This is a genomic window from Ponticoccus sp. (in: a-proteobacteria) (assembly GCF_048381735.1).
Genome location: NZ_JBLXGL010000001.1, coordinates 653168 through 709714 on the forward strand (window position 1 = coordinate 653168; position 56547 = coordinate 709714).

The 56547-nt window shown below is 68.1% G+C and carries 45 protein-coding genes (2 of these 45 only partly in view); 17 read left to right on the forward strand and 28 right to left on the reverse strand.

Annotation, left to right across the window (positions count from 1 at the left end):
• The 6 genes from ACN5KJ_RS03090 to alr form a co-directional block, all read right to left on the reverse strand.
• Positions 1–824, reverse strand: the 5' portion of a protein-coding gene (locus tag ACN5KJ_RS03090) for a DNA repair protein (RefSeq protein WP_418592009.1). The gene continues 1 nt to the left of window position 1, outside the view; only the first 824 of its 825 coding nucleotides appear in the window; the start codon lies at positions 822–824; only part of the stop codon is in view: it crosses the left edge, with 2 bases visible at positions 1–2.
• Between the two features lie 108 nt (positions 825–932).
• Positions 933–1400 (reverse strand): paraquat-inducible protein A, encoded by a 468-nt coding sequence (locus ACN5KJ_RS03095; RefSeq protein WP_418592010.1) that lies wholly within the window; start codon positions 1398–1400, stop codon positions 933–935.
• Entirely contained in the window at positions 1385–1771 is a 387-nt protein-coding gene (locus ACN5KJ_RS03100; RefSeq protein ID WP_418592011.1) for a hypothetical protein, read from the reverse strand. Before ACN5KJ_RS03100 ends, ACN5KJ_RS03095 begins: the two co-directional genes overlap by 16 nt.
• A 112-nt stretch (positions 1772–1883) precedes the next feature.
• Complete coding sequence (locus ACN5KJ_RS03105; protein ID WP_418592012.1) at positions 1884–2630, reverse strand: ABC transporter ATP-binding protein; 747 nt, start codon at positions 2628–2630, stop codon at positions 1884–1886.
• A 100-nt stretch (positions 2631–2730) separates the two neighbouring features.
• Positions 2731–3465, reverse strand: a complete 735-nt coding sequence (locus ACN5KJ_RS03110) for an MlaE family ABC transporter permease (RefSeq protein ID WP_418592233.1) — start codon at positions 3463–3465, stop codon at positions 2731–2733.
• Between the two features lie 44 nt (positions 3466–3509).
• Positions 3510–4550 carry an alanine racemase gene (gene alr / locus ACN5KJ_RS03115; protein ID WP_418592013.1) on the reverse strand — a complete coding sequence of 347 codons (1041 nt, stop codon included), beginning with the start codon at positions 4548–4550 and terminating at the stop codon, positions 3510–3512.
• A gap of 109 nt (positions 4551–4659) precedes the next feature.
• Between alr and ACN5KJ_RS03120 the strand changes: the two genes are divergently transcribed.
• Complete coding sequence (locus ACN5KJ_RS03120; protein WP_418592014.1) at positions 4660–5433, forward strand: adenosylcobinamide-GDP ribazoletransferase; 774 nt, start codon at positions 4660–4662, stop codon at positions 5431–5433.
• 190 nt (positions 5434–5623) lie between these two features.
• Here the strand turns inward: ACN5KJ_RS03120 and ACN5KJ_RS03125 are convergent, their stop codons facing one another.
• The 9 genes from ACN5KJ_RS03125 to ACN5KJ_RS03165 all read right to left on the reverse strand — a co-directional run bounded on the left by ACN5KJ_RS03125 (position 5624) and on the right by ACN5KJ_RS03165 (position 16683).
• The gene (locus tag ACN5KJ_RS03125) at positions 5624–7111 is read right to left on the reverse strand and encodes a replicative DNA helicase (RefSeq protein WP_206565565.1); all 1488 of its coding nucleotides are present in this window, start codon (positions 7109–7111) and stop codon (positions 5624–5626) included.
• 220 nt (positions 7112–7331) lie between these two features.
• Positions 7332–8003 carry an orotate phosphoribosyltransferase gene (locus ACN5KJ_RS03130; RefSeq protein ID WP_347167509.1) on the reverse strand — a complete coding sequence of 224 codons (672 nt, stop codon included), beginning with the start codon at positions 8001–8003 and terminating at the stop codon, positions 7332–7334.
• A gap of 139 nt (positions 8004–8142) precedes the next feature.
• The gene (pyrC, locus tag ACN5KJ_RS03135) at positions 8143–9180 is read right to left on the reverse strand and encodes a dihydroorotase (RefSeq protein ID WP_418592015.1); all 1038 of its coding nucleotides are present in this window, start codon (positions 9178–9180) and stop codon (positions 8143–8145) included.
• Positions 9181–9437: 257 nt separating this feature from the next.
• Positions 9438–10364, reverse strand: a complete 927-nt coding sequence (locus ACN5KJ_RS03140) for a phosphoadenosine phosphosulfate reductase (RefSeq protein ID WP_418592016.1) — start codon at positions 10362–10364, stop codon at positions 9438–9440.
• Between the two features lie 93 nt (positions 10365–10457).
• Positions 10458–11492 carry a glycosyltransferase family 2 protein gene (locus ACN5KJ_RS03145; protein ID WP_418592017.1) on the reverse strand — a complete coding sequence of 345 codons (1035 nt, stop codon included), beginning with the start codon at positions 11490–11492 and terminating at the stop codon, positions 10458–10460.
• 2 nt (positions 11493–11494) lie between these two features.
• On the reverse strand, positions 11495–12409 hold the full coding sequence (locus tag ACN5KJ_RS03150) for an FkbM family methyltransferase (protein WP_418592018.1): 915 nt from the start codon (positions 12407–12409) through the stop codon (positions 11495–11497).
• A gap of 1 nt (position 12410) precedes the next feature.
• Positions 12411–15026 carry a glycosyltransferase family 2 protein gene (locus ACN5KJ_RS03155; protein WP_418592019.1) on the reverse strand — a complete coding sequence of 872 codons (2616 nt, stop codon included), beginning with the start codon at positions 15024–15026 and terminating at the stop codon, positions 12411–12413.
• Positions 15026–15655 carry a hypothetical protein gene (locus ACN5KJ_RS03160; RefSeq protein ID WP_418592020.1) on the reverse strand — a complete coding sequence of 210 codons (630 nt, stop codon included), beginning with the start codon at positions 15653–15655 and terminating at the stop codon, positions 15026–15028. The genes ACN5KJ_RS03155 and ACN5KJ_RS03160 overlap by 1 nt, the downstream gene beginning before the upstream one ends.
• Positions 15652–16683: a glycosyltransferase family 2 protein gene (locus ACN5KJ_RS03165; RefSeq protein ID WP_418592021.1), complete on the reverse strand. Its 1032-nt coding sequence runs from the start codon at positions 16681–16683 to the stop codon at positions 15652–15654. The genes ACN5KJ_RS03160 and ACN5KJ_RS03165 overlap by 4 nt, the downstream gene beginning before the upstream one ends.
• A 205-nt stretch (positions 16684–16888) precedes the next feature.
• On the opposite strand from ACN5KJ_RS03165, the gene ACN5KJ_RS03170 reads away from it, so the two are divergent.
• The 3 genes from ACN5KJ_RS03170 to ACN5KJ_RS03180 all read left to right on the forward strand — a co-directional run bounded on the left by ACN5KJ_RS03170 (position 16889) and on the right by ACN5KJ_RS03180 (position 21298).
• Positions 16889–17797: an AAA family ATPase gene (locus tag ACN5KJ_RS03170; RefSeq protein WP_418592022.1), complete on the forward strand. Its 909-nt coding sequence runs from the start codon at positions 16889–16891 to the stop codon at positions 17795–17797.
• A gap of 202 nt (positions 17798–17999) precedes the next feature.
• A complete protein-coding gene (locus ACN5KJ_RS03175) occupies positions 18000–19250 on the forward strand; it encodes a vWA domain-containing protein (RefSeq protein ID WP_418592023.1) in 1251 nt (416 codons plus the stop codon).
• A gap of 194 nt (positions 19251–19444) precedes the next feature.
• Positions 19445–21298 (forward strand): OmpA family protein, encoded by a 1854-nt coding sequence (locus ACN5KJ_RS03180; protein WP_418592024.1) that lies wholly within the window; start codon positions 19445–19447, stop codon positions 21296–21298.
• A 200-nt stretch (positions 21299–21498) separates the two neighbouring features.
• Here the strand turns inward: ACN5KJ_RS03180 and ACN5KJ_RS03185 are convergent, their stop codons facing one another.
• Together ACN5KJ_RS03185 and ACN5KJ_RS03190 are read right to left on the reverse strand one after the other, a co-directional pair.
• Positions 21499–23097 carry a peptide chain release factor 3 gene (locus ACN5KJ_RS03185; protein ID WP_418592025.1) on the reverse strand — a complete coding sequence of 533 codons (1599 nt, stop codon included), beginning with the start codon at positions 23095–23097 and terminating at the stop codon, positions 21499–21501.
• A gap of 368 nt (positions 23098–23465) precedes the next feature.
• On the reverse strand, positions 23466–24536 hold the full coding sequence (locus tag ACN5KJ_RS03190; RefSeq protein WP_418592026.1) for a transglutaminase-like domain-containing protein: 1071 nt from the start codon (positions 24534–24536) through the stop codon (positions 23466–23468).
• 129 nt (positions 24537–24665) lie between these two features.
• Here ACN5KJ_RS03190 and ACN5KJ_RS03195 point away from each other — a divergent pair, with 129 nt between their 5' ends.
• Entirely contained in the window at positions 24666–24935 is a 270-nt protein-coding gene (locus tag ACN5KJ_RS03195) for a DUF7218 family protein (protein ID WP_418592027.1), read from the forward strand.
• Positions 24936–25013: 78 nt separating this feature from the next.
• On the opposite strand, the gene ACN5KJ_RS03200 is transcribed toward ACN5KJ_RS03195, so the two are convergent.
• Positions 25014–26024, reverse strand: a complete 1011-nt coding sequence (locus ACN5KJ_RS03200) for a Hint domain-containing protein (protein ID WP_418592028.1) — start codon at positions 26022–26024, stop codon at positions 25014–25016.
• A 125-nt stretch (positions 26025–26149) separates the two neighbouring features.
• Between ACN5KJ_RS03200 and ACN5KJ_RS03205 the strand changes: the two genes are divergently transcribed.
• Both ACN5KJ_RS03205 and ACN5KJ_RS03210 read left to right on the forward strand, forming a co-directional pair.
• Positions 26150–26929, forward strand: coding sequence for an SDR family oxidoreductase (locus ACN5KJ_RS03205; protein ID WP_418592029.1), 780 nt, complete (start codon positions 26150–26152; stop codon positions 26927–26929).
• A gap of 67 nt (positions 26930–26996) precedes the next feature.
• Positions 26997–28148 (forward strand): hypothetical protein, encoded by a 1152-nt coding sequence (locus ACN5KJ_RS03210; RefSeq protein ID WP_418592030.1) that lies wholly within the window; start codon positions 26997–26999, stop codon positions 28146–28148.
• A gap of 197 nt (positions 28149–28345) precedes the next feature.
• Here the strand turns inward: ACN5KJ_RS03210 and ACN5KJ_RS03215 are convergent, their stop codons facing one another.
• The 3 genes from ACN5KJ_RS03215 to ACN5KJ_RS03225 all read right to left on the reverse strand — a co-directional run bounded on the left by ACN5KJ_RS03215 (position 28346) and on the right by ACN5KJ_RS03225 (position 32935).
• A complete protein-coding gene (locus ACN5KJ_RS03215) occupies positions 28346–29032 on the reverse strand; it encodes a M48 family metalloprotease (RefSeq protein ID WP_347167524.1) in 687 nt (228 codons plus the stop codon).
• A 330-nt stretch (positions 29033–29362) separates the two neighbouring features.
• A complete protein-coding gene (gene purL, locus ACN5KJ_RS03220; RefSeq protein ID WP_418592031.1) occupies positions 29363–31522 on the reverse strand; it encodes a phosphoribosylformylglycinamidine synthase subunit PurL in 2160 nt (719 codons plus the stop codon).
• 507 nt (positions 31523–32029) lie between these two features.
• Entirely contained in the window at positions 32030–32935 is a 906-nt protein-coding gene (locus ACN5KJ_RS03225) for a LysR family transcriptional regulator (protein ID WP_206565545.1), read from the reverse strand.
• Positions 32936–33097: 162 nt separating this feature from the next.
• Between ACN5KJ_RS03225 and ACN5KJ_RS03230 the strand changes: the two genes are divergently transcribed.
• The 3 genes from ACN5KJ_RS03230 (at position 33098) to ACN5KJ_RS03240 (ending at position 38479) form a co-directional block, all read left to right on the forward strand.
• Entirely contained in the window at positions 33098–36520 is a 3423-nt protein-coding gene (locus ACN5KJ_RS03230) for an indolepyruvate ferredoxin oxidoreductase family protein (RefSeq protein ID WP_418592032.1), read from the forward strand.
• 160 nt (positions 36521–36680) lie between these two features.
• A complete protein-coding gene (locus ACN5KJ_RS03235) occupies positions 36681–37565 on the forward strand; it encodes a lysophospholipid acyltransferase family protein (RefSeq protein ID WP_418592033.1) in 885 nt (294 codons plus the stop codon).
• Positions 37566–37666: 101 nt separating this feature from the next.
• The gene (locus ACN5KJ_RS03240) at positions 37667–38479 is read left to right on the forward strand and encodes a glutamate racemase (RefSeq protein ID WP_418592034.1); all 813 of its coding nucleotides are present in this window, start codon (positions 37667–37669) and stop codon (positions 38477–38479) included.
• Positions 38480–38744: 265 nt separating this feature from the next.
• On the opposite strand, the gene ACN5KJ_RS03245 is transcribed toward ACN5KJ_RS03240, so the two are convergent.
• The gene (locus ACN5KJ_RS03245) at positions 38745–39515 is read right to left on the reverse strand and encodes a DUF3592 domain-containing protein (RefSeq protein ID WP_418592035.1); all 771 of its coding nucleotides are present in this window, start codon (positions 39513–39515) and stop codon (positions 38745–38747) included.
• 343 nt (positions 39516–39858) lie between these two features.
• Here ACN5KJ_RS03245 and argC point away from each other — a divergent pair, with 343 nt between their 5' ends.
• Positions 39859–40887, forward strand: coding sequence for an N-acetyl-gamma-glutamyl-phosphate reductase (argC, locus tag ACN5KJ_RS03250; RefSeq protein ID WP_418592036.1), 1029 nt, complete (start codon positions 39859–39861; stop codon positions 40885–40887).
• Between the two features lie 215 nt (positions 40888–41102).
• On the forward strand, positions 41103–41546 hold the full coding sequence (gene ccmE, locus ACN5KJ_RS03255) for a cytochrome c maturation protein CcmE (protein WP_347168058.1): 444 nt from the start codon (positions 41103–41105) through the stop codon (positions 41544–41546).
• 331 nt (positions 41547–41877) lie between these two features.
• Here the strand turns inward: ccmE and eno are convergent, their stop codons facing one another.
• The 5 genes from eno to ACN5KJ_RS03280 form a co-directional block, all read right to left on the reverse strand.
• Positions 41878–43152 (reverse strand): phosphopyruvate hydratase, encoded by a 1275-nt coding sequence (gene eno / locus ACN5KJ_RS03260; protein WP_418592037.1) that lies wholly within the window; start codon positions 43150–43152, stop codon positions 41878–41880.
• Between the two features lie 99 nt (positions 43153–43251).
• Positions 43252–44127, reverse strand: coding sequence for a DMT family transporter (locus ACN5KJ_RS03265; RefSeq protein WP_418592038.1), 876 nt, complete (start codon positions 44125–44127; stop codon positions 43252–43254).
• A 282-nt stretch (positions 44128–44409) separates the two neighbouring features.
• Positions 44410–45369 (reverse strand): ROK family protein, encoded by a 960-nt coding sequence (locus ACN5KJ_RS03270; RefSeq protein WP_418592039.1) that lies wholly within the window; start codon positions 45367–45369, stop codon positions 44410–44412.
• 6 nt (positions 45370–45375) lie between these two features.
• Positions 45376–46698, reverse strand: coding sequence for a GH1 family beta-glucosidase (locus ACN5KJ_RS03275; RefSeq protein WP_418592040.1), 1323 nt, complete (start codon positions 46696–46698; stop codon positions 45376–45378).
• Between the two features lie 8 nt (positions 46699–46706).
• Positions 46707–47732, reverse strand: a complete 1026-nt coding sequence (locus tag ACN5KJ_RS03280) for a substrate-binding domain-containing protein (protein ID WP_418592041.1) — start codon at positions 47730–47732, stop codon at positions 46707–46709.
• A gap of 251 nt (positions 47733–47983) precedes the next feature.
• Here ACN5KJ_RS03280 and ACN5KJ_RS03285 point away from each other — a divergent pair, with 251 nt between their 5' ends.
• The 5 genes from ACN5KJ_RS03285 (at position 47984) to ACN5KJ_RS03305 (ending at position 54361) form a co-directional block, all read left to right on the forward strand.
• Positions 47984–49333 carry an ABC transporter substrate-binding protein gene (locus tag ACN5KJ_RS03285; protein ID WP_418592042.1) on the forward strand — a complete coding sequence of 450 codons (1350 nt, stop codon included), beginning with the start codon at positions 47984–47986 and terminating at the stop codon, positions 49331–49333.
• A 57-nt stretch (positions 49334–49390) separates the two neighbouring features.
• On the forward strand, positions 49391–50392 hold the full coding sequence (locus ACN5KJ_RS03290; protein ID WP_418592043.1) for a carbohydrate ABC transporter permease: 1002 nt from the start codon (positions 49391–49393) through the stop codon (positions 50390–50392).
• An 11-nt stretch (positions 50393–50403) separates the two neighbouring features.
• Positions 50404–51555: a carbohydrate ABC transporter permease gene (locus ACN5KJ_RS03295; RefSeq protein WP_418592044.1), complete on the forward strand. Its 1152-nt coding sequence runs from the start codon at positions 50404–50406 to the stop codon at positions 51553–51555.
• A 65-nt stretch (positions 51556–51620) separates the two neighbouring features.
• Positions 51621–53246: an alpha-amylase family glycosyl hydrolase gene (locus ACN5KJ_RS03300; RefSeq protein ID WP_418592045.1), complete on the forward strand. Its 1626-nt coding sequence runs from the start codon at positions 51621–51623 to the stop codon at positions 53244–53246.
• Between the two features lie 23 nt (positions 53247–53269).
• Positions 53270–54361 carry an ABC transporter ATP-binding protein gene (locus ACN5KJ_RS03305; protein ID WP_418592046.1) on the forward strand — a complete coding sequence of 364 codons (1092 nt, stop codon included), beginning with the start codon at positions 53270–53272 and terminating at the stop codon, positions 54359–54361.
• 168 nt (positions 54362–54529) lie between these two features.
• On the opposite strand, the gene ACN5KJ_RS03310 is transcribed toward ACN5KJ_RS03305, so the two are convergent.
• Positions 54530–56547 carry the 3' portion of a vWA domain-containing protein gene (locus ACN5KJ_RS03310; RefSeq protein WP_418592047.1) on the reverse strand. The gene runs 160 nt beyond the window's last position, so 2018 of the gene's 2178 nt are visible here — the last part of the coding sequence; its start codon lies off the right edge, out of view — the gene reads right to left on this strand; its stop codon occupies positions 54530–54532.

A 56547-nucleotide genomic window follows, 5' to 3' on the forward strand; every position in this document is an offset into this window, starting at 1 on the left:
TATTCCGCGGCGCGGGGCAGGGGTGTCACCCTTTCGTCATAGGCCGGGGCCTCCGCGGTCCGGATCGGCTCGATCCTGGCGTCGGGTTGCGGTTCCGGCGCCGGAGCCTCCGGCTGCGCGGGGTCCAGCTCCGGCAGGATATCCGCCAGCGACGCGCGCATGCGGTCCAGCTGGGCGCGGGCGACCGCCTCCTCGAGGTCCACCTGCATCGCCCAGCTGCGGATCTCGTTGGCCGCCGCCTTGGCCTGCTCCAGCCTTTCGTTGAAGGTCTCGACCTCCTGCTGGCGCGCGATCAGGAAATCCCGCGCCCGGGCGACCTTGCGGTCCGAGTAGGTCTCGGCCAGCTCCTGGCTGACATGGCTCATCTGTGCCGCCAGCTCCAGCACCGAGGGTTCCAGCTCGGACAGGTCCGGATGATCGCGCAGGAAGGCGATGCGCTCGCGGATCGAATCGAATTCGCCTTTCAGGGTGAACACCCCTTCGCGGTCGCAGCGGTGCGACAGCGCATAGGCCTGGGCGATGTCGCGCATGCCCATGTGGAAAGACCGGTGCGAGTTTTCCAGCGCCATGATGCGGGCATTGGTCGGCAGGTGGTAGCACAGCAGCACCGCCAGCACGGTCATCCCGATCTGGATCGCCTGACCGGCATCGGTATACAAGGTCTCGCCATAGCCGACCGGCAGGGTAAGCCAGGGCGCGTAGCCCAGGGCTGCGGCCAGGGTCAGCCCCAGCAGGACAAGCGTGACGGCGATCGTGGCGGCGAAGGCCACGCGTTGCAGGACAAGGCGGATAAATTCGGCACCCCTGCGGACCATGGTCGTCATGACATTCCCCCGTCGGATGCCGCTGAACCCGGCACCTCTTTGAGCAAGATTATGCCTATGGTACGCGAAGGAGGGATCTTTTGTTCCCTAAAAACGTAAACGCTTTGTTTACCTGTTTTGTGTCAGGGTCTTTTCGACGGTGCCGAACAGCAGCGAGGCAAGGATGCAGCCGGTAAACAGGTACAGGCCCCAGGCGGTGTCGACCCGGCCCACGCCAAGGCCCTTGGCCAGCGTCACGTAAAGCGCCACCAGGAAGACATCGGCCATGGCAAGCCGCCCCAGCGCGATGAGCGCGGGCAGCCAGCGGCGCGGGGCGAGGCCGAAGCTGACAAGCGCAAGGCCGGCGGTCTTGGCCATCGGTGCCACAAGCGCAAAGAGCGCGACGACAAGCGCGAGGAAACGGTCGCTCTGCCACAGCGAGGCCAGACCCGACAGCAGGCTGATCTCGCTCATTCCGAACAGCGGCAGAAGCCCGGCTTTCAGAAGCGGCGCGGTCCAGGACAGCGGATAAAGCAGCAGAAGCAGCAGGTTGCCCCAACGCGCCAGCGCTGCGGCGCGGCTCAGGAGGTCCACCACCAGAGCCCCAGAAGCACCGCCAGCAGCAGGGCAAAGACCGCGTCCATCCAGCGCCAGCGCGCCCGCGGGCTGATGGCCGAGATCGCGTAAAGCGTGGCGGGCACCAGAAGCGCGGCCATGCCGCCGCCTTCCGCCATGGCCCGCGCGGCCTGCGCGTAGCCCGCCGTGCCGGTCAGCCCAAGCGCCGGGGCGAAGGTGGTCGCGACACCCGCCACGGAAAGGCCGAACGCCACCAGCGCGGGCCAGCGCGCCAGTCCGGGGCCGAGGATCACCCGCAGCAGCGCAAGCAGGGCCAGCACCTCGAGGAAAACGAAGCGCTTGAAGGCAAGGAAGGTCAGCAGAAGGTCGGGATCGCCGGAAAACGGGGTCATGACAACGCCTCTGTCGCGGGGGGAATGGCGGGACGGGCCCGTGCCGGACGGCGGGGTGCCACCCCTGCGCGCCGATCGGCCGGCGCGCCACGGGGGAGGGCCGGGAGCCGTGTCATCGCACCGTCTCGATCGGGCCGGTCGCGCGCCCCGTGATGAATTGGTCGACATAGGGATCGCCGCTGTCGTCCATCCGGGCGACGGGGCCGGTCCAGCGGATCACCCCGCCGTGCAGCATGGCCACGTCGTCGGCAATGGCCCGCACGCTCGACATGTCATGGGTGATGGTCATGGCCGTGGCGCCCATTTCCGTCACGATCTCGCGGATCAGGTCGTTGATCACTCCGGCCATGATCGGGTCGAGCCCGGTGGTGGGTTCGTCGAAGAAGATGATCTCGGGCTCGGCGGCGATGGCACGGGCCAGACCCACGCGCTTTTGCATGCCGCCCGAGAGCTCGGCGGGCAGGCGGTCGGCCACCTCCGGCTTCAGGCCCACCCGGCGCAGCTTTTCGATGGCGATGGCGCGGGCCTCGTCGCGCGACCGCGCCAGCCGTCCGCGCAGCAGGCGGAAGGCGACGTTCTGCCAGACCGGCAGGGAATCGAAGAGCGCGCCGCCCTGAAACAGCATGCCGAAGCGGGCGAGGAAGGCGTCGCGGTCCTGCGTGGTCACATCCTGCCCGTCGAGCAGGATGGTGCCCGCATCCGGCGTCACCAACCCGAGGATGCATTTCAGCAGCACCGACTTGCCGGTGCCGGAGCCGCCGATGATCACCATGGAACTGCCGCGCGGGATCGTCAGATCGACTCCCCGGAGAACGGCATTGTCGCCAAAACGTTTGTGCAGCCCGGTGAGTTCGATCATGCGGCGCGCTCCTGCGGGGCGGGGGCAAGCGCGTTCGAACGCGCTTTCAAAGCGTCTTCGAAGACGCTTTGGCGCCCGGGGCGGATGTCACGGCAGGGTCTCATAGCGAGAAGAACACCCCGGTGAGCAGAAAGTTCGCCGCAAGGATCAGCACGGCGGCGGCCTCGACGCTGCCCTTGGTGGCGCGGCCCACGCCCTGCGCGCCGCGCCCCGAGGTCATGCCGAAATAGCAGCCGATCAGCGCCGCGATGCCGCCGAAGGCGCAGCCCTTGACCAGCGAGGAGATCACGTCCAGCGGTTCGAGGAAATTCACTGTGTTGGTCAGGTAGCCCGCCGCGTTGAAGCCCAGCGTGCCGGTGGCCACCGCGTAGCCGCCGAAGATGCCGATCACGTCGCCGACACCGACCAGCAGCGGCACCGTCACCAGCGCCGCCAGCACCCGGGGCGCCACGAGATAGCCCATCGGGTTGGTCGACAGGGTCACCAGCGCGTCGATCTGTTCGGTGACCTTCATGGTGGCGATTTCGGCGGCGATGCTCGAGGTCACCCGCGCCGCGATCATCAGCCCGACCAGTACCGGGCCAAGCTCGCGCACCATGCCGATGGCGACGATCTGCGGCACCACCGCCTCTGCGTTGAAACGCGATCCGCCGGAATAGATCTGCAGCGCCAGCGCGCCGCCGGTGAAGACCGCGGTCAGCCCCACCACCGGCAGCGACAGCCAGCCGACCTGCAAGAGCGCCCCGGCGACCTCGCGCCCGTAGAAGGGCGGGCGCAGGATCTGCGTCAGGGCCGCAAGCGCAAAGAGCGCCACCCGCCCCACGGCAGAGAGCATGCCCAGCACCGCGCGGCCCAGGGCGCCGAAGGGCGCGGCGAGGCTCACGAGAGGACGTAGTCCCGGGCGTAGCGCGCCCCCAGAGAGGTCAGAACCTCGTAACCGATAGTGCCGGCCCAGTCGGCCAGCTGGTCGACGCCCTGGTGCGGGCCAAGCAGTTCCAGCCACTCGGGATCGCCATCCAGCGCTGAGACATCCACGCCGATCAGGTCCATCGACACGCGGCCAAGGATCTTGCAGCGGGTCTCTCCGGCCCAGAGCCAGCCCTCGGCGCCGATTGCCCGCAGGATGCCGTCGGCGTAGCCGCCGGCGATGGTGGCGACGCGGGTGGGGGCCTGCGCGGTCCAGGTGTTGCCGTAGCCCACGGTCTCGCCCGGCAGGACCTCGCGGGTCTGGATCACCGGGATCGACAGATGCGCGACGGGCTGCGCGCCGACCAGCGGCAGGCCGCCATACATGCCGACGCCGGGCCGCGTGACATCGAAATGATAGTCGGACCCCAGCAGGATGCCGCCGGTGGCAGACAGCGAGCGCGGCACCTCGATGCCGTCGGTCATCGCCCGGAAGGCGCTGAGCTGCCGGGTGTTCATCTCGTGGTCCGGCTCATCCGCGCAGGCGAGGTGGGACATCACCAGCCGCGGCCCCTGTGCCAGGGCGATGTCGCGCAGCGCCTGCCACTCGGCCGGTTCCATCCCCAGCCGGTTCATGCCGCTGTCGAGCTGGATCCCGAAGGGATGGCCCGGCAGGCCCTCGACGTGGCGCAGCATCTGGTCGATGCCGTTGATCATCGGGATCAGGGAGGCGCCGCGGATCAGCGCTGCATCGCCCGCCATGTGACCGGAAAAGACGTGGATCTCGGGCCCCGGCCCGAGGATCTCGCGCAGCTGCGCGCCCTCTTCGGCGACCGCGACGAAGAACTTGCGCGCCCCGGCCCCGGCCAGGGCGGGGGCGACCCGGTCCAGCCCCAGCCCGTAGGCGTTGGCCTTGACCACGGCCCCGGCTTCTGCCGAGGGGGCGGCATCGCGCAACATGCGCCAGTTCGCGCAAAGCGCCGAGAGATCGATGGAAAGTCTTGCCTGTGCCATGGCCTCGTCTTTGGCAGGATGGGCGCGCGGGTCAAGTGCGAAATGCGCGCGCCCGCTTGCGGGCGGGACCCTGCCGCCTATGATCGCTGTGCAACGGGACGGAGAGACCATGGACCTGCACAGGACCTTGCGGTTGGAGGGGACGCTGTTTCTCATGGCGCTGGGATATCTCACGCGCCTGCCCGTGCCGGCCGATCTGCCCGAAAGCGACGACCTGACGGTGCGGGCGGTGAAATACCAGCCCGCGGTCGGCGCCCTTGTGGGCGGAATCGCCGCGACGGTGCTGTGGCTGGCATCGGCGGTCCTGCCGGGCATGGTCGCCGTGCTGCTGGGCGTGGCCGCGGCCATCGTGGTGACGGGGGCCTTCCACGAGGACGGGCTGGCGGATGCGGCGGACGGTCTGGGCGCGGGCCGGGACCGCAACCAGACCCTGCACATCATGAACGACGCGCGCCTCGGCACCTACGGCGGCCTGGCGCTGGGGCTGGTGCTGGCGCTGCGCGTGGCCCTGCTGGCGGCCATGCCGCCGCTGGAGGCGGGGCTGGCGCTGATCGCCGCGCATGGGGTGGCGCGCATGGGCGTGGTGCATGTCATGGCGCGCAATACCTCGGCCCACCTCGTCGGCCTGCGGGCGCTGATGCCTAATGTGACGCCGGACGGCTACCGCATCGCCTTGGCCAGCACGCTGGTCCTGATGGTGCCGCTGGTCCTTGCGGTCGGCCCCCTTGCAACGCTCTTCGGCTTCGTGGCCGCGGTGCTCTGCGCCCAGGTCGTCCGTATCCTCTTTATCCGCCGCATCGGCGGCTGGACGGGGGACTGCCTTGGCGCCGCGCAGCAGATGGGCGAAGTCGGCTTCTACCTCGGCCTCGCGCTCTGGCTCTGACGGGCTGACGGGCCCTTTGAGCGGCGCGCCCGGCGGCAAGACCTGTTCCGAAGAGAGGTATTTTTAGGACCAGAGAAGCCCCGCGCGCGTGCCCGCCTTCTCTGGTCTTCCAAATACCTCGGGGGGGCGCGCGCAGCGCGCGGGGGCAGAGCCCCCACCCGGTCGGCGCGCAAAGCGCGGCGAAACCGGGTCAGAAGCTGTCGCCACCCTCGGCTTGCCAGGGTTTCACGAGGTTGCCGAAGCGCGTGAACTGGCTCTCGAAGGACAGCTCGACGGTGCCGATGGGGCCGTGACGCTGCTTGCCGATGATGACCTCGGCCTTGCCGTGCAGGCGCGACATGCGGTCCTGCCAATCGGCCATCTTGTCCAGCTCGTGATCGCCGGGCTTCTCGCGCTCGACGTAATATTCCTCGCGGAAGACGAACATGACCACGTCGGCGTCCTGCTCGATCGAGCCCGATTCCCGCAGGTCGGACAGCTGCGGGCGCTTGTCTTCGCGGCTTTCCACCGCGCGGCTCAGCTGGGACAGGGCGATGACCGGGATGTTCAGCTCCTTGGCGATGGCCTTCAGGCCCATCGAGATCTCGGCGATTTCCTGCACCCGGTTGTCGGCGGTGCCGCGCAGAAGCTGGAGGTAGTCGACGATGATCAGGTCCAGCCCATGCGTCCGCTTCAGGCGGCGCGCCCGCGCCGCGACCTGGCTGATCGGCAGGGCGGGCGTGTCGTCGATGTAAAGCGGGCAGGATTCCAGCGTCTTGGCGGCCTCGACGAAGCGGCGGAACTCCTGCTCTGTCATGTCGCCCTGGCGGATCTTGTGGCTGGAGATCTCCGAGGCCTCGGCCAGGATCCGGCCCGCCAGCTGCTCGGCACTCATTTCGAGGCTGAAGAAGCCCACCACGCCGCCGTCCAGCGCGCCGAAGCTGCCGTCGGGGCGTTCACCCTTGCGGTAGGCCTTGGCGATGTTGAAGGCCACGTTGGTCGCCAGCGAGGTCTTGCCCATCGAGGGGCGCCCGGCGAGGATCAGAAGGTCCGAGGGGTGCAGGCCGCCCAGCTTCTTGTCCATGTCGGTCAGCCCGGTCGAGATGCCCGCCAGCCCGCCGTCGCGCTGGTAAGCCGCGTTCGCGACATTGACGGCCTCTGTTACCGCCTTGAGAAAGCTCTGGAAACCGCTCTCGGACTGGCCCTGTTCCGCCAGTTTGTAAAGCGCCTGTTCGGCCTCGACGATCTGTTCCTTGGGCTCGGACTTCACGTCCACCTTGGAGGCCCGGTCCGAGATGTCGCGGCCCAGCCGGATCAGGTCGCGGCGCACCGCGAGGTCGTAGATCATCTGCGCGTAGTCGCGCACCGCGAAGGTCGAGACGGCGGCGCCCGCAAGCCGCACGAGATAGGCCGGCCCACCCAGTTCCTTCAGGCCCTCGTCGTCCTCCATGAAGGCCTTGAGCGTCACCGGAGAGGCGAGGTTGTTCTTGGAAATCCGCGCCGCCGCGATCTCGTAGATGCGGCGGTGGACCGGGTCGTAGAAATGGTTGGCATTGATGACCGAGGCGACGCGGTCGAAGACCTCGTTGTCGGTCAGGATGGCGCCCAGAAGCTGCTGCTCGGCCTCGATGGAATGCGGCATGGTCTCGGCCGCCTCGACCTGCACGCCGGTCGGGTTGATTGTCGCGATCTCGTTCATCTGCCCTGCCTGTCCCCCATCTGCTGCCCCGTGGCGGGTGACCTATCAACGCCGCCCGCGCAGAGGCAAAATGTATGTTTCTGGGGATAAACCCCGGCGCGGGGTGGCTACCGCATCTTGCCACCTGTCAGGGTGGTGCGTCAATATCTGGTCCCGGCGGCGCAGGGCTGTGACCGGACAGTCACAGGCAAGAGGCCGCCGGGGGAGTGGTGTCCCGCGCTCAGGCGTCGGCGCGGGCTGCGCGCCAGCCCTGCGGATCCTTCAGGAACGATTCGACCTCTCCGAGCACGGCCCTGTGTTTCTCGGGGGCCTCGGCCAGCACCTCCCACCAGGTGCAGAGGTGGTGCAGCGCGACGCCGTGGTCGCCCAGCGTCTTGATCGTTTCGGGGAAGATTCCGTAGTAGAAGATCACCGCCGTATGGGCGCAGGTGGCGCCGGTGTCGCGGATGGCATCCACGAAAGACAGCTTCGAGCCGCCGTCGGTGGTCAGGTCCTCCACCAGCAGCACGCGCTGGCCCTCGGTCATGGCGCCCTCGATGCGGGCGTTGCGGCCGTAGCCCTTGGGCTTCTTGCGCACGTAGGTCATGGGCAGGGCCATGCGTTCCGCCACCAGCGCGGCGAAGGGAATGCCTGCGGTCTCGCCGCCGGCGATATTGTCGAAGGCCTCGAAACCGGCGTTGCGCATGACCGTGACGGTCAGGAAGTCCATCAGCGTCGAGCGGATGCGCGGGAAGGAGATCAGCTTGCGGCAGTCGATGTAGACCGGCGAGAGCTGTCCCGAGGCAAGCTTGAACGGCTCGTCCGCCATGAAGTTCACCGCCTCGATTTCCCACAGCATGCGGGCGGTCAGGCGGGCCATTTCTTCGGGCGAGGGGTAGGTCGAGGGGATCATGAGCGCGGTCTCCGGGGGCGTGGCGGGTCGGTTTCGGGGATAGGCGGTTCTGCCGGGTGGGGGCAAGGCCCTTCGAAGGGCCTTGGACCGCGCGTGCAGGCGCGGTGAAAGCGCCTTGGAAGGCGCTTTGCCGCCCGCGTCAGGGCGTGACGTGCCAGTGCAGCGGCATCATCGGGTCGAAGACGGTCACGGGGCCATCCGCCGTGTCGATCTTCGCGGGGTAGGCGACGGGCGCGCCCTTCGTCAGGGTCACGCGGTCCTCGGCTGCGGGCAGGCCGTAGAAGCGCGGGCCGTTGAGGGAGGTGAAGGCCTCCAGCCGGTCGAGCGCGCCCTCCTGTTCGAAGACCTCGGCGAGGATCGACAGGGTGTTGGTCGCGGTGAAGCAACCGGCGCAGCCGCAGGCGCTTTCCTTCAGCGGATCGACATGCGGGGCCGAGTCGGTGCCGAGGAAGAAGGAGGGATCGCCCGAGGTCGCGGCGGCGCGCAGCGCCAGGCGGTGCTCCTCGCGCTTGGCGACGGGCAGGCAGTAGTAGTGCGGCTTGATCCCGCCGACGAGGATGGCATTGCGGTTGATCACGAGGTGATGCGTGGTGATGGTCGCGCCCAGGGTGTCGCCGCCCGCGCGCGCGTAATCGACGCCCTGCGCGGTGGTGATATGCTCCATCACCACCTTCAGGCCGGGTGTGGCGCGGCGGATCGGGTCGAGCACGCGGTCGATGAAGACCGCCTCGCGGTCGAAGATGTCGATGTCGGCGTCCACGACCTCGCCGTGTACGCAGAGCGGGCAGCCGATCTCTGCCATGCGCTCCAGCACCGGACGCACCCGGTCGAAGTCGCGCACGCCCGAGGCGGAGTTGGTGGTTGCGCCGGCGGGGTAGAGCTTGACCGCAGAGATCAGCCCGTCGCCATGGGCTTGGGCCAGGTCGTCGGGATCCGTCGTCTCTGTCAGGTAGAGCGTCATCAGCGGTTCGAAGGCGCTGCCCTCCGGGAGCGCGGCAAGGATGCGGTCGCGGTAGGCGGCGGCCTGATCGCCGGTGACAACCGGCGGCACGAGGTTCGGCATGATGATCGCGCGGCCGAAGTGGCGGGCGCTTTCGGGGGCGACAGCCCGCAACATGGCGCCGTCGCGCAGGTGCAGGTGCCAGTCGTCGGGGCGGCGGATCGTGATCTGGGTCATGGCCGCCGCGTTAGCATGCGGGGGGGCGGCGCGCCAGAGGTGCGAGCGCGGAAGCGGCGGGGTTTGCGCGGTTGCGCGGCGGAGGGAGGGGCCGTGCCTTCGCGCGCGTCAGAGGGGCGGTGCCGCGGCGGTCCTTGCGGGGGAGAAGAGGGTGGAAGGGCGTCGCCCGTGGCGGCGTCGGAGGGGGCTCTGCCCCCGCACGCTGCGCGCGCCCCCCCCGAGGGTATTTTGAAGACCAGAGAAGCGGGGGGTGTGGTTCAGTCTTTCTGGGCTTCGAGCTGGGCGAGGCGGCGGCGGAAGCGGGGGGCTTCCATCCGGGCGACCACGTTCCGGCAGAGGCTGCGGGCCAGCCCCTTGCGCCCCTCGGCATCGAGGCGGGCCAGAAGCCTGCGCAGGTAGGGCGGGTGGTCGCGGCGTATGCGCATCAGCTGCGCGAAGTGTTCGGTGGTCAGGCGGTCCTCGGCCACGGCGCTCAGGAGCGCGGGCAGCAGGTCCAGTGTCCTGAGGTCGGCCTGCAGGGTGGTGCCCATGAAGGGCATCCGAAGGCGCGCCACGTTCGGTCGCGCAAAGAGCGCCGCGTGCATGGCGTCCAGCCTGTCGCGCGGATCGTAGAGCACGTAGCCCTGCTGCGCCGCCTCGATCATGTCGGGGGCATAGCCGTAGCGGTCGGTGAAGCTTTGGCGCCGCATCTCGGTAAAGCGGTCGTCCCATTCGGTCATTCGCGGGTCCAGCGTGGCCTGGGGTTGCAGCATCATCACCCGCGCGCCCGGAGCCGCCACCGAATAGGCGCCCGCCGCGTAGCCCGCCGGGCCCGCGCCGTAGAAGATCACCCTTTCGAATTCGTCGAAGAAGCCGTCGTCCAGAAGCTGGTCGAAGAAGGCATAGAGTTCCGGGTCGCGGAACCATGTGTCGCCCCGGCTGAGAAGCGACAGCGAGGACCAGCCGCGCGTGCCCACCATGTCGAAGCCCAGCGGCGTACGGGTGTCGGAGAGGGTTTCGATCGCGCCCATGCTTTCGAAGCTGACCAGCAGCGTGTCGCCCTCTTCGACGAAGATGCCCGCGTGTTTCTTGCCGAGGGATTCGGCAAAGCCGAACTCCTCGCCGATGCGCCGCAGCGCGGTCAGCCATTCGCTGCGCGAGAGCGTGCTGAGGTCTGGTGCGAAGCGGTTTTCCTGCGCTGTCATGCCCGGTGCCCTTTCCCCCTTGAACCTGGGGTTTGGGGGAAACAATGCCCCCGGGATTGGGCGGAATTGTGGTTCTGCCGTGGAAATTCGTGGTTAATTGTGTCCGCGCAGGGCGTGGTTGGCCAGCGCCGCCGCGCGGTCCCGGGGGATCGGGACGGAGGGCGGTGCCATCAGCAGGCGGGCATAGAGGGCGCGGAAGGGCTCTTGGCGCATCAGCGTGGCAAAGCGGTCGTGGCGCCATGCCACGGCGGCCTCGTGCAGGGCCGAGAGGCGCGGGTCGGCGGCAAGGGTCGCGCGGTGCCCGGCGGTGCCCTGCAGCGCGAGGATGGTCCGATCCTCGGCGCAACACCAGTTGCGTTCGACCCAGTAGTCCATGCCCAGAAGGTCGCCGCTATGGACGGCGCGGCCCCGGTCGGCCTTGAGCACGTAGCTTTCCATGGCGCCCAGCGGATAGTGGTTCAGCTGCGCGAGGCCGAAGTTGCGGCGCCCGTAGGGCGAGAACAGGCGCTTGCTGCGAAAGCTCTCGTCCAGCGCGCGGCCATGCCCGTCGAACCAGCGGGCCTGCCCGAGGCGCTCTGGCACCGGGCCGCGCGGACGGTGCACGCCGGGGCGGCGGTAGGTGCCGTCGTTGCGGTAGAGCGTCTTGAACATCGAGGCACGCCACGGCCAGAACATCACCTCGGGCGCGGCGCGGGTGAATTGCTGCGGGACGGGGGTGTCTTGGTAGCGCTGCACGCCCGCGTTGCCGAACAGCCGCCAGGTCAGCGTGATGGCCGTGGCCTCGGGCAGGGCCGCAATCAGCGCGGGCAGGGTCCGGTTTCCCACGTGGACGTTGACGAATTCGTCGATGTCCAGCGGCAGCAGCCAGTCGGCCTGGCGGACGGCCTCGGCCCGGGCGGCCTGTTTCAGGCCGGTGAACTGGATGCCGCCCTTGTCGTAGGGGCCGTCGTTGCGGATATGCGTGACCGGTGCCACCTCGGCCAGCCGGTCGAGCATGGCGTCGGTGCCGTCCTGGCAGTCGTTCGACAGGGCCACCACATGCGTCACGCCGCAGGCGAGGTGATGCGCCAGCCAGTCGAGCAGGAAAGCGCCTTCGTTGCGCACGCAGAGGATGGCGGTGATGCGCATGCCTACCAGCCTTTCAGGAAGGTCACGACCTTGGCCTCTGACGCCTTGGGGAAGTAGGTCAGCCCGGCCCGCATCATGGCGTCGAAGACCGCCTGCACGCCGCTCTGGCCGATCCATTGCGGGTGCAGTTCGATCACCGCGGCGCGCAGGTCGGACCAGTCTCCGGCGGGCAGAAGCGTGGCCTCGGCGCCCTCGATGTCGCAGACCAGCACGTCGGGCCTGACCTCGGCCAGCACCGGGGCGAGGGCCTGGCGGTCGATGGCGACCTCCTGCGTGATGGCGTCCTTTTCGGTCGAGGGGTCCATCGACGAGGCAAGGAAATTGCGGCGGATGTAGAAGGGCACAGGGTCCCCGGGCTCGGGCGACAGAAGCGCGTTGCGCAGGTCGACATTGGTCACGCCATTGGCGGCGTGGACCGAGCGGATGTAGGGGATCAGGGCTGGGTTGGCCTCGTAGCTGGTGACATGGGCGGCGCCCGCCTTGACCGAAAGCAGCGTCGACATGTAGCCGATGCCGCCGCCCAGTTCGAGCACGCGGTCGCCGGGGCGGACCACGCGCAGGACGGCGTCGCATTCCTTACGCTCGTAGGTGCCCTGCTTCAGCGCGCCGCGCACGCGGCCCCGGGTCAGGTCCGGGTGCTTGGGGATCTTCATGCCGCGCGAGATCAGGAAGGGATTGCGGGCGGGGGCGTGGGGCCCGGGCGCCGGCGTTTCGGCGCCAGCCGTCTTGGGGTCACTCGTTTCGGGCTTGGCTATCACGGGGGGCGCCAAGGCAGGCTCTGCGCTGCCGGTCTCTGCCGTGCCGGCGCCCTCTCCGGGTTCCGGCCTCCGGGTGAATGCGGGGTCGGATGTCGCCGAGGCATGGTCCGCCGTGTGGGTGGCCGCGACCTCGGTGCCGTCCGTCTCGGGTCTGGCCATCTCAGCTCTCCATGTCGAGGGCGAGGGCATAGGCCACGCGCTCTGTCTCTGTCAGTTTCAGCGCCAGCGCCTGCTCGTAAAGCTCGGCAAACTCGGGGATGGCGCGCAGTTCATCGGCCTTGGCGCGGTGCCAGTCGCAGGCCTTGCGGTGCCATTCGGCCAGCACCGGATCGGCAAGCAGGCGGTCCATCTCGGCGCGCAGGCGCGGCAGGTTGCGCTGGATCGTCAGGTCGCGGTGGACGGACCAGTCCATGCGGATCCAGTAGTTCAGCCCGATGCTGCGGTCGACATGCAGGGCGCGACCGCGCTGGCGCTTGACCAGAAAGCTGTCGGCGGAGCGCAGCGCATAGTGGTTCAGCTGCACCATGTCGTAGCCGATGGTCTTCTTGGAGTTCCGCCAGCCGTTCTTCGCCGCCTCGCGGGTCATGTCGCGGCCCGAGCCGTTGACCCATTTCACGCGGCTTTCAAAGGCCTCGGACAGCTTGTTGGGTCGGTGGCAGGACAGCTTGCCATAGGCGCCGATGTTGCGGAACAGTGTCTTGAACCCCCAGGCGGTGTGCGGCTTGGGGCAGAAGCTGGGGGCGCAGGTGTCGAATTGCGCGATCACCGGGCGGTCTTCGAAAGCGGTCACGCCGTTGTGGCCGAACAGGCGCCATGTCATCGCGATGTTCGTGGCCTCCGGCACCGTGGCGAAGACATCCGCCAGCGTGCCGTTGCCGCAGCGGATGTTGACGAATTCGTCGACGTCGATGTGGGCGATCCAGTCGGCCTCGCGGATCACCGGTTCCGACAGCGCCCGGTCCAGCGCGTGGGTCTGCGGGGACTTGCCCGTCCAGTCGTCGTTGTTGCGGTGTTGCAGCACCCCAAGCGCCTGAAGCCGGTCGAGGATCTGCGCCGTGCCGTCCTCGCAGCCGTTGGTGTAGACGAGGAAGCCGTCGAACCCCACGGCGCGGTGATAGGCCACCCATTCGAGGATATAGGGGCCTTCGTTCTTCATGCAGGCGAGGATGACATTGCCGCTGCTGCCCTCGGGCAGCGTGCGCGGCGGCGCGGGGGTGTAGGGCGCGGCGCGATCGTCCTCGTTCACCGCGCCAAGCCGGTTGTGCGGCGCGAAGCGCGAGCCTTGCAGCCGGGCAAAGTTCTGCTTGGCCAGCGGCGGCATCAGGCGCCGCGCCTCGGGGGACAGCAGCGGGTCGATGTCGGTCGCGGATGGCGGGGCGGCAGCCGCTTCGCCGGGATCGTCTTGCGCCCTGTGCGGCGAGGCCGTGGGCGCAGGCGCATGGCCTGCAAGCGGGACCTGTTCCAGCAGCGCCTTGGCGTAGGTCCCCGAAGCTTTTGGAGCCTCTGCCATCGCGTCCCCGGTGGGAGCGACAGCTGTGTCCGCGTGGCCGGTTTCGCTGTTGGGGATGCTGCGGGTCTGCGCGGGCCGAGAGGGTGTCAGAGTGTCGGTCGTAGCCCTGCCCGGATCGGCGCCCCCGGTCTGGGCCAGCTGGGCAAGGTCGCGGGCACGCTCCGCCATGTGCTCCTTGGTGGCCTGCCGGATGCGCCAGTGGAAGGCGGCAAGGTACTGGGTGGCGCGAAAGCCCTTGGTCGGGTCGGCCTCCTGCCAGGGTTCGGCCCTTGGGGCGGGCGCCATCTGCGCGGCATCGAGGCCGGGGTGGCGCGCGCAAAGCGCAGCGATGTCCCCGGCGAAACGGTCTGAGAGCGCGAAGAGGCTGCCCGGGTCGATCGGATCGCCGGGCACCTTCATCTCGGCCAGCAGCTTGCGCCAAAGCTGGCGGGGCAGCACGCTGTCGCGCTTGGCCAGCAGGCGCAGGGCGGCCTCGTTGAACAACCGGCAGCGGGTCTGCCAGGCGGCAGCAGGCGCGGCGGGCGGCGCCTCCGGCTCTGCCTTGCCGATGGGCAGGGGCAGGTCGAAGGCGCGGCGCAGCGCCTCTGTCCCCGCCGCGCCGTAGAGCTCATCCTCGTCGATGCCATGCAGGGCGAAGGCGCCGAAGACGCTCTGCCACGCCCGTTGCAGGCCCATCAGGTCGATCCAGAAGGCGGCGCCCTGAACCTCGGGGAACAGCCCGGCCTGCGGGTCCGGGGCGGGGCGGGTGGCCAGCGCGGCGGCGCGATAATCCGGTTGCGCCAGCGCCTGAAGGTCCAGCGTCAGGGGCGTCGCGCGCCCCTCCAGCAACTGTGCATGATAGCAGCGCAGCAGCATGCGCGCCGGGTCCTGCACATGGGCGACGACCCGGATGTCGCGCGACAGCGGCCACAGCAGGGCGCGCAGCCGCTCCAGTTCAGAGGGCGCGGTCAGCGCGCTGCCAAGCTGGTGGGCGCAGAGGATCAGGTGATCGGGTCTGTCGCGTGCCACCTCTGCGGCCAGATCGCGGGCGAGCTCGTCGTACAGCCGGGCCTGTTTCGCCGGGTCGATGAAGCCCCGGTTGAAGCGCAGGCTGTCCACGGCCCCGGGGTCCGAACAGGCCATGAAAAGCCGCGTGTGATTGCGGGCACCGGGCGCGCGGGCAAACAGCACACCCTTGGCAGCCAGCTGGTCGCGTTTCGCCGCGAGGATGCGGGATATCTGGTCGCCCGAGGCCGCGTCCGGCCCGATGTGCAGCGAAATCCGCATCAGGCGATGCCCCCGGGGTTGCGGTTCGCCTGCCCCCACCATGGCACGGGGCGCCCGATATGGGCGGCCAGCTGGTCGGCGGCATCGGGCGCGCGCACGTCAAGGCGCAGGAAATGCGGGTCGCGGGCGAAGACCTCGTCGAGCATGGCGTAATGGCCTTCGATCCAGCGCATGCGCTGGTCGTCGGTGTCGCCATAGCCGCAGGGCAGGCCGGGCACCGCGCCCCGGGGCAGCCGTTCGCTGCCAAGGTTGGTCCAGCGCCGCATGCTGTCCGAGATATCGGCAGGCGGGCGCCAGGTCGCGACATACAGCATCCCGGGCCGGGCCTGCCGCATCGCCCGTAGCATGGCGTAATCGCACTGCGGCCAGAGCGACAGCGTACCCTTCAGCACGCTTACCTCTGTCAGCGCGTCATACAGGTCGTCGAGCAGGGCAAAGGGATCGCCCCCGGCAAAATAGGCGTCGTAAAGCTGCTTGCCGATGAAGGTGCCGCCAAGGCCCACGACGCGCGTATGAATGCGCCGCACCTTGTGGTCGGCGGCGACCCATCCCGCCCGGTCGAGCGCCAGCGCCAGCGTCGTGGTGCCGGACTTCGGCAGCCCGAGGTTGACCAGCTTGACCCCGCTCATGCGACATACCCGAGGGACTGCATCAGCGCCCATTCCTCGGGCGGATAGGGCGGCAGGGCCTTCAGATGCGCGGCCATCCGCGCGTATTCGGGCTGCGCCCGCAGCGCCTCGGCCCGGGCCATATGCGCCCTGCAGCAGGCGTCATGCAGGGCGGCGATCCCATGGTCGGCCTTGAGGTGGTCCAGCGCCTTCGTCAGCGCGGGGAGATAGCGCAGGATCGAACGGTCCTCGAAGGCGGGGTCGTTGCGGGCGCGCCAGTAGGTATCGTCGAAGGCGCGGTGCTCGCGGTTCACGTCGCCCCGGTTGTTCTTGACGAGATAGCTGTCGAGCGAGCGCAGGGCATAGTGGTTCAGCGTTGCGTGCACGCGCGCGCCCGAGGCCGGAAAGCGACGCATCCGCCGCGGGTTGGCGGCGCTCAGGAACTTCGGCGGCACACCGCGGCCAGAGCCGTCCGTCCAGGCCGGATGCCGCTGCGCGGGCAGCCCCTCGCGAAAGAACGGGCGATGCGCGCCGTAGTACTTCAGCGGGAAATCGCGGCGCACCAGTGTCTTGACCTCGATGGCCGTGTCCGAACACCACAGGTCCGGATTGTGCGAGCGGGTGAACTGCCCGATCACCGGGCTGTCCTCGAAGCGGTCGACGCCCGCGTTGGCGAAGAACTGGAAGGTGACAGAGATCGCATGCGGGTTGCCACAGGCGGCGATCAGCGCCGGGATCGTGTGGTCGCCCACATGGATGTTCAGGAACTCGTCGACGTCGGCAATCCAGACCCAGTCCGCATCCCGGACGACCGGCTGATGGGCGGCGTCCTTCAACGCCTCCATCTGGTAGTTGCGCCCCTTGGCGGGGTTGGGCAGGTGCACCACGCCCCCGCGCGCGGCCAGCGCATCCAGCAAAGTATCGGTGCCGTCTGTGCAATCGTTGGAATAGAACAGGAAGTCGGTCACGCCCAGAAGGCGGTTGAAGGCGATCCACTCCAGCAGGAAGGGGCCTTCGTTCTTGACACAGGTCACGGCGGTGATCCGCATGGCGGCGCGCCCCGCTGGGATGGAAGGCATCGCTGCTCGAGCCTTGCTGCTTCGTCGCCCCGTCCGGGCGTATTGCGCGGAATCATGGCGCAGGCCCGCTGCGCCGTCAATATGACCGCGCCGATTGTCGGCATATCTGCGACCTTGGCGCTATTGCCCCGACCGGGCGCGCTTGCTTTACAAGGGCAGGACAAGAGGGGGAGCCATGACCATACCCGCCACCATCGACGCGGTTCAGGAGAAACTGGCCGAAACCGGCTACGTCTGCGGGAGGGCGCTGGCGACGGTGGTCTTCCTGTCGCTGAAACTGGGCCGCCCGCTGTTCCTCGAAGGCGAGGCCGGCGTCGGCAAGACCGAGATCGCCAAGGCGCTGGCGCTCTGCCTCGACCGGCGGCTGATCCGGCTGCAATGCTACGAGGGGCTGGATGCCTCAAGCGCGGTCTACGAATGGAACTTCCCGGCGCAGATGATCGCCATCCGCACCGCCGAGGCGGGCGGCGGCGCCGACCGGGGTGCCCTGCAGGAGGAACTGTTCTCGCGCGACTTCCTGATCGAGCGACCGCTGCTGCAGGCCATGCGCCCGGACGAGCGCGGCGCCCCGATCCTGCTGATCGACGAGCTCGACCGCACCGACGAACCCTTCGAGGCCTTCCTGCTCGAGGCGCTCTCGGACTTCCAGGTCACGATCCCCGAAATCGGGACGATCAAGGCGCCCGAACCGCCGATCGTGATCCTGACCTCGAACCGCACGCGCGAAGTGCATGACGCGCTGAAGCGGCGCTGCCTCTACCACTGGGTCGACTACCCCGATTTCGACCGCGAAGTGGAAATTCTCCACGCCCGCGAACCGGCGGTCTCCGAGACCCTGTCGAAGCAGATCATCGCCTTCGTGCAGGGGCTGCGGACCGAGGACATCTTCAAGAAGCCCGGTGTCGCGGAAACCATCGACTGGGCGAAATGCCTGCTGGCGCTGGACGTGGTGGACCTGTCGCCGCAGGTCATCAGCGACACCCTGGGCGCGATCCTGAAGTACCAGGACGACATCGCCAAGATCAGCGGCGGAGAGGCCAGGCGGATCCTCGACGAGGCCAAGGCCCGGGTCGAGGCGGCCTAGGCGATGCGCGGCGCCTGCGGCACAGGGGCAGGGGGGGCTCTGCCCCCATCGCCTGCGGCGATTCCCCCGCGGTATTTTTACCAAGAAGAAACCAGGGGGGCGCGAGTGGCCTGTGCTTCTTCTTGGTCCAAATACCCTCGGGGGGGCTCCACAGGAGCGGGGGGCAGAGCCCCCCTCCAACGCGGGCCGGGGGCGATGGGTCATGGCTGAATACGTCCCGCTGGAAATGCCGGACAATCCCCGGCTGGCGCAGAACATCATCCATTTCGCCCGGGCGCTGAGGCGGGCTGGGCTGCCGGTCGGGCCGGGGCGGGTGATCGAGGCGGTGCGCGCGGTCGAGGCGGCGGGGTTCACCGACCGGATGGATTTCTACTGGACGTTGCACGCCTGTTTCGTCAACCGGCCCGAGCATCGGGTGGTTTTTGCGCAGGTCTTTCGGCTGTACTGGCGCGATCCGCGGTTCCTCGAGCATATGATGAGCCTGATGCTGCCCGCCATCCGGGGCGTGCAGGAGGAAAAGCGCGCGGCGGCGGCAGAGAAGCGGGCGGCGCAGGCGCTGCTGGGTGACCAGATGCCCGATCTGCCGCAGCCCGAGGACAGCGAGGGCGGCACCCAGATCGAGATCGACGCCTCGATGACCATGTCCGCCGAGGAAAAGCTGCGCTCGCTCGACTTCGAGCAGATGTCGACAGAGGAGATCGCGCAGGCCAAGCGGATGCTGGCGCGGCTGAAGCTGCCGGTGAAGCCGATCCTGTCGCGCCGCCGCATGGCGGCCCCGCTGGGCCACCGGCTGGACCGGCAGAGGACCCTGCGCGCCGCCATGCGGCAGGGCGGCGAGATGCGCGCCCTTGCCCGCGCAAAGCAGCGACCGCGCTGGCCCAATCTGGTGGTGCTCTGCGATATCTCGGGTTCCATGAGCCAGTACAGCCGCATGGTCCTGCATTTCCTGCATGCGGTCGCCAACGAGAAGGGCGCGGGCTGGGCCAAGGTCCATGCCTTCACCTTCGGCACCCGGCTGACCAATATCTCGCGCCACCTGGCCACCCGCGACGTGGACGCGGCGCTGAAGGCCGCTGGGGCCGAGGCGCAGGACTGGGAGGGCGGCACCCGCATCGGCCAGTGCCTGCACGCCTTCAACCGCGACTGGTCGCGCCGCGTCACGGGGCAGGGCGCGGTTGTCCTGCTGATCACCGACGGGCTGGATCGGGACGATGCCAATGCGCTGGAGAAAGAGATGGAGCGGCTGCATCTTTCCGCCCGGCGGCTGATCTGGCTGAACCCGCTGCTGCGCTGGGATGGATTCGCGCCCAAGGCCACCGGCATCCGCGCCATGCTGCCCCATGTGGACAGCTTTCGTGCCGGACATTCCATCGCCTCGCTGGAGGATCTGGCGCAGGCGATTTCCCGTCCGGACGACGCCGGGGAAAAGGCCCGGCTGATGGCCTTGTTGTGACGCATCGGGCCTTCGGGTCCGGCCAAGGGTAACCCGCCACGGCGTGGCCTGGCGCGCCGGGCCGTCGGCCAGAACCGGGGCGCCGCGCCGCGTGTTGGGCGGTTTCGCACGGGTCCGCGAAACGGCGCTGAACTTTTGTACGTCTCGTGGCGTTTGCCGCTCAAGCCCAGTTCACCGGGCAAATGGGAGACGACATGAAAACCAATATCGCAACCAAACTGTCGGCCAGCGTTCTGGCCCTGACGATCGGAACGGGCGCCGCCGCGCAGGAGAATGCCCTGGAGCAGTTCGTGCAGGCCTGCGAGCAAGGCGCCGAACTGCCCGGGACGCTGACCTGTGAACTGGTCGGTCAGGCGCAGAGCAACCCACAGTTGATGGGGCAGGTGATGTCTGCCGCGAACAGCCAGGCGCCTGTCGAAGCGCAGGAGGCCCCTGCCGGGGAACCCGCGGAACCGGCGGAGGCTGCCGAGCCTGCGGCCCCGGCAGAACCGGCCGAGGCCGGTGAGCCGGTCGATGCCGCCGAACCCGCTGACGCGGCACCGGAAGAGCCCGTCGATACGGCGGAGCCTGCCGAGGAGGCACCGGAAGAGCCTGTCGATTCGGCAGAGCCTGCCGCAGAAGCGCCCGAGGAGCCCGTCGATACGGCGGAGCCTGCCGAGGATGCGCCCGAAGAACCTGTCGATACAGCGGAGCCTGCGGAGGACGCGCCCGAAGAGCCTGTCGTTACGGCGGAACCTGCGGAGGAAGCACCCGAGGAGCCTGTCGAGACGGCGGAGCCCACTGATGCGGCATCGGAAGAGCCGGTAGAGACGGCAGACCCTGCCGCAGACGCGTCCGAGGCAGAGGTGGATACCGCCGAACCCGCGCAGGATGGCCTTGCCGAAGAGCCGGTAGAGACCGCCGAGGAACCGGTGGCCGAACCCGACCCGCAGGCCCAGGCCGATGCGATTGCCGAGCAGGATGCGGCCCCTGCCGCCGCCGCCGCTGCGGATGGCGATGCCGAGGCCGAGCGGGTCGAGGAGACCGTCGAGGCCGACGAGGTGCGCCGCTCGGACGAGGACTTCGAGACCTCCGTGGACGCAGCTCCCGCCGCGCCTGCCGCCCGTGAGGACGACGATGACGACGACGAGATGGACGACGCAGAGCGTCTGCGCCGCACGCTGGGCACTGCCGCTGCCGTGGGTCTGGGGGCCGTCGTGCTGAACGAGATCCTCGAAAGCAATGACAATGTGGTCAGCAACTCGGGCGACCGCGTCGTGGTCGAGCGGGACGGGCGCTATCGCGTGTTGCGCAACGACGACGTGCTGCTGCGTCGTCCGGGTGCCAATGTCGAGACCTACCGCTACAACGACGGATCCACCCGCGCCGTCGTCAGCTACGAGGACGGCAGCACGGTGGAAACCGTGCGGGCCGCCGACGGTCGCGTCCTGCGCCGTGTGCGCACGCTTCAGGACGGCAGCGAGGTCCTGCTCTTCGACGATACGCAAGAGGTGCGGCAGGTCGTGGTGAACGACCTGCCGCAGGTGGATCGCGACAACCGCGTCACCTATCGTCAAAGCGACAGCGACGCGCTGGCCCGGGCGCTGGCCGCACAGGAGACCCAGCCGGTCGACCGGACCTTCTCGCTCAACCAGGTGCGCAACATCGACCAGGTGCGATACCTCGTGCCCGAGATCTCGGTGGACTCGGTGAACTTCCAGACCGGTTCCGCGGCGATCCGCCCGGAAGAGGCGGAAGAGCTGTCGGCGCTGGGGAATGCCCTGCGGGACGCGATCCGGAAGAACCCCTCCGAGGTCTTCCTGATCGAGGGTCACACCGATGCGGTCGGCGGCTATGCCTACAATCTCGCCCTGTCTGACCGGCGCGCGGAATCGGTCGCGCTTGCGCTGACCGAGTACTTCCAGGTGCCGCCGGAAAACATGGTGCTTCAGGGCTATGGCGAAGGCGACCTGCTGGTGAACACGCAGGAGGCCGAGCAGGCCAACCGCCGCGTGGCGGTGCGCCGCATCACCTCGCTGCTGCAAAGCAATTCCGCAAGCCGCGACTAAAGGTCCCGCGAAAGGTCGGTCCCCCGGTGGGGACGGGCCTTGGGGTTCTGAAAATGCAGACGGGCGCCCGGGAGGCGCCCGTTTCTTGTTCAGGCCGGGGCGACGGCAGATCCCCGCGTGGCCCGTTCAGCCGGTTGCAGGCGGGTCTGGCGGTTCCGACACCCGGACCGGTGCCGCTCAGGCGGGCCGGACAGCCGGCGTCAGACCATCATTTCCTTCGTCGCCGAAAGCGTCACGTCCGGGTAGTCGCGTTCGATCCGGTCGATGTCCCATTGCAGGCGCGTCAGGTAGACCACGTCTCCGTCGTGATCGTAGCTGATGTGCTGCTTGTTGGCCTGGGTGAACTTCTCGACCGCGTCCCTTGGGCCGTGCACCCAGCGGGCCGAGGTGAACTGCGAGGCGTCGAAACGCACCGGAAGTCCGTATTCCAGCTCGATCCGGCTGCCCAGAACCTCGAATTGCAGCGCCCCCACGACGCCGACGATATAGCCCGAACCGATCATCGGCTTGAAGACCTTGGCGGCGCCTTCCTCGGCGAATTGCATCAGCGCCTTTTCAAGGTGCTTGGCCTTCATCGGATCGCCCGCGCGGACCGATTGCAGCAGTTCCGGCGCGAAGGAGGGGATGCCCGACACCTTCAGCATCTCGCCCTCGGTCAGCGTATCGCCGATGCGCAGCTGGCCGTGGTTGGGGATGCCGATGATGTCACCGGCCCAGGCCTCTTCCGCCAGTTCGCGGTCGGCGGCGAGGAAGAGCACCGGGTTCGAGATCGCCATGGGCTTCTTGGTGCGCACATGGGTCAGCTTCATGCCGCGTTCGAAATGCCCCGAGGCGAGGCGGACAAAGGCCACGCGGTCGCGGTGCTTGGGGTCCATATTGGCCTGCACCTTGAAGACGAAGCCCGCGACCTTCTTTTCCTCGGGCGCGATCTCGCGCGGCGAGGCTTTCTGAACCTGTGGCTCGGGGCCATAGGTGCCGATGCCGTTCATCAGTTCCTGCACGCCGAAGGAATTGACGGCAGAGCCGAACCAGATCGGGGTCATGTGCCCTTCGAGGACCGATTGCGGATCGAGCGCGGGCATCAGCTCGCGTGCCATCTCGACCTCTTCGCGCAGCTTCTCGAGCAAGGCGGGCGGGATGTGCTCGGCCATGCGCGGATCGTCCAGCCCTTCGAGGCTGATCGATTCCGCCACCTTGTTGCGGTCGGCGCGGTCCATCAGTTCGAGGCGGTCGTTGAGGATGTCGTAGCAGCCGAGGAAATCCCGGCCCATGCCGATCGGCCAGGAGGCGGGCGTCACGTCGATGGCGAGGTTTTCCTGGATCTCGTCGATGATCTCGAAGGTGTCGCGGGCCTCGCGGTCCATCTTGTTGCAGAAAGTCAGGATCGGCAGGTCGCGCAACCGGCAGACCTCGAAGAGCTTCTGGGTCTGGCTTTCCACACCCTTGGCGCCGTCGATCACCATGACCGCCGCATCCACCGCCGTCAGCGTGCGATAGGTATCCTCGGAGAAATCCGAGTGGCCGGGCGTGTCGACGAGGTTGAACCGGTAGGTCTTGAAATCGAAGGACATGGCCGAGGCGCTGACCGAGATGCCGCGGTCCTTTTCCATCTGCATGAAGTCCGAGCGCGTGCGCCGCGCTTCGCCCTTGGCGCGCACCTGTCCGGCCATCTGGATGGCGCCGCCATAGAGAAGGAACTTTTCCGTCAGCGTCGTCTTGCCCGCATCCGGGTGCGAGATGATCGCGAAGGTCCGGCGCCGGGCGATCTCGGCGGGCAGGGCGGGGCGGTTGGTGTCCATGGCGGCTCCTCAGGCTTGCGCGACCGGGGCGCTTTTCCAGCGCGTGGGTTACAGCGATTTCGGGGGCGGCACAATCCGTGCGCAGAGAATGCACTTCTGCTGCGAAGGCGGTCTGCGCGGCAGGCGGTGCTTTAAGGTATTTGGGCCAAGAAGAAGCCTGAAGGTTCTTCCTGCGGAGAGCGACAGCAAAAGGCGGTCGCGTGGCTGGAGGATCGGGCAGGGGCCGGGGCGGCGCGGCAGATGGCCCGGGATGGTCGGGCCGGCGGCCCGGTCAAGACCGCTGCACCGCCGGACCCTTGGGCGACCGGCGCTTGACGGCGGGCTGGCGGGGGAAGGGCGGCCCGGGGGCTTGTCCGGGCCGGGTGCCGTCAGACCGCGGTTTCGCGGGCGGTGATCTCGTAGGTGAAGCCCTCGGGGTCCAGTTCGTCGCGGCGTTTGCCGCCCACCTCGGCCTGCGGGTACATCAGGAAGGGCAGCAGCGGGCCGTCGGAGCCGGGCAGGGCCACGTCATGGGCGGTGCCGAAGGGGATCCAGTTGCCCTCGGCGGCGCCGAAGAGCGCGGCGCGCACGTCCTGCACGCGGGGGTCGTCCAGCGTCAGGCCGCCGTCCTCTTGCAGGACCACCTTGCGCACATCCGCCGGGTCGGCGGGAATCCAGCCCTCGCCCTCGACGAAGACCTCGGCCCGGCAATGCTGGGCACCGGTGACATTGGTCGAGCCGGCGCCGAGGCTGGAATAGCCGAAGGCCGAGGGCGCCACGCGCAACCCGTAGAGGTCGCGGGCGGGCAGGCCGGCGGCGCGGGCGAGGCCCACGAAGAGCGCGTTGAGGTCGGCGCATTTGCCGCTCAGGTCGCCCATGCGCAGCATCGAGGCGATGTCGCCCAGCCCGCAGCCGCGGGTCTGGGGGTTGCGCTCGGTCTGTTCGACCACCCAGTTGTAGAGGATCCGCGCACGGTCGAGATCGGTCATGGCGCCCTCGATGGCGGCAAGGGCCGTCTCGCGCACGATGCCGTCGGTCGGCAGCAGTTCCGTCGGCGCGGTGAAGCGGGCGCGGTCCTCGGCGCTGAGCGGGGAGCGTCCCTGACCGGGGAAGCGGTCGCGGGTGGTGACGGTCGAGGTCACGGTGAGCTGGGCCGGGGTATCGGCGGCTTCCCAGGTGGCGTGGAACAGCGCAAAACCTTCCTCGGGCCGGTCGACGCGGGTGAGCGTGGCACCCGGCGCGGTGGCCGTGCTTTCGCCGGGCAGCGACCAGAGCGGGTCGGTATGGGCGGGCAGCGGCACCCAGGCCTGCGCGGGGGCACCGTTGCGGGGCAGGGTCACCCGCGTCGTGACCTCGAACCGGCGCCAGGCCGCGCTGTCGGGCGCGTAGGCGGCGCGCAGGACGGTCGGGGCGGCGATCAGGGCGGCGGCCCCGGTCAGGAGGGTGCGGCGGGTGAGCATGGCTGGGGTCCGGTCGATGCGTGGATGTCAGAGGGGTGTGGTAGGCCATGGCACCCCGTGGCGCAAGGCTGCGCTTTCCGGGAACCCAGGGCCGGCGGTCCCGGTTTTCCCGGCAAAGGAGAGGCTGTCATGGCGAAAGCAAGGGACCACGGCCCCAGTATCAAGGGTGATAAACTATACGGCGAACTGCGCGACAAGGGTATGCCGAAGGAGAAGGCGGCCCGGATCGCCAATGCCGAGGCAAACGCCAACATGCACCCCTTCCGGAAGGGCGGGAAGGCACCGCCCTACGAGGAGTGGACCAAGGACGACCTTTACGAGCGCGCGCGGGAGATCGGCATCGAGGGACGTTCGGACATGACCAAGGCGGCATTGATCGAGGCCCTGCGGGACCCTTGAGGGCACCTCGGACGGCATGGCGGTCAAGGACCCGGCACTGATCGCCGGGCTGGGGGCCGGCAGGCCGTTGTGCCCCTGTCAGCCGCCCGAGGATTTCTTCAGCAGTGCGGCGGCATCCGGACGGGCGAGCAGGGCTTCCTGCACTTCCAGGCTGTGATGGTCCGAGCGGCGGTGCCCGGGCAGGAGATCCGCCAGGCGGTGCTCGACCTCTTCGGGCAGGGCGGCGCGGGTCCGGGTGTCCATCAGCAGCGATTCCGCGGCGATGCCCTCGGCGTAGATGATCTGATGCGCGTCGAAGAGCATCTGGAAGTAATCGACGAAACCGCCCGAGACCCGCGTGACGCTGTCGCCGTTCACCAGGTGGCGGGCGCGCACCATGACCTCTGCGCGACCGGCGCCAAGGTGGTCGCGGCGCTGGTAGATGAACAGGCGGTGATCGGGGCTGACCACGAGATCGCCGGTGTTGTTCAGCGTGCCCGACCGGATGCGGACCGGCGCGAAGGCCCCGAGGGCGCGGGCGGTGTGATGGCCGATCCAGCGGATCGGCTGCGGGCCGTCGTCGCGGGTCAGGACAGGGTCGCCGACGCGCAGGCTTTCGATCGGTCGCTGGGCGCCGGTGGCCATGGTGATCATCGTCCCGGCGGTGAAGGATACGCAGGCCACCTGCGCGAACCGTTGCAGCGCCGTGTCGGTGCTGAGGCCGACCAGCACGTAGTCGCGCTTGTGCGACAGCGGCACCAGCGGCATGATATAGACCTGCGCGACATCGCCCGCGTCGGTCACTTCGACGAGGACAAGGCCTTCGGTCGTGCTGCCGTCGCCGGACATGAAGGTCAGGCAGCTGTCGAGGTGGAGCGTGGCGCCGGGGCGGCCCTCTTCGCTGTCCGCGGCGACCCGGAAGGCAGAGCCGGGGGCGGGGGTCACCCGCAGCGGACGTTCCGCAGCGAGGGCGGTCAGGCGATAGACGTCGTCGGGGACGACTTCCCCGGCAATGCCAAGGGCATCGCCGAGATTCGCGCCATCGACCACGCGGAACCCCTCGGCGCGGTAGACATGCAGTGTCTGGCTGGTGCGGCGGCTCTCGCTCATGACAATTCCCGGCAGCGTGTGCCTGTAAGGTAGCCCCCATTGTATGCGAAGGGAATGTGTCATCATATGGCCCCCGACCCGGCGTTTTGCCGGCTTTCGGACAATGGCACGACAGGAGGATGAGCATGGACCTTGGAATTCGCGGGAAACGGGCGCTGGTGAGCGCGTCGAGCAAGGGTCTTGGCCGGGGCTGCGCCGAGGCGCTGGCCGAGGCGGGCTGCGATCTGGTGATGAACGCGCGCGGCGCCGAGGCGCTGGAAGAGACGGCGCAGGCGATCCGCGACCGTTTTCAGGTCTCGGTGACGACGGTGGCGGCGGACATCGTGTCCGAGCAGGGCCGCGCCGAGGTGCTGGAGGCGGCGGGCGCCATCGACATCCTGGTGACCAATGCGGGCGGACCGCCGCCGGGGCTGTGGTCGGACTGGGAACGCGAGGATTTCATCAAGGCGCTGGATGCCAACATGCTGACGCCCATCGCGCTGATGAAGGCGCTGATGCCGGGCATGATCGAGCGGGGCTGGGGCCGGGTGGTCAATATCACCTCGCAATCGGTGAAGGCGCCGATCCCGGTGCTGGGGCTGTCGAACTCGGCGCGGGCGGGGCTGACCGGCTATGTGGCGGGCACGGCGCGGCAGGTGGCCCAGCACGGGGTGATCGTGAACAACCTGCTGCCGGGCATCCATGCCACCGACCGGGCGCAGTCGCTGGACGGCGGCGTGTCGCAGCAGGAGGGCATCTCGATGGAGGAGGCCCGGGCCCGGCGCGAGGCGACGATCCCGGCACGGCGCTACGGCACGCGCGAGGAATTCGGGCAGACCTGCGCCTTCCTGTGTTCGCAGCATGCGGGCTTCATCGTGGGCCAGAACCTGCTGGTCGACGGCGGCGCGACCAACATGACCTTGTGAGGAGGAAATTCCATGGATGGAATTTTCAAAGTCCTTCCAAGGACTTTCAGCGCCCGCGGAGGCCGGTGTGGCCCGCGGTCCTGACGGTGCGGGCGGCGGCGCGGGGTTCTCGCTGGCCGACCAGGTGTTCAACGCGGAGTCCCTGGGCGATCTGGCGCGGGAATATGCCGTCCTGCCCGGCTTCGATGCGGAGCGGTTCCGGGACGCGGCACTGTCGGGTCTGGAGGGGCGCGGCTTCATGGAGCGGCTCGACTGGCTCGCCGACTGCATCGAGGCGCAGATGCCCGCGCGGTTCCCCGAGATGGCCGAGCGGCTGGAGGCGGCCATGGTGCCGCCTCTGGACCCGAGGCTGCGGGACGACGACTTTGGCCGCTTCATCCACGCGGTGCCGGGCATCCTTGCGGTGCGCCACGGGCTGGAGACGCACCGCGAACGCGCGCTCGACCTGATCCATGCCGCGACGCAGCGGTTCTCGATGGAATACGCGATCCGGCCCTTCCTGAACCGCTGGCCCGACGAGACTCTGGCGCGGCTGGATCTCTGGGCCGGAGACGACAATTACCATGTTCGGCGGCTGGTGAGCGAGGGCACGCGCCCGCGCCTGCCATGGGCGAAGAACATCACGCTGGCGCCCGAGGTGCCGCTGCGCTTTCTCGACCGGCTGCACGCGGACCCGGCGCGCTTTGTCACGCGGTCAGTGGCGAACCACGTCAACGACCTGTCGCGGCTGATGCCGGATGTGGTGGTGGCGCGGCTGGCGCAGTGGCGCGACGCGGGCCGTCAGGCGCCGAAGGAGATGGACTGGATCACCCGCCATGCCCTGCGCACGGCGGTCAAGCGCGGCGAGCGCGGCGCGCTGGATCTGCTGGGTTACCGTGCCGGTGCCGTGCGGGCGCGGCTGGTGGGCCTGCCCGCGCGGGTGCGCATCGGCGAGGCGCTGCCGGTGGGGGTGGAGATCGAGAGCGACCAGCGCCTGCCGGTCATGGTGGACTACCGCCTGCGCTTTGCCCGGCCCGGGGGCTCGGCCGAGAAGGTCTTCAAGCTGAAGACCGGGGTGGCCGAGCCGGGCAAGCCCTTGCGGCTGGAGAAGCGCCATCCCCTGAAGGGCAACGCCACGACCTTCCGGCTGCACCCCGGAGAGCACGGGGTGATCGTGCAGGTCAACGGTCAGGACGTGGCCGAAGGGGTGTTCCGGCTGGAGGAGGCGGGCGCGGCGTGACAGCGGTGCCGGGGGCGGGCGGGTGAGCTGTCCACCAAAGGCTGCGGCGCCGGGAGGGGACGGGCACAAGCCCCGCCCGCCCCCGCATCGGGCGCGTGCCCGAACCGGCCTGCATCCGCAGGGGGGCGTCCCCTGCGCGGTCTGTGTCCGGTTGGTCCGTGTCCGGCCCGCCCTTGCGCGGACACCGCCGCAGGCCGTCAGGCCTGCTGCCAGCGGTGCTCCAGCGCTTCCAGCGCGGCAATGCGCTCCTGCGTCTTGGGGTGCGACATCAGCCATGCAGGGACAACCCCGGCGCGGCTTTGCGTCAGCGCCTCGAGCTTGGTGAACAGGGTCTTCTGCGGCCCCGTTCCGATCCCGGCCTTGGTCAGCAGCGCGGCGGCATAGGCGTCGGCCTCGTATTCGTCCGAGCGTGACAGCCGCGCCGCCAGAAGCGTGGTCAGCATGTTGGCGATCCAGATGCCGATGCCGGGCAGGATGCGGCCCAGCACCATGGCCAGCGCCGCGCGCAGGGCGTTCTGGCCGGAAAAGTCGATCATCCGCCGCCGCGAATGCCCCAGCGCCACGTGCCCCAGCTCATGGGCGATCACGCTGGACAGCTCTTCGGCGCTGACCTCGCCGCTTTGATACTTGCGGTAGAACCCGCGGGTGATGAAGATCCGCCCGTCCGGCGCCGCCAGCCCGTTGACCGGGTCGATCTCGTAGATGTGGACCTTGATCCGGGGCAGGTCCAGCGCCTCGGCCATGCGGTCGGTCAGCGTCTTGAGGCGTGCGTCGGCCAATTCGGTGGACCGTTCGTCCAGCTCGCGCGAGGTCCGCCAGACCGAAAACCGATACATGGCGAGAGCGTAGAGGATGGCCAGCAGGATCGGGGTAAACTTCAGCATGTCGGGAATATGGGGCTGAAACGGTCGGCGGGGAAGGGAGAACGGTCGATTCGGCGCAGGCTTTCGAAGGGATTCCTGCGGGCAGGGAGGCCCCTTTTCCCAAACAGGTTGCTTTGGTTCGGCCCAAAGCAATCATGAAGGGACAAGCCGTGCGCTGGCGGGCCGTGGAACGGCGATCCGCCACATCTGGAAGGCACATTGACGCGGCAAACCCGCAAGACCTCAGTCAGGCCGCGCCTTCATCGGCCAAATCGCCGGGCCTCGGGGCGGCCCGGCGATGCGCGGCGGCTTGCAGCCTTGTCCCGCGCCAGGTGTCCGATCACCCCAAGCCTACCCGAAGGTCGCGCCGAAGCTCTCGCGGTAAAGCGCGGACAGTTCTGCCAGCGGTGCCTCGAAGCCACCCATCTTTACCGTGTCGCCGGTGAAGCGGCCCACGGTCGTCAGCGCCACGCCGGCCTGACCGGCGGCAATCATCAGCGCCTCGGCGCTGTCGAAGTTGCAGGCGATCAGGTAGCGGCCCTGATCCTCTCCGAAAAGCTCCGGCGTGTCGCCGCTGGTTAGGGTCACGCCCACGCCCGAGGCCTCGGCCATCTCGAAGGCGGCCAGGGCCAGTCCGCCGTCCGAAAGATCGGTACAGGCGCGGATCAGGGCGCGGTTTGCGCGGATGAACTCTCCGGCGGCGCGTTCGGCGGCAAGGTCCACGGCGGGGGCATCGCCATCCTCGCGCCCGAAGACCTCGTACAGCAGCGCGGACTGGCCGAGGTGGGACCCGGCAGGCCCCAGCAGCAGGGCCACATGGCCGTCGCGCGCAAGGTCGATGATCGGCTCTTCGCCGGCCGCGATCAGGCCGACGGCGCCGATGGTCGGGGTGGGCAGGATCGCCGCGCCGTCGGTTTCGTTGTAGAGCGAGACGTTGCCCGAGACGATGGGCATGTCGAGCGCCAGGCAGGCCTGCCCGATGCCGTCCAGAGCGCCCACGAACTGGCCCATGATCTCGGGCTTCTCGGGGTTGCCGAAGTTGAGGTTGTCGGTGGTGGCCAGCGGCCTGGCGCCCACGGCGCAGAGGTTGCGGAAGGCCTCGGCCACCGCCTGCTTGCCGCCCTCGACCGGGTTGGCGCGCACGTAGCGCGGCGTCACGTCCGAGGTGAAGGCCAGCATCTTCTCGGTGCCATGCACGCGGATCAGACCCGCGCCGAAGCCCGGTGTGCGCACGGTGTCGGCCATGACCTGGCTGTCGTACTGGTCGTAGACCCATTGTTTCGACGCGTAGTTGGGCGAAGCCAGCAGCGCCTTCAGCCCGTCGATGGGGTCGATGCCGGGCACGTCGGCCATCTCTGCCGCCGGTTCGGTCGGCTGCCACGGGCGGTCGTATTCCGGTGCGGAGGACGACAGGCGCGAGAGCGGCATGTCGGCCTTCACCTCGCCATTGTGCACGATCAGGAAACGGTCCTCGGCGATGGTTTCGCCGACGATGGCGAAGTCGAGGTCCCACTTGTCGAAGACGGCCTTGGCCTCGGCCTCTTTCGCCGGGTCGAGGACCATCAGCATGCGTTCCTGCGACTCGGACAGCATCATCTCGTAGGCGGTCATGTTGGCTTCGCGCTGCGGCACCTTTTCAAGGTCGAGGCGGATGCCCAGCTGGCCCTTGTCGCCCATTTCCACCGCCGAACAGGTCAGGCCCGCGGCGCCCATGTCCTGAATCGAGATGACCGCGCCGGTCATCATCAGTTCCAGCGTCGCCTCCATCAGGCGCTTTTCGGTGAAGGGGTCGCCGACCTGCACGGTGGGGCGCTTTTCCTCGATGCTCTCGTCGAACTCGGCCGAGGCCATGGTGGCGCCGCCGACGCCGTCCCGGCCTGTCTTGGCGCCGAGGTAGACCACCGGGCGCCCGACGCCCGAGGCGGCGGAGTAGAAGATCTTGTCCGCATCCGCGAGACCGGCGGCGAAGGCGTTCACGAGGCAGTTGCCGTTGTAGGCGGGGTGAAAGCGGACCTCGCCGCCCACGGTGGGCACGCCGAAGGCATTGCCGTAGCCGCCGACGCCCTCGACGACGCCATGCACCAGCTGGCGGGTCTTGGGGTGGTCCTTCTCGCCGAAGCTGAGCGCGTTCATCGCCGCGATGGGCCGGGCACCCATGGTGAAGACATCGCGCAGGATGCCGCCCACGCCGGTCGCCGCGCCCTGGTAGGGCTCGATGTAGGAGGGGTGGTTGTGGCTTTCCATCTTGAAGACCACGGCCTGCCCGTCGCCGATGTCGACCACGCCGGCATTCTCGCCGGGGCCGCAGATGACCTGCGGGCCGGTGGTCGGCAGCTTCTTCAGGTGGATCTTCGAGGACTTGTAGGAACAGTGCTCGTTCCACATCGCCGAGAAGATGCCCAGTTCGGTGAACGTGGGCTCCCGGTTCAGGATGCGGAGGATCTCGGCATATTCGTCCGGCTTGATGCCGTGTGCCTCGATCAGGTCTTCGGTGATGGCCGGTTCCTGCATGTCTTTTCCCCGCATCTGACGTCGCGGCGACGTGTAGGGCAAGGCGCGGCGGGGGGCAATGGGGCGCGCGCGGGGAAGGGGGCTCTGCCCCCGCTGCTGCGCAGCCCCCCGGGATATTTCCGGACAGAAGAGGCCGGAGGGCGCAGCGGAGCGGGGGAAGGATGCCGAAAATTCAGGCAGGGGTAGCGGTGCGGGGGATTTTCCGCGCGGCAGGTCTTGACCCGGGGGCGCTGCTCGACGAGCGTTCCGCACCGTGGCGGGTGTCTTCTGGCCCATGTCCCTGAACCCGGGGCCATGGAGGCGCGGCGCAAAAAAAAAGGCCGAGCACAAAGCTCGGCCGAAGTCCAACAGGGAGGTTGAAAATGACGCGCCGTGAGGCGTTTCATCTTCATCTGCCGAATATGTCATCGGGCTTGAGTCAATCAAGCCAAATCATGTCGCAGGTGCAGCAATCCGGCTATGCGTTGTGTGCAAGTCACACTGCGGTTGTGCTGAATTGACGTTGGGTCAGTCGTCGCCCATGGCGCGCCGCTGGCGGCGGTGGGCGATGATCTCCTCTTGCACGAAGTCGCGGAAGGCCGAGACGCGCTTGGACTGGCGCAGTTCCTCGGGGTAGGCGAGGAAGACCGGAACCTCGTTCGATTCGATCTCTGGCAGGACGCGGACGACACTGGGGAAATCCTCGAGTATGTAGTCGGGCAGCACGCCGATGCCGAGATTCGAGATCACCGCCTGCAGCACGCCGAAGTAGTTGTTCACCGTCAGCTTGGCCGGCACGTCGTAGGACAGCAATTGCTGGACCAGCTGCGCTCCCGCGGTCACCTGCGCCGAGGTCGGGCTTTGTGCGATCAGGCGATGGGTCGACAGATCCTCCAGCCGTTGCGGCTTGCCGTTGGCGGCGAGGTAGTCCGGCGAGGCGTAAAGGCGCATGCGGATGCTCATGAGCCGCTTGCGCACCAGGTCGGCCTGGCTGGGTTCCTTCATGCGGATGGCCACGTCGGCCTCGCGCATGGGCAGGTCGAGCACGCGTTCCTCGAGCATCAGGTCGATGTTGAGGTCGGGGTATTTCTCATACAGCTTGGTCAGGCGTGGCGCCAGCCAGAGCGCGCCGAAGCCGTAGGTCGTGGTGACCTTCAGCTCTCCGAAGACCTCTTCCTCGCTGTCGCGGATGCGCGCGGTCGCCGCGTCGATGCGCTTGTTCATCGACTGGGTGGCGTCGAACAGTAGCTCGCCCTGTTCGGTCAGGATCAGCCCGCGGGCATGCCGGTGAAACAGCGTCGTGTTCAGCGCCTCTTCCAGCGCGCGGATCTGCCGCGACACGGCCGATTGCGACAGATGCAGCGAATCGCCGGCGTGCGTCAGGCTCCCCGCGTCCGCCACCGCGTGGAAAATTCTAAGCTTGTCCCAGTCCATGATACGAATGCTCCTCGCCACGCGCAGTATACGACAGAATCCTCAAGGGAAATGGCATCTTTGGGTAACTTAGCCGTATGTGATCGATTTTACTATGAAGGTCAGCAATTGTGACCTAGATTTGGGGCAGAACGCTGCTAGTTTCATCAAGGGGAGGCCAGGATGACCAAGCACGAGATTTCCCTCAGCGACCGATTCGACCTGTCGAAGGACGATGTGCTGCTGAACGGTACGCAGGCGCTGGTGCGCCTGATGCTGATCCAGAAAGACCGCGACCGGGCGGCGGGGCTGAACACCGCCGGTTACGTGACCGGCTACCGGGGGTCGCCCCTGGGGGCGGTCGATCTGCAGATGAACAAGGCGGCGAAGCAGCTGCACGCCGCCGACGTGCTTTTCAAGGAAGGGCTGAACGAGGATCTCGCGGCCACGGCGCTTTGGGGCAGCCAGCAGGCGGAGCTGCGCGGCGAGGGGCGCTTCGACGGGGTCTTCGGGCTGTGGTACGGTAAGGGGCCGGGGGTGGACCGGTCCGGCGACGTGATGCGGCACGCCAATATGGCCGGGACCTCGCCGCATGGCGGCGTGCTGATGGCCATGGGCGACGACCACACCGGCGAATCCTCGACCGTGCTGCACCAGTCGGAATGGGCGCTGGTGGATGCCTATATGCCGGTGGTCTCTCCGGCGGGCGTGCAGGAGGTGCTGGACTACGGTGTCTACGGCTTTGCCCTGTCGCGCTTTGCCGGGGTCTGGGTCGGGCTGAAGACCATGAAGGACACGGTCGAGGCGACGGCGGTGGTCGACGGGCGTCCGGACCGCATGACACTGGTCACGCCGCAGGATTTCGCCATGCCCGAGGGCGGGCTGAACATCCGGCTCGGCGACACGCCGCACGCGCAAGAGACGCGGATGATCGACTACAAGCGCTTCGCGGCAGAGGCGTTTTCCCGCGCCAACGGCATGGACAAGCGCGTCTGGGGCAAGCCCGGGGCCAAGATCGGCCTTGTCGCGGCGGGGAAGAACTGGCTCGACCTCGTGCACGCGCTGACCCTGCTGGGCATCGACGAGGCAGAGGCAGAGCGGCTGGGCATCACCACCTACAAGGTCGGGCAGGTCTTTCCGCTGGATATGCAGGGCTTTCACGACTGGGCCGAGGATCTGGACCTGATCGTGATCGTCGAGGAAAAGCGCAAGCTGATCGAGGTGCAGGTCAAGGAGGCGATCTTCGACGACCGCCGGGGCCGCCGCGTCTATGGCTGGTACAAGGGCGGCGCCGGCAACATGCACCGCGAAGAGCTGTTCCCGACCCGGGGCGCGCTTGATCCCACGTGGATCGCGCAGAAGCTGGGCGAGATCCTCGTCGAAGAGGGGCGCGGCACCGACAGCGTGAAGGCCGGGCTTCAGGCGCTGGCCGAGGCGCGGACCGCGGACAATGCGCAGGACATCGCCGCGCGCACACCGTGGTTCTGCGCGGGCTGTCCGCACAATTCCTCGACCAAGGTGCCCGAGGGCAGCCGCGCCTATGCGGGCATCGGCTGTCACTACATGGTGCAGTGGATGGATCGCGAGACCACCGGCTTCACCCACATGGGGGCCGAGGGCGCGAACTGGATCGGCGAGGCGCCGTTTTCCAGCCGTGGCCATGTCTTCCAGAACCTCGGCGACGGGACGTACAACCATTCCGGCGTGATGGCGATCCGGGCGGCGCTCGCCGCGGGGGTCAATATCACCTACAAGATCCTCTTCAACGATGCGGTCGCCATGACCGGCGGCCAGAAGAACGAGGGCGGGCTGACGCCGCAGCGGATCGTGGCGGAACTGCGGGCCATGGGGCTGCGCGACGTCTTCGTCGTCTATGACGAGAAGGAGGACGTCGACCTCAAGGCGCTGCCGCAGGGGATCGAGACCTTTGAGCGGGCCGAGATGCAGGCCGTGCAGGAACGCTGCACGAAGATCGAGGGCGTCAGCGCCATCGTCTACATCCAGACCTGCGCCGCCGAGAAGCGCCGCCGCCGCAAGCGCGGGCAGTTCCCGGACCCGGACAAGCGCGTCTTCATCAACACCGATGTCTGCGAGGGCTGCGGCGATTGCGGGGTGCAGTCGAACTGCGTGGCCATCGTGCCCGCCGAGACGGAACTGGGCCGCAAGCGGGCGGTGGACCAGTCCGCCTGCAACAAGGACTTCTCCTGCCTGAAGGGCTTCTGCCCCTCTTTCGTCACGCTGGAGGGCGCGCAGGTGAAGAAGGCGGCGACCACGGCGCTGGATCTGCCCGACATGCCCGCGCCCGCGCTGCCCGCCATCGACAAGACCTGGAACGTCATCGTTACCGGCGTCGGCGGCACCGGGGTGGTGACCATCGGCGCGGTGCTGGCGCAGGCGGCACAGATCGACGGCAAGGGCGCCGCGATGATGGAGATGGCGGGCCTCGCCCAGAAGGGCGGCGCGGTCCATATTCACCTGCGCCTGGCCGAGCGCCCGGCGGACATCAGCGCCGTGCGGGTCGCCACCGGAGAGGCCGACGCGCTGATCGGCGGCGACCTGGTGGTCTCGGCGGGGGCCAAGACGCTGGGGCTGACCCGCACCGGGCGCACCGGCGCGGTGGTCAACAGCCACGAGATCGTCACCGGAGAGTTCACCCGCAACACCGAGTTCACGCTGCCCGCCGACCGCCTGCGGCTGGCGCTGGAGGCGCGGATGCAGGACCGGCTGGCGCTCTTCGACGCCTCGGAGCTGGCCCGCGTGGTCATGGGGGATTCGATCTTCTCCAACATGATGATCCTCGGCGCCGCATGGCAGCAGGGGCTGGTGCCGCTGAGCCACGAGGCCATCGCGGCGGCGATCGAGCTGAACGGGGCGGCGGTCGAGAAGAACCTGCGCGCCTTCGAGGTCGGCCGCTGGGCCGTGCTGCACCCGCAGGAGGCCGCCCGGATCGGCCAGTCCGAGGTGGTCGAGCGCCCGAAGTCGCTGGACGAGAAGATCGCCTTCCGCGCCGATCACCTGGCGCGCTACCAAGGGCGCCGTCTGGCGAAACGGTATCGCAGGCTGGTGGAGGGCGTCACCGATCCGCGCCTGAAGGAGGCGGTGGCCAAGGGCTATCACAAGGTGCTTGCCTACAAGGACGAATACGAGGTCGCGCGCCTGCACCTTGCCACCCGCGACAGGGTCCGCGAGGCCTTCGACGGCGATCCGAAGATGACCTTCCACCTCGCGCCGCCGATCTTCTCGAAAGAGGGCTCGGACGGGCGCCCGGTGAAGAAGCAATACGGCGAGGGCATGCTGACCGCCTTCCGCATCCTTGCCCGGCTGAAGGGCCTGCGCGGCACGCCGCTGGATGTCTTCGGGCGCAGCGCAGAGCGCCGCATGGAACGCGCGCTGATCGCGCAATACGAGGCCGACATGGCCGAGTGGCTGCCCAAGGCGGCGCCGGAGACCATGGATGCTCTCGTTGCGCTGGCGGAGCTGCCCCTGCAGATTCGCGGTTTCGGCCCGGTCAAGGCGGCGAACGAGGCCCGGGCGTCGAAGCGGCGCGAAGAGCTTCTGGCGGTGCTGCGGCAGGGTGGCGCGCCGCTGGCGCAGGCAGCGGAGTAGGCGGGAAGGCCCTTCGAAGGGCCTTTCGGGAAGCGGCTTCGAAGCCGCTTCCCCCGACAAAACCCGGCCACATGAAACCTTTACGGTTCTGTCACACAGACTCGCCACAAGGTCCGGACGGCGCTAGACAGCCGGACTCAACCAGCAAGGGGCTTCACCGTTGCCGAACCGGCGTCAGATCGCGCGCGACATCTCTTATTCCTACTCGGCCAGCACGCGCGGCGGACGGGCGATGATCCGCCTGATGGAAAACGCCACCGGGCGTCTGGGCCTGATCCGCCGCGCCGAGGGCTACGAGGCAGAGGTCGAGCGCGGCCGCGACTTCTGGGAGGTCATGGTCGAACGCTACGGGCTGGCGCTGGAGGTCACGGGCGGCGCGCTGCACAACCTGCCCGCAGAGGGCCCGCTGGTGGTGATCGCCAATCACCCCTACGGCATCCTCGACGGGCTGATGCTGGGGCACATCCTGTCGGTCGTGCGCGGCGATTTCCGCATTCTCGCCAACCATGTCTTCCGCAAGGCCGAGGAGCTGGACCGCATCGTCCTGCCGATCAACTTCTCCGAGACGAGGGCGGCGGTGCAGGAAAACCTCGCCACCCGCAAGGAGGCGCTGCGCTACCTCACGGAGGGCGGCTGCATCGGCGTCTTCCCCGGCGGCACCGTGGCCACGGCAGAGCGGCCCTTCGGTCGTCCCATGGACCCGGGCTGGCGCACCTTCACCGCCAAGATGATCGCCCGCTCGAACGCCACCGTGGTGCCGATCTACTTCGACGGCCACACCTCGCGGCTGTTCCAGCTGGCCAGCCACCTGCACGTGACGCTGCGCATGGGGCTGCTGATCAAGGAGTTCCGCAAGCGCGTCGATACGCCGGTGCGCGTGGCCATCGGTGCCCCCATCGCGCCCGACCAGATCGCGGCGCGCGCCGGCGATCCGCGCGCGCTGATGGATTTCCTGCGGCGCGCCACTTATGAGCTTTCCCCGGTGCCGCTGAGGTCTTACGATTACGGCTTCGAGTTCGAGGAAAAACACAAGGCGCGGCATTAGAACGGGTCGATTGCACGGCGGGACATAGCGGATCGGGCCGTTGCGGTGGCGATCCGGTTCCCACCCCGATCGAGACGAACAAGCGCGCCGGGAGAGGCAAGATGGCAGTAGGGATTTTCGATTCCGGGCTTGGGGGACTGACGGTGCTGGACGCGGTGTCGAAGCGTCTTCCCGACGTGCCCTTCGTCTACTTTGGCGACAACAGTCACGCGCCTTACGGGGTGCGCGATGCGGATGACATCTATCGCCTGACCACGGCGGCGGTGGAACGGCTCTGGGCGGCGGGCTGCGACCTGGTGATCCTCGCCTGCAACACCGCAAGCGCGGCGGCGCTGCGCCGGATGCAGGAATCCTGGGTGCCGCGCGACAAGCGGGTGCTGGGCGTCTTCGTGCCGCTGATCGAGGCCCTGACAGAGCGCCAGTGGGGCGACAACTCGCCCCCGCGCGAGGTGGCGGTGAAACATGTGGCGCTGTTCGCGACGCCCGCGACGGTCAGCAGCCGCGCCTTCCAGCGCGAATTGGCCTTCCGCGCCATCGGCGTCGATGTCGAGGCGCAGGCCTGCGGCGGGCTGGTCGATGCCATCGAAGAGGGGGACATGATCCTTGCCGAGGCGCTCGTGCGCAGCCATGTCGACGCGTTGAAGCGCAAGCTGCCGCATCCCGAGGCGGCGATCCTCGGCTGCACCCATTACCCGCTGATGGACGAGGTCTTTCAGGACGCGCTGGGGCCCGAGGTCTCGGTCTATTCGCAGGCCAATCTGGTGGCGGCCTCGCTGGCGGATTACCTGACGCGCCATCCCTCGATGATCGGCCCGGGGACGGAAAGCGGGTTCCTGACCACCGGCGACCCGGCTCGGGTGTCGCGCAATGCCACCCAGTTCCTGAAGCGGCAGATCGTCTTCACCAAGGCCTGAGCGGTTCCGCTTGGTGGTTGCCAGAGGCGGCAGAAGCCGCGTCGCCTCCTCTGCGCGAGGCCGGAGCGCCTTGGTTTGTGCCGGTCATGGTCGGGGGCCGTCCGCGTCGCGGGCGGCACCGACCGGGGTCCGGCAGGCTAGCCGGTAGAGGTTCGCGCGCTGGCTGGAGCCGCCCCTGTGGCAGCCGGGTTTGTCGCTGCGGAGGGGCATGACCTGACCGCCCGCACGATTGAGTGGGTTCGCCGCGGGGCATCCGGGTGCCGGGTCAGCCGCCGTGAACCGGGTAGCCCTCTGCGTCGCGGGTGTGGCGCGAGGGGCCGACATCGCCCTCCCACCAGGTCCGCCGGAGGCCGTGGTAGACCGGCACCGTGCTGCCAATGCGGTAGGGTGTCAGTTGGTCGCGCCTGTAGGCGAGGCTCTCGCCGCCGTGGCCCGCGCTGTCGCGCCATTGCAGGCGGTAGCGGTGTTCGCCGTTGACGGTCCAGCCGGTCTTTTTCAGCCCGGTCACCTCGGCCCTGTCGCGGCGCCCGTAGCGCCGGGCGCGCAGCGCGGCGACCGCCTTGCTGCCGGGGAACCAGAGCGCCCCCAGCATGAGCAGCCCGAAGACCGCGCCGATGACCTGCGTCACGGTGGCGGCGCTGCGGTTCTGGCCGCGCCGGGTCTCGATCCGCGAGGGATCGGATTGCAGATACCAGACCGGGATGTCGTCGCCGATCCGGGTGCGGTTGTAGAGCCCGCTGCCGACCGAGGGTTTCAGGCGCATCGGGCGGCCGCCGTCGGTCTCGAAGTCGATCTCGAGGTAATAGGTGATGGTCTTGTCGCCGTCGCTGTCGGTGCTTTCGGTGTAATAGCGGTCGATCACCCGGGCGCGGGTCTCGATGCCTTCGGCCTCGAAGCGTTGCGCAAGGCCAAGGGTGAGGTGGCTGACAAGGGTCAGCAGCAGCAGGGCGGCCCCGCAAATCAGCGCCAGCCATCCGCCCATGCGCCAGAACAGGCGCAGGAATGAGACCGGGTGATCCTGTGCGACATGGGCCATGGGGTGTCCTTCTACGGGGGGGTATGTGCCGACAGGGTGGGGCTTGGCGGCGGTGGCGGCAAGTCGGGCATTCCCTGCCTGGGCCCTGGCCCGTGACGCCCGCCGCATCCGGGCCGGTGCGGCGCAGGCTGTCACCGCCCACCGCGGGGTGGGTCCCGCGCGCCTTTGGCGTTGATTGCCGGGCAGGGGGCGGCTATCTGTTTGCCAAAGGAGACGTCTCATGGCCCCAGCGCCGTTCCAGGTATTGCGACGACAGTGACCGTTGGGGCCGTTTCGCGGCCTCCCTTCCTTTGCCTTCCATCATGACGCGGCGCGCGAGGCGCCTCAGACCAAGGGGACCCACATGTCTCATTCCATCGCCATCATCGGCGCTTCGGGCTATACCGGGGCAGAGCTTATCCGGCTTCTGGCCACGCATCCCTCTTTCGAGATCAAGGCGCTGGCCGCGAACTCGAAGGCCGGGCAGGGCATGGGGGCGGTCTTTCCGCACCTGCGCCACCTCGACCTGCCGGACCTGGTGACATGGGAAGAGATCGACTTCGACGCGATCGACCTGTGTTTCTGCGCCCTGCCGCACAAGACCTCGCAGGAGGTGATCTCGAAGCTGCCGAAGACGGTGAAGATCGTCGACCTCTCGGCGGATTTCCGGCTGCGCGACCCCGAGGATTACCGCAAGTGGTACGGCAACGCGCATGGCGCCACCGAGATGCAGGAAGAGGCGGTCTACGGCCTGACCGAGTTCTACCGCGAGGCCATTGCGGAGGCCCGGCTGGTGGCGGGCACCGGCTGCAACGCGGCGACGGGTCAGTATATCCTGCGGCCGCTGATCGAGCGCGACCTGATCGACCTCGACGAGATCATCCTCGACCTGCAATGCGGGGTGTCCGGCGCGGGCCGGTCGCTGAAGGAAAACCTGCTGCATGCAGAGCTGTCCGAGGGCACCAATGCCTATGCGGTCGGCGGCACGCACCGGCACCTGGGCGAGTTCGACCAGGAATTCAGCGCGCTGGCAGGGCGCCCGGTAGAGATCCAGTTCACCCCGCACCTGGGGCCGTTCAACCGGGGCATCCTTGCCACGGCCTATGTCCGGGGCGAGGCGGAGGCGGTGCTGGAGGCGCTGCAGCAGGCCTATGCCGAGGAACCCTTCGTCGAGGTGCTGCCCATGGGCGAGACCCCGTCGACGCATCACGTCCGGGGGTCCAACTTCGTGCATATCGGGGTGGTCGCGGACCGGCGCCCGGGGCGGGTGATCGTCGTCGCGGCGCTGGACAACCTGTGCAAGGGATCCTCGGGGCAGGCCTTGCAGAATGCCAACCTGATGCTGGGGGTCGAAGAGACCGCCGGTCTGATGCTGGCGCCCTGTTTCCCCTGAACGGGCTGCGGCGGGGTGATCCGGCGGGGCGCCTTCGGCGCGCATCCCCTCTTGGGGGCTGAGGCCCCCAAACCCCCGCCGGGGCGCTGCCCCGGACCCCGCGGTACTTTCGCCAAAGAGAAGGGGGGCTGCGGCAAAAGGCGCGGTCTCTCGCAACATCGGGCCGCGTGGACTATATTGCGCCCGAGTGCCGGAGAGGGAGGTGACCTGTGGCCCTGATGTCCCTGAAGAAGAAGCGTCGCGTGCAGGTGATCGCGCTGGCGGCGGTGGCCCTGATCGTGTCCAGCGGGCTGATCGGCTATGCCATGCGCGACGGCATCAACTTCTTCCGCTCCCCCAGCCAGATCATGGCCGAGCCGCCGCAGCCCGGCGAGGTCTTTCGCATCGGCGGGCTGGTCGAGGAGGGCACGCTTGTGCGCGGCGCGGGCAGCGAGATCCGCTTCAGCGTGACCGATGGCGGGGCGACGGTGCCGGTGGTCTTTTCCGGCGTGCTGCCGGATCTTTTCGAAGAGAACCAGGGCATGGTGGGGACCGGGCGCTATGTCGACGGGGTCTTTCAGGCCTCGGAGATCCTGGCCAAGCATGACGAGACCTACATGCCGAAGGAAGTCGTGGACGCGCTGAAGGAGCAGGGGGTCTACCAGGACCCGGAAAGCTGACGGAGCGCGCAGGGGTGGGTGCGGCTCTGTTCGGGTCGGTGTCCGAGTGGCGGCGCGGGCCTGGTGGCCGTGGCGTGGCGGGCCTGCGACCGATGCCGCGCAGGGCTTTGTTCCCGAGGCGTGAGGGGGACTGAGGCGCCGGACTGTTCGCAGGGCAATGAGGACGAAACCGCTGCCGTGCGGGAGCCGCGGCTATCGCCCATCGCAAGACCTGACCCCCTGCGCGGGCTGTTCAGCCCGACCGCTGCGCCGTCTTTCGGCCAAGCGGGAAAGACCCGGGGACCAGGCGTCGAACCGGCCCCCTGCGGCGGGGGCCGGTCCGTATCTGTCGTCAGCGCAGGATCGAGCGGCCCGCGTAGAGGGCGGTTTCGCCCAGCATCTCTTCGATGCGGATCAGCTGGTTGTACTTGGCCAGCCGGTCAGAGCGCGCCAGCGAGCCGGTCTTGATCTGGCCGCAGTTGGTGGCGACGGCGAGGTCGGCAATGGTGGCGTCCTCTGTCTCGCCCGAGCGGTGCGACATGACATTGGTCATGCGCGCGCGATGCGCCATCTCGACCGCCTGCAGGGTCTCGGTCAGGGTGCCGATCTGGTTGACCTTGACCAGCATCGAGTTGGCAGCGCCTTTCTCGATCCCCATGGCGAGGCGCTTGGGGTTGGTGACGAAGAGGTCGTCGCCGACAAGCTGGACCTTGTCGCCCAGCTTTTCAGTCAGCAGGGTCCAGCCCTCCCAGTCGTCCTCGGAACAGCCGTCCTCGATCGAGATGATCGGGTAGTCCGCGACCAGCGCGGCAAGGTAGTCGACATTCTCGGCGATCGACAGCGATTTGCCTTCGCCCTTCATCTCGTAGGTGTTGTCGCGGAAATACTCGGTCGCGGCGCAGTCGAGCGCCAGGTGGATGTCCTCGCCCGGCTTGTAGCCCGCCTTCTCGATGCTTTTCAGGATGAAGTCGAGCGCGTCGCGGGTGCCCTTCAGTTCGGGCGCAAAGCCGCCCTCGTCGCCGAGGCCGGTGGACATGCCCGCCGCCGAAAGCTCTTTCTTCAGCGTGTGGAAGACTTCCGACCCCATGCGCACGGCTTCGCGGATGTTCTCCGCGGCGACCGGCATGATCATGAATTCCTGGATGTCGATGGGGTTGTCCGCGTGCTCGCCGCCGTTGATGATGTTCATCATCGGCACCGGCAGGGTGCGCGCCGAGGCGCCGCCGACGTAGCGATAGAGCGGCTGGCCGGTGTAATCGGCGGCGGCCTTGGCCACGGCAAGCGAGACGCCGAGGATCGCATTGGCGCCCAGCCGGCCCTTGTTCTCGGTGCCGTCGAGCTCGATCATCGCCATGTCGATGCCGACCTGATCGATGCCGTCGAAACCGACGATGGCCTCGGCCAGTTCGCCGTTCACGGCGGCCACGGCCTCCAGCACACCCTTGCCCATGTAGCGCGCCTTGTCGCCATCGCGGCGCTCGACCGCCTCATGCACGCCGGTCGAGGCGCCCGAGGGCACGGCGGCGCGGCCCATCGTGCCGTCTTCGAGGGTCACGTCGACCTCGACGGTGGGGTTGCCCCGGCTGTCGATGATCTCGCGGGCATGGATGTCGATGATGGTGCTCATGGGGCAACCTCCGGTGGATTGAGTCGCGTGCAGTCATAGCAAACGCGGGGGAACGTGCAAATGTTACGGCGTTAGCGATAACGGGTCCGGGAACCGCTCTCAGGCGCCGGTCTCGCCCTCGCGTGCAAGGCGACGCTCGCGCAGGAAGGTGTAGAGCCCGGCGCAGAGGATGATGGCGGCGCCCAGCAGCGTCATGGCATCGGGCCGGTCGCCGAAGATCAGGATGCCCAGCCCGGTGGTGAAGACCAGCCGCGCATAGCGGAAGGGCGAGACCACCGAGGCCGGGGCCAGCCGCATGGCGGTGGTGATGGCAAGATAGCCGGTGGTGGTGAACAGGATCGCCCCGGCGATGGCCCATAACGCGGGCGCCTCCAGCTGCGGCGGCAGGCCCTCCATGCTCCAGATCACCAGCCCCACCGGGATCGTCGCGGCGAAGCCCCAGGTCGAAATGGCCAGCGAGGGGATATGCGGCGGCGAAAGCCGCGTCACCAGATCGCGCGCGGCCAGGCTGACGACGCCGAGGATGGCCCAGAACTCATGCCCGGTGAAGCCGGTGCCGAAGGGGCGGATGACCAGCAGCATGCCCAGGATGCCGACGCCCACGGCGGTCCAGCGCCGCCAGCCGACCTGCTCCTTCAGGAAGATCGCGGCGCCCAGAACCACCACCAGCGGCCCGCCCTGCATGATCGCGGCAAAGATCGGCAGCGGCACGTATTTCAGCGCATACAGCAATCCGATCGCGGCGAGGATCTCCAGCCCGTTGCGCAGCATGACCAGCGGATGCAGGGCGTCGCGACCGAAGACCGGGGTGCCCATCGCGCCGGCCAGCGCGACAAAGGCGGCGGTGCCGCCAAGGCTCACCAGCGTCATGACCTGCCCGGCCGGCGCCAGCGCCGTCGAGAGCTTGAAGAAGACGTCGGATCCGGCCAGCAGGGCCATGGCGAGGATCATCAGGGAAATGGCGCGCAGGATCATGGGGCCTCCGGGGTGGTTGCGCGCGGACAAGACGCAGGTTTCCCGCCGGGGTGCAAGAGCGGGGCGCAAACCGGCTCGGCCCCGATCCGCCCGGCTGTCACCGTCAGGCCCGGCGCCCTGTGCCCGGTGCAACACCCCAGGGCTCGGCCGCCGTCGGTCGGCTCGGGGTCGCGCCGGCCCGGGCGATCCCGTGCTTCTTTGGTCCCAAAATACCTCGGAGGGGTCCGGGGAGGCAGAGCCTCCCCGGCCGGGCGCCTGCCCGCAGGGCAGGCGAAACCACATTCACCCGGGCAGCCGTTCGGCGATATGGCCCGCGCAGCCGCGCAGCCCCGCGTAATCATCCGTCACCAGGTGCACGGGGAACTGTCCCATGAAATCGGCGAAACGGCCCTTGTCGGCGAAGGCCTCGGCAAAGCCCGCGTCCAAGAGGTGGGGCCCGAGGTGGCGCGCCACGCCGCCGACAAGGTAGATGCCGCCGAAGGGCAGGGTGATCAGGGCGAGGTCGCTGGTATAGCGCGCGAGATAGCGCACGAAGATCCGGACGACCCGCGCAGCCCGGGCCTCTCCGGCGGTATAGGCCGCCATGATCGCGGCAGCCTCCAGCGGCCTTCCCGCGCCCTCGTCCTCGCAGGCCCAGGCATAAAGCCGTTCCAGCCCGCGCCCGGACAGGATCTCTTCGATCCCGGTATTGCCGTGTCGCGCCTGCATCCATTTCAGCAGCCGCATCTCCTCGTCGTTCAGCGCCTGCAGGGTCAGGTGCCCGGCCTCGGCGGCGGGCACCAGCGTCAGCCCGGCCTGCCGGAACACCGGCACGGCGTTCAGCCCGGTGCCCACGTTCACCACCAGCCGGGCGGCATCCGGGGCGGCGGCGGCGCCGGGCAGCACCGGCACAAGGGCGTCGCCGGCGATATGGGCCACCGCGTGGCCCTGCGCCTGAAGATCGTTCAGCACCGCCACGACCCCCGCGCCGGTCGCCTGTTGCAGCGCCGTGGCATCGACGCGCCAGTCGAGGTTCGTCAGCGTGCCGACCCCGTCCTTCACCGGCCCGGCCATATCGACGCAGGCGGCCTCTGGCCGCGTGTCGTGGCGCGACAGGAAATCCTTCAGCACCGGCGCGATCCCCGGGTGTTCGGCATTGCGGTAGCGCCGGATCGTGTCGGTCAGCACCTGCGGTCCGCGCGCCAGTGCGACGCGGGTGTTGGTGCCGCCGATATCGGCCACGACAGAGAGCGCGTCTCGCATGGGGGGTCAGCCTTTCAGTGCCTCGGCAAGCGCGTGGTAGGATGTTTTCGGCCTGCGCTCAAGCGTGTCGAAATCGACGTGGACAAGGCCAAAGCGCTTCTCGTATCCCAGCGCCCATTCGTAATTGTCCAGCAGCGACCAGATCATGTAGCCCTTCAGCGGCACCCCCTCGGCCACGGCCCGGCGGCAGGCGTCGAGATGCGCGTCGAGGAATTCATTGCGCCATGGATCGTCGATCGTTTCACCGTGCAGTTCGTCCGAAGAGGCAAGGCCGTTCTCGGTCACGTAAAGCGGCAGGTCGCCGGTGTAGTCCCGCGCCGTGCGGGTCAGGAAGGCATGCAGGCCGTCGGGGTAGATCTCCCAGTCCATGAAGGTCTTGGGCAGCGGGCCTTCCACGGGTTGCACTTGCGGCCAGGGACCGGGGGCAGGGGCAAGAACCCTGCGCGTGTAGTAGTTGATCCCGCACCAATCGAGCGGCGCGGTGATGGTGCCGAAATCGTCCTGCCAGCCCTTGGGCATATGCGGTTCCAGCCCCTCCAGCGCCAGCGCGGGGTATTCCCCCTTGAAGGCGCCGCCCATGAACCAGCGGTTGTAGATCGCGTCGTGGCGGGCCGCCGCCTGCTGCGCCTCGGGGCTGTCGTCGGCGGGGCTGGCCCATTCCAGGTTGAAGACCCCGCCGAGGTTGCCCATGCCCAGCCCGCGCATCCGCTGGATCGCGGTGCCATGGGCCAGCATCACATGGTGCATGGCCCGCGCCGTCGCCCGGATGTCGCGCAGGCCCGGCGCATGGTGGCCCTCGAAATGCGACAGCCAGGCCACGCACCAGGGCTCGTTGATCGGTGCGACAGAGAACATCCGGTCGCCCAGCCGCCGCATGACCAGTTCGGTGAAATCGCCGAACCACTGCGCCACGTCGCGGTTGCGCCAGCCGCCGAGGTCCGCCAGCGCAGAGGGCATTTCCCAGTGGTAGAGCGTCGCGCAGGGCTTCAGCCCACGCTCCAGCATGGCGTCGGTCAGCCGGTCGTAGAAATCGAGCCCCTCGGCATTCGCCGCCCCGCGCCCCTCGGGCAGCACCCGCGCCCAGTTGATCGAGAAGCGGTAGGCATCGAGGCCCGCTGCCGCGACCAGGTCGAGGTCTTCGGCGTAGCGGTGGTAATGGTCGCAGGCTCGCGCGCCGGTTTCGCCCCGCACCACATTGCCCGGCGTCTCGGCGAAATCGTCCCAATGGGTGCGCCCGGCGCCGCCGAAGGACTGGCCCTCGATCTGATAGCTGGAGGTGGCGGCACCAAACAGAAAGCCCTCGGGGAAGTCGGATCGCTTGTGTCGCATGTCTCTCCTCAGCGGCGGGCCGGTCCGGTGGAGCTGCCGATGATCAGCTCGGCCTCCATCATCTGGGTCAGGGGCGGATGCCCCGGCTCGCGGATCAGCTGCAGCAGCATCTCGGCGGCGCGGGTCCCGGCGGCGCGCACCGAGGACCGCGTCGCGGTGAAGAGCGGCACGTCCTGCCCGTTCCCGAGATAGCCGAGGTCGTCGTCATGGGTGATCACCGAGACGTCGCGCCCCATCTCCAGCCCGGCGGCGTGGATCGCGCGGCGCACGCCAAGCGCGGCGATCATCGACGAGGCCAGGAAGGCGGTCGGCGCATCCGGCCCGGCCAGCATCTCCTGCGCGCTGCGAAAGCCGTAGACCTCGGTCATTTCGCCGGACCGCATCAGCGCCGGGTCGGGGGCAAGTCCGCGCGCCGTCAGGGCGGTGACATAGCCCTCGCGGCGGCGGAAGGCGAAGTCCATGAACTCCAGCCCGTTGATCAGCCCGATCCGGCGGTGGCCGAGATCCAGAAGGAACTCTGTCGCCCGGGTGAAGGCGCGCAGGTTGTTGGTGTCGAGCCAGGAATAGGGCGTGTCGATCTGCGACGCGCGGCCATGCACCACGAAGGGCAGGCCAAGCTCTGTCAGCAGCGGGATGCGCGGGTCCTTCATGCGCGGCCCGTGCACGATGATGCCGTCGACACTGCCGCGCAGGCGGATGTTGCGATAGGCGGCTTCCTCGTCGTCGTCGCCGACAAGGCTGATGACGATCTCGTAGCCGGCCTTGGCATAGGCCTGCCCGGCGCCCGAGATGAAGTCGCCGAAGATGGGGTTCACCATCTCGTGCTGGGTGGAAATCGGCAGCACGTGACCGATGGCCTGCGCGCGCCCGGTGGCAAGGCCCTTGGCGCGCAGGTTGGGGCTGTAATGCAGGTCGCGCGCGGCTTTCATCACCCGCTGGCGGGTGGCCTCGCTGACCTCGGGGTAGCCGTTCAGGGCGCGGCTGACCGTGGTCTGCGAAAGCTTCAGATGTTCCGAGAGTTGCTTCAGGTTCATGGCTTCATATGACCCAAAGCGCTTCGGCTATTCAAGGCATTCCATGCACCCGGGTGATGCCGCATCGCGGCGCTGGTAGCTGCGTTGCAGCGTGAAATTCCTTTACGAATAAGTTATGTCTGGTTGACAGGATGGGGCGAGTCAGAAAGTGTGACTGCACTCAAAGCGCTTTGGCTAAAGCGGGTCAGGCGTCCTTGGATTTCAAAAGGGGCAGGTGGCCTTGGGCGGCTGCCCCGGCGGGAGGAGACACCATGAAGAGACGGCTTTATCTCGGCCTGGCCCTTGCGGCGCTTGTCGCGGGCACGGCGCAGGCGCAGACCATGCCGACGCCGGGCGAGGGGCCCTTTGACTGGGACGGCTACGACGCCTTTGCCGAGGCCAGCGATTTTTCGGGCGAAAGCGTCACCATCCTTGGCCCCTGGCTGGCCGGAGAGGCCGAGGCCTTCAATATTCTGGTGGGTCTGTTCAACGAGGCGACGGGGGCGAACGCCACCTATGTCGGGTCGGATTCGATGGAGCAGCAGATCGTCATCGACGCCGAGGCCGGATCGCCGCCCAACATCGCCGTCTTCCCGCAGCCGGGGCTGGCCGCCAATATGGCCGCAGGTGGCTTTTTGACACCGCTGGGCGAAGAGACCGCAGGCTGGGTGACGGACAACTACGCCGCGGGCCAGTCCTGGGTCGATCTGGGCACCGCCGCCGGGCCCGACGGCACGGACGCGCTTTACGGCTTCTTCTTCAACGTCAACGTGAAATCGCTGGTCTGGTACGTGCCCGAGACCTTCGAGGACTTCGGCTACGAGGTGCCCCAGACCATGGAAGAGCTGAAGGCCCTGACCGAGCAGATGGTCGCGGACGGCGAGACACCGTGGTGCATCGGGCTGGGGTCGGGCGGCGCGACCGGCTGGCCCGCGACCGACTGGGTCGAGGATCTGATGCTGCGCACCCAGCCGCCCGAGACCTATGACGCATGGGTCGGCAACGAGCTGCCCTTCGACTCGCCCGAGGTGGTGGGGGCCATCGAGGAATTCGGATGGTTCGCGCTGAACGACGATTACGTGGCGGGTGGTGCCGGGTCGGTGGCGGCGACGGATTTCCGCGACTCGCCCAAGGGCCTCTTCGAGGCGCCGCCGCAATGCATGATGCACCGTCAGGCCTCGTTCATCCCGGCCTATTTCCCCGAAGGCACAGAGGTCGGTCTGGACGCGGATTTCTTCTATTTCCCGGCCTACGAGGGCAAGGACCTGGGCCAGCCGGTGCTGGGCGCGGGCACGCTGATGGGCGTCACCAAGGACAGCGCGGCCACGCAGGCCTTCCTGCGGTTCCTGCAGACGCCCTTCGCGCATGAGGTGATGATGGCGCAGCCCGGCTTTCTGACGCCGCTGACCGCAGCCAACCCCGAGGCCTATATCGACGACACCCAGCGCGCCCTTGGCGAGGTGCTGACCAACGCGACCACCTTCCGCTTCGACGGCTCTGACCTGATGCCCGGCGGCGTGGGCGCGGGCACCTTCTGGACAGGCATGGTGGAATATGTCGGCGGCAAGTCGGCACAGGACGTGGCGGGCGAGATCCAGCAAAGCTGGGACGCGCTGAAGTAAGGCGGCGGGCGGGGGCCGGACCGGTCCCCGCCACCCGACACCGGGGGAGGAAAGGCCATGCATCCGGCGCTGCTTGGGTTGTTGACCATCGTGATCGGCGTCGGCGCCTGTCTCGGCTATTTCTACTTCTCGAACATGCTGCTGGACCGGGTATTGTTCCCGGCGAAGGGGCCGAAATCCGGGCGCAATATCAACCGCGCCAACATGATCCGGCCCTGGCTGTTCCTGTTTCCGGCGCTCTTTGCGCTGACGCTTTACCTTGCCTACCCGGTCTTCGAGACCCTGCGCCTGTCCTTCACCAGCCGCGCGCAGGGCGGGGCCTTCGTCGGCTTCGACAACTACAGCCGCATGATGGCCGAGCCGAAGTTCTGGGAGGCGATGCGCAACAACATGCTGTGGCTGGTGGTGGTGCCCGCCGCCTCGACCGCCCTCGGCCTGCTGGCGGCGCAGCTGACCGACCGGATCAAATGGGGCAATATCGCCAAGTCGCTGATCTTCATGCCCATGGCGATCTCTTTCGTCGGCGCGGCGGTGATCTGGAAACTGGTCTACGACGCCCGCCCGGAAGGGTCCGAGCAGATCGGGGTGCTGAACGCGGTCTATGTCTGGCTGTCGGGCGAGGGGCCGGTGCAATGGCTGACGATCCCGTTCTGGAACAACTTCTTCCTGATGATCGTGCTGATCTGGATCCAGACCGGCTTTGCCATGGTGATCCTGAGCGCGGCCCTGCGCGGCATCCCCGAGGAAACCGTCGAGGCCGCCATCGTCGATGGCGCCAACCCCTTCCAGATCTTCTTCAGGATCAAGGTGCCGCAGATCATGTCCACGATCATGGTGGTCTGGACGACGATCACGCTGGTCGTGCTGAAGGTCTTCGACATCGTCTTTGCCATGACCAACGGGCAATGGCAGACGCAGGTTCTGGCCAACTACATGTACGACAAGCTGTTTCGCGCAAACGACTGGGGTGTGGGGTCGGCCTCGGCCATCGTGATCATGGTTCTGGTGACACCGATCCTTGTCTGGAACGTGCGCAACGCGCGCCGGGAAATGCGGTAGGGGGCGGAGAGATGGACACGATTGCAGGCACCAAATCCTCGCTGACATGGGCGGTGCATATCTCTGTCGTGCTGCTGGTGGCGCTTTGGCTGTTTCCGACCGTGGGGCTGCTGGTCTCGTCCTTCCGGACTGCCGACCAGATCTCCGGCTCGGGCTGGTGGAAGGCGCTGGTTCCCACCGAGCAGAGCCTGACCCTGCGCACCGCCGCGCCGTCAGAGCAGGTGCAGGAAGGCGCGCTTTTCGTCATCGAGGGCAATCTCTACGCGCAGGAGGGTGTGGCCCCGGCGCCGATCTCGGCATGGGGGACGAATGCGCGCGACGTGGCGGCCTACCGGCCCGGCGATACCGCCGAGATGCGCGGCGGCGAGCGCATCACCGTGATGGAAAACGGCGATTACCGGCTGGAATCGCAGGTCGAGATGGCGGGGCGGCGCGGCGAGCGGGTCTTTGTCACCGCCACCACCCCGCCCGAGTTCACGCTGGACAACTACCGCTACCTGCTGTTCTCGAACAGCGCCGAGGGCATGGGCAAGGCCTTCTTCAACACGCTGACGGTGACGATCCCGGCGACGATCATTCCCATCGTCGTGGCGGCCTTCGCGGCCTATGCGCTGGCCTGGATGGATTTCCCGGGCCGGGCTTTGCTGATCGCCTTCGTGGTCGGCCTGTTGGTGGTGCCCTTGCAACTGGCGCTGATCCCGCTGCTGAAGCTGCACCTGAATATCGGCATCGGGAAGGGCTACCTGGGGGTCTGGCTGGCGCATACGGGCTTTGGCCTGCCATTGGCGGTCTACCTCTTGCGCAACTACATGGTCGGCCTGCCGCGCGACATCATCGAGAACGCCCGCGTGGACGGCGCGACAGAGTTCCAGATCTTCACCAAGATCATCCTGCCGCTGTCGTTTCCGGCGCTGGCGAGCTTTGCCATCTTCCAGTTCCTCTGGACGTGGAACGACCTTCTGGTGGCCAAGGTTTTCCTGATCGACGCCACCGGGCAGACCACGGTGATGACCAACCAGATCGTCGAGCTTCTGGGCACGCGCGGCGGCAACTGGGAGATCCTCGCCACGGCCGCCTTCGTCAGTATCGCGGTGCCGCTGGCGGTCTTCTTCGCCATGCAGCGTTACCTCGTGCGCGGCTTGCTGGCGGGATCGGTGAAGTAATGCAGGGCGACAGGCCCGGCCTGTGGAAAGACGGCGGGACAGGCGCCCGCCGGGAAAGGACAGAGATGAGCAGCAAAAACAAGGACTGGTGGCGCGGCGCGGTGATCTACCAGATCTACCCGCGCAGCTTTCAGGATTCGAACGGCGACGGCATCGGCGACCTCAACGGCATCACGGCGCGGCTGCCGCATGTGGCCTCTCTGGGTGTCGACGCGATCTGGATTTCGCCCTTCTTTACCTCGCCGATGAAGGACTTCGGCTATGACGTCAGCGATTATTGCGACGTCGATCCGATGTTCGGCTCGCTGTCGGATTTCGATGCGCTGGTCGAGATGGCGCATACGCTGGGGCTGAAGGTGATGATCGACCTCGTGCTGTCGCATACCTCGGCGCAGCATCCGTGGTTCATGGAAAGCCGCGCCAGCCGCAGCAACCCGCGCGCCGACTGGTACGTCTGGTCCGACCCGCAGCCCGACGGCACGCCGCCCAACAACTGGCTGTCGATCTTCGGTGGCCCGGCGTGGCAGTGGGATGCGCGGCGCGAGCAGTATTACCTGCACAATTTCCTCGTCGAGCAGCCGGACCTGAATTTCCACTGCCCCGAGGTGCAGGACGCGCTTTTGGACGTCACCCGCTTCTGGCTGGATCGCGGCGTCGACGGCTTCCGGCTGGATACGATCAACTTCTACATCCACGACAAGCAGTTGCGCAGCAATCCCGCGCTGCCGCCCGAGAAGCGCAACGCCAATATCGCGCCCTCGGTGAACCCTTATAACCATCAGGAGCACCTCTATTCCAAGAACCAGCCCGAGAACCTGGAATTTCTCAAGCGGTTCCGCGCGCTTCTGGACGAATACCCCGGCACCACCTGCGTCGGAGAGGTGGGCGACGCGCAGCGCGGGCTCGAGATCATGGGCGAGTACACCTCGGGCAATGACAAGGCGCATATGTGCTACGCCTTCGAATTCCTCGCTAAGGACCAGCTGACCGCCGCCCGCGTGGCGGATGTGATGGGGCAGGTGGATCGGGTCGCCTCGGACGGCTGGGCCTGCTGGGCGTTTTCCAACCATGACGTGCCGCGCCATGTCACGCGCTGGGATCTGACGCCCGCCGCGCAGCGCGCCTATGCCACGCTGATCCTGACCCTGCGTGGCTCCGCCTGCCTGTATCAGGGCGAAGAGCTGGGCCTGCCCGAGGCCGATGTCGCCTTCGAGGACCTACAGGACCCCTATGGCATAGAGTTCTGGCCCGAGTTCAAGGGCCGCGACGGCTGCCGCACGCCGATGGTCTGGGAGCAGTCGAACCAGAACGGCGGCTTCACCACCGGCCACCCCTGGTTGCCGGTCAGCCACGAGCATCTGAACCGCGCCGTCGCCGTACAAGAGGAAGAACCGGGCGCGCTGCTGCACCATTACCGCAAGGCGATCCATTTCCGGCACGCGCATCCGGCGCTGATCGGCGGTGGCCACGGCGGCGTCTCGCATACCGGCGAGGTGGTGCATTTCACGCGCATGGGCGGCGGCGAGGAGATCTTTGTCGCGATCAACCTCAGCCCCGAGCCGGCGACCATCGCGATGCCGACGGGGGACTGGCACCAGATCGGGCAGGAGCTGGGCAGCGCGGCACCGGCGCCGGACGGCAAGCTGCATCTCGGGCCGTGGCAGCCCGCGCTGGCGTTGAAGGCGGGTTAACTGCGGTCGAAGGGGGAGGACCTATGGCCAATCTGAAACTGACGGATGTCGAGAAGACCTATGGCGGGACGGTCAACGTCCTGAAGGATATCAACCTCGACATCCGGCAGGGCGAGCTGATCGTCTTCGTCGGGCCGTCTGGCTGCGGGAAGTCGACGCTGTTGCGGATGATCGCGGGGCTGGAAAAGATCACCGGCGGCAGGCTGGAAATCGACGGGCAGGTGGTTAACGACGTGCCGCCCGCGCAGCGCGGCATCGCCATGGTCTTCCAGAGCTACGCGCTGTATCCGCATATGACCGTGCGCGAGAACATGGCCTTTGCGCTGAAGCTGGCGAAGAAGCCGGCGGCAGAGATCGAGGCCTCGGTCGCGCGGGCGGCGAAGATGCTGCAGCTGGAGCCCTACCTCGACCGCCTGCCCAAGGCGCTCTCGGGCGGGCAGCGGCAGCGGGTCGCCATCGGGCGGTCCATCGTGCGCGAGCCCAAGGTCTTCCTCTTCGACGAGCCCTTGTCGAATCTCGACGCGGCGCTGCGGGTGGCGACGCGCATCGAGATCGCGCAACTGAAGGAGCAGATGCCCGACCGCACGATGATCTACGTGACCCACGACCAGGTCGAGGCGATGACGCTGGCCTCGCGCATCGTGGTGCTGGCCGACAAGGGCATCGCGCAGGTCGGTGCGCCGCTGGAGCTTTACGAGAAGCCCAAGAGCGAGTTCGTGGCGCGCTTCATCGGCTCTCCCGCGATGAACCTGCTGCCCGGGAAGGTGACGGCGACCGGCGCGCAGACCACCGTGGCGCTGGAGGGCGGCGGCACGGCGGTCTCGGATTATCCGACGACCGATGCCGACAGGGGGCTGGCGGTGAACGTCGGTATCCGGCCCGAGGACTTCGTGACCGCCGAGCCGGGGCAGGCGGCCTTTACCGGAACGGTGGCCTTCACCGAGGCGCTGGGGGAGGTGACGCTGCTGTACTTCGGGAAGGCTGCGGGGCAGGAGGCGGTGATCGGCAAGCTGCCGGGTATTCACCGCGACATGCGCGGGCGGCAGGTGTCGCTGAGGGCGGCGCCCGGGAAGGTGCATCTGTTCCACGAGGGGCGGTCGCTGCTGTATCGCTGAGAAGGGTGTCGCCTGCCCTGCGGCAGGCGACCGGGGGGCTTTGCCCCCGCGCGCTGCGCGCGCTCCCCCCAGGATATTTTTGGACAGAAGAAGGGCTGGTCGCGCCGATTGTTCGGGCTTTGCCGCGACCGGGGCGGGCCGACCGGTATGGGGTCGGCCCGTTTGGGGTCATTCGATGGTCACGGCCTGTCTGGCGAGGACCTTCTTGTCCTGACCGGTCACGTAGCGGACCTCGTAGTTGCCGGGCAGGTCGGGGAGCTTGACCTGCAGCGGGCTGTCCTCGGAGGTGTATGTATAGGCGGCATACTTGTTGTCCGGGTCGCCCGCGACCGCGACGGAAATGAAGTCGCCCTTGTAGTCCGGGCCCTCCCAGGTCACGCCGAGGCGGCCGCCGCGCGGGGCGGTCGCGGGGGCTTCCACCGTGGCCTCGATCGGGGTCAGGGTGATGGTCTTGCGGGTCAGGGCGACCTTGCCGTCGCTGGCGGCGATGTAGCGGATCTCGTAGTCGCCGGGCTCGATGGGCAGTTGCAGGAGCGCCGGGTTGCCGTTGCGGGTATAGGCGTAGAAGTCGTAGCCCTCGTTTTCGGCCTTGCTGACGGAGATGTAGTCGGGTTCGTAGCCGGGGCCCTCCCAGCCGACCAGGATCGGGGCGCCGGCGCGGGCGGTCTCGGCCACGTCCAGCGCGGCGGAAACCGCGCCGACCTCGACCGTGCGCGAGGCCAGAACCGTGCGGTCCTGCCGCATCACGTAGCGCAGTTCATAGGTGCCGGGCGCGGCGGGCATGGTGACCGAGGCCGGGCTGCCGTTGCGGGTATAGGCATAGGCCTCGTAGCCGTTGTCTCCGGGTTTCGCGACCGAGATGTAGTCGCCGTCGTAGTTCGGGCCGTCCCAGGTCACCGGCAGGGCCGCGCCTGCGGCGGCGGTCTCTGCCGCGTCCAGCGTCACGGCGACCTCTGTCACCTCGACGATGCGGCTGGCCAGCACCGTGCGGTCCTGCCGCATGACGTATCGCACCTCGTAGGTGCCCGGCTTGGGCGGCATGACCAGCTGCGCCGGAGAGCCGTCGCGGGTATAGGCGTAGTTGATGTAGCCGCCTTCCTCGAGCGGGGCGACGGAGATGTAGTCGCCGTCGTAGTTCGGGCCTTCCCATGTCACGGGGATCGTGGCGCCGACCGGGGCGGTTTCGGCGACCTCGATCGAGGCGGGCGCGGGCGTGACCGTCACCGCCTGCGTCGCCAGCACCGTGCGCCCGTCGCGCATGATGTAGCGGATCTGGTAATCGCCGGCCTCGGGCGGCATGACCAGCTGCGCGGGCGTGCCGTCGCGGGTGTAGGCGTAGTTGATGTATCCAGTGTCATCCAGCGGGCTGACGTCGATGTAATCGCCATCCGTGTTCGGGCCGGTCCAGTCGACCGGGATGGTGGCGCCGGCCAGGGCCTCTGCCGGGCCGCTGACGGTGGCATCGGGCAGCAGCGAGGGCAGCACCAGCGTCACGGTCTGCTCGGCGCTCGATACGTCGAAGGTGGCCTCTGCGGTGGATTCGTCCAGCGGGCGCATCACCGAGACGCTGTAGCGGCCATCGGTCAGCGCCTTGGTCAGGGTTGCGCCCGGCTCGAACTCGGCCAGCATCTCTTCGCCGCGCTGGATGTCCCACATCAGCGTGTCGGTGCTTTGCGGGCCGTTCTCGCCCTCGATGGCGACGAAGGTCACCGTGTAGGAGGGCGCCGCCTGCGTGACCTCTTCGAGCGCGGAGCCCAGTTCCGTGGCATTGCCAGCCGAGAGGAACTGCCCGCCGGTCTCGTCGGCAAGGCACTGCATCTGGCGCCGCGCCTCGGGGTCGGTGACGTCGAAGCCCACGACATGCACGGTCAGGTTGATGCCCGCCTGTTCCAGCGCCCGGGCGGCGGCACAGGGGTCGGGGTTGCAGGTCTCGATCCCGTCCGAGACGAGGATCACGGTGGCCGCCTCCTCGGTGTATTTCAGCGCCTCGGCGGCCTGCACCACGGCGTCGGTCATCGGCGTCTTGCCGCGCGGCTGAATCGCGTTCACCGCCGCCGCGATCTGCGCCCGAGAGCTGTCGCCGGGCTGCACCAGCGTCTCGATGTCGCTGCAGTCGCCGCGCGTGCGGTGGCCATAGGCGGTCAGGCCGATGCGCTGGCTTTCGGGCAGGGTGTTCAGCAGGTCGC

What these genes read in the sequence shown, in the direction of transcription:
- argC (WP_418592036.1), top strand. Translation starts at nt 39,859, where the DNA reads ATGTCTCATTCCATCGCCATCATCGGCGCTTCGGGCTATACCGGGGCA.
- ACN5KJ_RS03180 (WP_418592024.1), top strand. Translation starts at nt 19,445, where the DNA reads ATGAAAACCAATATCGCAACCAAACTGTCGGCCAGCGTTCTGGCCCTG.
- ACN5KJ_RS03165 (WP_418592021.1), bottom strand. Translation starts at nt 16,683, where the DNA reads ATGCGGATCACCGCCGTGACCTGTGTCAAGAACGAAGGCCCCTTCCTG.
- ACN5KJ_RS03230 (WP_418592032.1), top strand. Translation starts at nt 33,098, where the DNA reads ATGACCAAGCACGAGATTTCCCTCAGCGACCGATTCGACCTGTCGAAG.
- ACN5KJ_RS03295 (WP_418592044.1), top strand. Translation starts at nt 50,404, where the DNA reads ATGGACACGATTGCAGGCACCAAATCCTCGCTGACATGGGCGGTGCAT.
- pyrC (WP_418592015.1), bottom strand. Translation starts at nt 9,180, where the DNA reads ATGACCCAGATCACGATCCGCCGCCCCGACGACTGGCACCTGCACCTG.
- ACN5KJ_RS03150 (WP_418592018.1), bottom strand. Translation starts at nt 12,409, where the DNA reads ATGGCCAGACCCGAGACGGACGGCACCGAGGTCGCGGCCACCCACACG.
- ACN5KJ_RS03125 (WP_206565565.1), bottom strand. Translation starts at nt 7,111, where the DNA reads ATGAACGAGATCGCGACAATCAACCCGACCGGCGTGCAGGTCGAGGCG.
- ACN5KJ_RS03300 (WP_418592045.1), top strand. Translation starts at nt 51,621, where the DNA reads ATGAGCAGCAAAAACAAGGACTGGTGGCGCGGCGCGGTGATCTACCAG.
- ACN5KJ_RS03285 (WP_418592042.1), top strand. Translation starts at nt 47,984, where the DNA reads ATGAAGAGACGGCTTTATCTCGGCCTGGCCCTTGCGGCGCTTGTCGCG.
- eno (WP_418592037.1), bottom strand. Translation starts at nt 43,152, where the DNA reads ATGAGCACCATCATCGACATCCATGCCCGCGAGATCATCGACAGCCGG.
- ACN5KJ_RS03130 (WP_347167509.1), bottom strand. Translation starts at nt 8,003, where the DNA reads ATGATCCCCTCGACCTACCCCTCGCCCGAAGAAATGGCCCGCCTGACC.
- ACN5KJ_RS03195 (WP_418592027.1), top strand. Translation starts at nt 24,666, where the DNA reads ATGGCGAAAGCAAGGGACCACGGCCCCAGTATCAAGGGTGATAAACTA.
- ACN5KJ_RS03105 (WP_418592012.1), bottom strand. Translation starts at nt 2,630, where the DNA reads ATGATCGAACTCACCGGGCTGCACAAACGTTTTGGCGACAATGCCGTT.
- ACN5KJ_RS03240 (WP_418592034.1), top strand. Translation starts at nt 37,667, where the DNA reads ATGGCAGTAGGGATTTTCGATTCCGGGCTTGGGGGACTGACGGTGCTG.
- ACN5KJ_RS03245 (WP_418592035.1), bottom strand. Translation starts at nt 39,515, where the DNA reads ATGGCCCATGTCGCACAGGATCACCCGGTCTCATTCCTGCGCCTGTTC.
- ACN5KJ_RS03205 (WP_418592029.1), top strand. Translation starts at nt 26,150, where the DNA reads ATGGACCTTGGAATTCGCGGGAAACGGGCGCTGGTGAGCGCGTCGAGC.
- ACN5KJ_RS03225 (WP_206565545.1), bottom strand. Translation starts at nt 32,935, where the DNA reads ATGGACTGGGACAAGCTTAGAATTTTCCACGCGGTGGCGGACGCGGGG.
- ACN5KJ_RS03145 (WP_418592017.1), bottom strand. Translation starts at nt 11,492, where the DNA reads ATGCGCATCACCGCCATCCTCTGCGTGCGCAACGAAGGCGCTTTCCTG.
- ACN5KJ_RS03275 (WP_418592040.1), bottom strand. Translation starts at nt 46,698, where the DNA reads ATGCGACACAAGCGATCCGACTTCCCCGAGGGCTTTCTGTTTGGTGCC.
- ACN5KJ_RS03265 (WP_418592038.1), bottom strand. Translation starts at nt 44,127, where the DNA reads ATGATCCTGCGCGCCATTTCCCTGATGATCCTCGCCATGGCCCTGCTG.
- ACN5KJ_RS03185 (WP_418592025.1), bottom strand. Translation starts at nt 23,097, where the DNA reads ATGGACACCAACCGCCCCGCCCTGCCCGCCGAGATCGCCCGGCGCCGG.
- ACN5KJ_RS03120 (WP_418592014.1), top strand. Translation starts at nt 4,660, where the DNA reads ATGGACCTGCACAGGACCTTGCGGTTGGAGGGGACGCTGTTTCTCATG.
- ACN5KJ_RS03290 (WP_418592043.1), top strand. Translation starts at nt 49,391, where the DNA reads ATGCATCCGGCGCTGCTTGGGTTGTTGACCATCGTGATCGGCGTCGGC.
- ACN5KJ_RS03175 (WP_418592023.1), top strand. Translation starts at nt 18,000, where the DNA reads ATGGCTGAATACGTCCCGCTGGAAATGCCGGACAATCCCCGGCTGGCG.
- ACN5KJ_RS03140 (WP_418592016.1), bottom strand. Translation starts at nt 10,364, where the DNA reads ATGACAGCGCAGGAAAACCGCTTCGCACCAGACCTCAGCACGCTCTCG.
- ACN5KJ_RS03190 (WP_418592026.1), bottom strand. Translation starts at nt 24,536, where the DNA reads ATGCTCACCCGCCGCACCCTCCTGACCGGGGCCGCCGCCCTGATCGCC.
- ACN5KJ_RS03170 (WP_418592022.1), top strand. Translation starts at nt 16,889, where the DNA reads ATGACCATACCCGCCACCATCGACGCGGTTCAGGAGAAACTGGCCGAA.
- ACN5KJ_RS03305 (WP_418592046.1), top strand. Translation starts at nt 53,270, where the DNA reads ATGGCCAATCTGAAACTGACGGATGTCGAGAAGACCTATGGCGGGACG.
- ACN5KJ_RS03160 (WP_418592020.1), bottom strand. Translation starts at nt 15,655, where the DNA reads ATGAGCGGGGTCAAGCTGGTCAACCTCGGGCTGCCGAAGTCCGGCACC.
- purL (WP_418592031.1), bottom strand. Translation starts at nt 31,522, where the DNA reads ATGCAGGAACCGGCCATCACCGAAGACCTGATCGAGGCACACGGCATC.
- ACN5KJ_RS03280 (WP_418592041.1), bottom strand. Translation starts at nt 47,732, where the DNA reads ATGAACCTGAAGCAACTCTCGGAACATCTGAAGCTTTCGCAGACCACG.
- ACN5KJ_RS03215 (WP_347167524.1), bottom strand. Translation starts at nt 29,032, where the DNA reads ATGCTGAAGTTTACCCCGATCCTGCTGGCCATCCTCTACGCTCTCGCC.
- ACN5KJ_RS03200 (WP_418592028.1), bottom strand. Translation starts at nt 26,024, where the DNA reads ATGAGCGAGAGCCGCCGCACCAGCCAGACACTGCATGTCTACCGCGCC.
- ACN5KJ_RS03100 (WP_418592011.1), bottom strand. Translation starts at nt 1,771, where the DNA reads ATGACCCCGTTTTCCGGCGATCCCGACCTTCTGCTGACCTTCCTTGCC.
- ACN5KJ_RS03270 (WP_418592039.1), bottom strand. Translation starts at nt 45,369, where the DNA reads ATGCGAGACGCGCTCTCTGTCGTGGCCGATATCGGCGGCACCAACACC.
- alr (WP_418592013.1), bottom strand. Translation starts at nt 4,550, where the DNA reads ATGGCACAGGCAAGACTTTCCATCGATCTCTCGGCGCTTTGCGCGAAC.
- ACN5KJ_RS03110 (WP_418592233.1), bottom strand. Translation starts at nt 3,465, where the DNA reads ATGCTCTCTGCCGTGGGGCGGGTGGCGCTCTTTGCGCTTGCGGCCCTG.
- ACN5KJ_RS03155 (WP_418592019.1), bottom strand. Translation starts at nt 15,026, where the DNA reads ATGCGGATTTCGCTGCACATCGGGCCGGACGCGGCCTCGGGCGACCAG.